We start from the raw sequence: 55,043 nt of genomic DNA, 5'->3' as shown, positions 1-55,043 counted from the left end.
GCCGCGCCGGCAGGATGGATCCTGCCTTCGCGCCCTCCAATAGCGTCGGGAAACGTACCGCCGCCGACATCGAAGCGCATTGCTGCAGAGAGTTCTCCATTGGCAACCGGAAGCCCGCTCAGGGAGTCACTGTTGTAATGAGGGTGGTGCCGGTGCCCGTGCCCGAGCTGCTGACCGACGAGGTGAAGCTGAAGATGCCGGTGTTCACGCTGTTGCCGTTGATGGCCTCGAGCGCGCCGCCATTGGCGCCATTGGCGCCGATCGCGCTGGTCTGGCCGCCGGATGCGCCGGCGCTGCCCGCGCCGCCGGCACCGGTCGCGGCGGTGCCGGTATCACCCGACGCTGCGGCAAACGCCATCACAGTGTCGAGGTCCTTGGTGTCGGCGATCGCCTGCTGGATGCGCGTCGCGTAGGATTGGTTGCTGCGCACCACGATGCGCGCGGCCTGGGCGAGACCAGCGGCGATCGCCGTCTTCTGGTCCTTGCTTGCCTTGGCAAGCAGCGCGATCAGCGGATCGAGCGCAGTCGGATCGTTGAGGGCGAAGTCGCGCGCCCGCGAGGTCAATTCCACGCCCGCATTCGGAAACTGGCTCAGCAACTGCTCCGGATTGGCCTTGAAGTTCGTGACCGCCTGGGAGAGCTGGACCAGCCCGCCTGAGGTTTGCGCCATCGCAGCGCCGCCGGGCGCAGCGAACGCCAACATCACAAAAACCCCAAGGCGCGAGGCGGAAAAGCCGCCGGATCGCTCAAATGTGAACACAGCTATCTCCCTAACGAATACTAACAGTTCGTTAGCATAGCCAGAGTTATCGCGCCAATTAAAACCCCGGCCCGGCAGCGCGCCCGGCGCGCCCGGCGCGCCGCGCGGAAATCAACGTTAACTGGCCGCCCCGGCCGTAACATTGCCGTCACGGTCGCCGCGGGCACTGCTGGAGCGGAAGGATTGTGACAGGCCCGCCCCAAGCAAGGCGGCGATAACAACGACATAGCCGGTGATCTGGAGCGAGAAATCGATCATCGAATGCAGCGCGCCGGCAGCCGATGCGCACAGCGCCGCAAGCGGTACGATGACGTCGCGGCGGCGGGTCCGCACGCCATGCGCGAGCACGCCGAACGCTGCGAGCAGCGCGATCATGACAGCGCCGGCCATTAACATTCCGCCGTCGGACACGAGCTCGAGCCAACTGTTGTGCGCCCGGTTCCAGGTCCCGCGCAGCGAGATGTCGTCGGTGCGATAGGCCGGATAAACCCATTCGAAGGATCCGAACCCGTCGCCGAGCCAGGGATGGTCCCAGATCATCCGTAACGTCGCACGATACGTGGAGAACCGTCCCTCGTCCGACAGGCCCATCGTGCTGAAGCGCGCGCCGACGCCACCGCCGAGCAATTGCAGCAAAGCGAGTGCGACCAGGCTGCCGATGCCGAGCGCCACGATCAGACCGTAGCGGCGCGGCATCCGCTTGCGAAACAGGAGCGCGGCCGCGACGACGGCAGCCAGCAGCGAGATCGCGACCCCGCCGCGTGATCCGGTCAGAAACATTGCAATCAGGCAAATGAGCCAGCCGAACGCATGGCCGGCGAGCCGGCGCCGCGCCGGCCTGTCGAAGCGCGCCAATAGGCGCGGCAGGCTCGCCCGCCGCGACGGCCAATGCCGCTCGATCAGCTCGCAGCAGAACAGCAGCCAGATCAGGGCACAACAACCATAATAGATGGCAGCGGTGTTGCGGTTGACGAACGGCGAGGTCAGCCACTCCAGCTGCGCCTGCTTCTCGTGCAGCAGATAGATCCGGGTCGGATCGATCGCGAACGTGACGATGCCGCAGATCGCATAGGCAAGGCCCGCGAGCGCCACCGCCCGCAATAGCCCGCGCGCAAGGATGCGATTGGCTCCGAGCACGACGCCGATGGCAAAGGCAAGCAGGCAGACGATCCCGAGGCCAGCGGAATAAAACGGCAGATTGGTTGCGATCGTCACGACCGGCGGTAGCTCGGCGGGCAGCAATTTGCCGGCCTCCGCCCACAGCTCGTTCGGCGCTGCGCCGAGCCAGGGCCGGAGCGCCGATTGCTCGTGCAGCACCAGCACGGCGAGCGCCGTCAACAGCGCCGTCACCGCGAGGATCGCGAGCTGGCTGCCGCGCAGGCGCATCGGCAGCACCCCGAGCAGTGCGATCCCGAGCAGGATCGACCAGATCGCGGGTGCGACGGCCCCGACCGAGCCGAGCGGCAACGGCGCCAGCGCAACGACGGCGCAGAACAGCCACGACGACCAGCGCACCGGCCGCGGCAACGCCGTCATCTCGCCCGCGGCGGAAGGTAATCGTAGACGTGTCATGAAGCCGGCCGGGCCGGCTCACGCCCCAATATCAGGGCGCAAGCTTGATCGAATTACGAAGTAAGGTTGCGTTGTAGGCGGCCACGATCGGATCGTTCACCGTTGCGGTGACGAGGCGGATCTGCTGCATCAGCTTGGCGTCCTCGACCGAGGTCGCGTTCGACGCATAGAGCACGTCCTTGTTGCGCAACTGGAAACGCGTGGCCAGGAAATAGCCGGCCGGATCGCGGAAATTGATGTTGTAGACGACCGGGATGATCGGCCCTGAATATTTGCTGACGTCGATGCCGAGCTTGGCGGCGACTTCCGGCAGCTCGCCGCGATAGACGAACACCGAGGCCGGATCGGCCGAGGAATCGTTCAGGCCGCCCGCCTTGGCGACCGCTTCGGCGAGCGAGATGCGCCAGGCTTCGAAATTGAATTGACCCTGCGCGCCCGAGGCGCCGAAGGCGACGAAGGTCTGCGGCTCGCGGTAGACATAGATGGTGTCGCCGGGATGCGCGTAGATGTTGCTCTTGGGCTCGTAGACCAACTGGCCGAACGGCACGGTGGTGCGCTTGCCGTCACGCTCCAGCATCACCCAGGTGTCGAAACCCTGCCCTTTCGGGCCGCCGGCGCGCGTGATCGAATCGAGCACACGCTCGCCTGCGGCGTTGGCGGGGAAGCGGTTCGGCGTATTGACCTCGCCGAGCACGGAGATCAGCGAGGTGCGCTGCTCGATCAGGGCGACCACGGCCTGCGGCTCGATCGCGCGATTCTTCAGAGCATCGACGATCGAGCGCTGCACTTCGGCCGGGGTGCGGTTCTTGGCGCGGATCGCGCCGGCATAAGGCACCGAGATGTTGCCGTCGGTATCGACGTTCTGGTTCGGCAGTGTGATGTAGTTGCCGGGACGCACGCCGGCCTCGACCGGAATGAACAGACCGCCGGCGGCGGCTTCGAAGATCGTGACGCTGACGACGTCGCCGATACCGAAATGGATGTCCTTGGGTGGCGGGCCCTGAATGCCGCCGGCGAGTTGCGGCGCGAACGACGCCAGCACGTTCTCGACCTGCGGCGTGATCTTCACCATCGCATAGGGCAGGCTTTCCGCGTCCTTCTGGCCGGCAAGGACATCAGAGCTGGTCGGACCGTTGGTCGGCATGTAATGGCAACCGCCGACCCAGCAGGCGGCCGCAAGCAATAACATCACCCGAATGAAATTCGCACGCGACATTCAAATACTCCGGCCGTGCCGTAACACGCCGATTATCACAATCACAAGGTTCCGTGATATATTGCAGTGCAATTGATAAATAATGTTAGCAAGGTGCGGCAATTCGGCGACACCGGCGCACCGCCGTACAACAAAGACCCGGCGCGACATCACTCCGGCTTTGATTTCGTGTGACGTTCCAGTTATCTGTGAATGAGATAGTTTGTGTTAACCGATTGAGGGTTCGATGGCCCGCATGAAGTCCCTAATGATTGCCTTGGGAGCGGCCGCCTTCCTGCTTGGCGGCTCAGGCGTTTTTGCCGCCGAACTAGGCGTCTATAAAGCCCCGCGCGCCGTCGAGCGGGTCAGCGGCAATTGCCAGCGGCTGCAATATTGTCACGGCGATGTTTGCCAGTGGAAGCGGGTGTGCTGGCATGGCTGTCCGGACCGGTATTCGTGCGCCCCGCTCTATGGCGCCTACGGACCGTATGGCGGCCGCGACTATTGGGCGGCCTATAGCTATGGCGACTTGCGTCCGTTCTGAATGTTAATCGAATAACATAACTGCCGGCATGCGACGCCTGCCGGCGCCGCATTCGGCGGATTTCCGAGCACCGGATTAACCCCGGCTTAGCACCCGGCTCGCTAGGATGCGGGCGCAGGGTTTGGTTATGTTATTTGTTTTCCTCGGCAATTTGATCGGCGGCGCCGTGCTCGGGCTACGCCAGCACTGTCTGGTGCTGGCGCCGGTGGCGCTTGCGGAGCTCGCGCTGCTCGTCGTGATCGGCGGCGCGTGGTCGCAACCCCTGTTGTGCATGGTCATCGCGATGGTGGCGCTGCAAGGCGGCTATCTCGCAAGCAGCTTCGCGCCGCTGGTCTGGTCGCGCTGGTTCCGCAGCCCGACGCCGCTGCTCGCCCTGCGCCGCCCGCAATAGCGCCGCATAACACTGCCTGATTTGGCGCGCCCGATTCCCATTGACCTCGCGGCGAGCCCGGGGCATCCCGCTGCCTCGCGTTCTCATCCTCCGCAGGATCCTCCTCCTCAGGACTCGCCCCTCTCGTGTGGAACGTCACGACTTTCATCTGCATCCTGATCGGCGCGTCGATTCCGTTTGGCTTGATCGACGGATCGCTTGCCACCGGTCTGGTCGGTGCCACAACGTCGCTCGGACTGCTGGCAAGCCTGACGGCGATCCGTCCCGGTGAATTGTCGTTCCTGAAATCGGTCGCCGGCCCCGCAATTGCTGCAGCGCTGGTACCGATGCTCTGGATCGTCCTCCAGATGCTGCCGCTGCCGGCGCTGGCAAATCCGGTGTGGAAGTTCGCCGGCGAAACGCTCGGCGTATCGCAGACCGGCAGCATCACGATCGATACCGGCGCAAGCCTTGGCGCGCTGCTGGTCTGGCTTTCATTTCTGTCAGTGATGATCACCGCCGTGGCGATCGCGATCGATGCCCGCCGCGCCGACAGGGTGGCCCGCAGCGTTGCCGCGACGGCGGCGGTTGCGGGGCTCATCCTGCTATCGAACAGCGATCCGCTCAAGACGTGGCTGGGCGCGGCCAGCGCTGCGCGCGATGAGACGGCGAACGGCTTCCTGCTGATCGTTCTCACAGGCGTCCCGTTCAGCCTGGCGCGCGCGCTCGATGGCGGCGGCGGGCACGGCGATAACCGCACGCAGGCGCGGTTGGCGCAGTTGCGCCGGCTCTTTGCCACGAGCGCGCTGTTGTGCGCCATCTGCGCCTGCTGGTATGGGCGTCGCGGCGCCGCGATCGCGCTCGCTGCGGGCATCGCGCTCGTGCTGATGACGTTCGCCGCGCGAAAACTTCATCTGCATCGCTGGAGCAGCGCTGCTGCGGCGGCGGCGATCGCGCTGATCGCGCTGGCGACGGCGGTCGCCAACCGTCATCCGGATGTCCCGCTTGCCATCGCCTTCGCCGATGCGCCGGCCGAGCTCGTGCAATCGACCCATAACCTGCTCGCCGACCTGCCCGCGCTCGGCAGCGGCGCCGGCACCACGGCAATGCTGGCCTCGACCTACATGGACTGGCAAGGCGCAACCACGCGGCCGGTGGTCGCGACCAGCGCGGCCGCCTTGATCGCGCAGTTCGGTTCCGCCATGTTCTGGACGTTACTCGCGGTTACGGTCGCAGGCATCGCGGCATTCACGGTCGGCGCACGCAATCGCGGCCGTGACTGGTCTTATTCCGCGGCGGCCGCGGCCGTGTTGCTGACACTGGCGCTTGCCGTCTTCACCTTGCCGGAATTGCCGGCGCTGCCCGGAGTGATCGTGTTGGGAGCCGTGATCGGAACAGGACTGGCCCAGCGCATCAGCCGTCCACGGCTGCAGGCGGGTTAGACGGCAGATGCGCAGCCTCCTCCGGCGTCTTGTCGGCCAGACCGGCGACCTCGACCATGACGAGGGCGATGAGAGCTGCATCTACGCCGTCGGCGATGTCCACGGCCATGCCGATCTGCTGCACGAGATCTGCGCACGCATCGATGCCGATATCCGCAAGTCGCGACCGGCGCGGCCGGTCCAGGTGTTTCTCGGCGACTACATCGATCGCGGACCGGATTCGCGCGATGTGATCGCCATGCTCGAGCAACGCCGCCGCACCCGCAGCATGATCTGCCTGCTCGGCAATCACGAAGCGTGCCTGCTGGAGTTTCTCGTCAATCCCGACGTGCTGGCGCAGTGGCGGCAGTTCGGCGGCCTGCAAACGCTGATGTCCTACGGGCTCTCCCCCTCGCCCAATCCCGACGCCGCGGAGCGGCGGGCGCTGGCCCAGCAATTGGTCCGCCAGATGCCGCCGGCCCATCTCGCCTTCCTGCGCTCGCTGCCGATCTGCTACGTGCACAGCCGTTACTTCTTCGTGCATGCCGGCGTCAGGCCCGGCGTCGCGCTCAACCAGCAGCGCAAGGAAGACCTGCTCTGGATCCGCGACGACTTCCTGGTGTCGGAAGAGGATTTCGGCAAGGTCGTGGTTCACGGCCACACGCCGGTGCATGAGGCCGAGCTGCTGCGCAACCGCATCAATGTCGACACCGGCGCCTATGCGACCGGCCGCCTGACCTGCGTCAAGCTGGAGGGACCGCGCCGAACCCTGCTGATGACCGGCAACCGCGCCGCGCGACAGGCCAGGCACGAAGGCTCACACAATGGCTGATACGATCGGCCGGTATGCGCGACTGCTGTCGCCGGCATTCAAGCCGGCGGCAATTGGGATTGGCGCGGTGACGCTGGCGTTGTCGGCGTGGTGGCTCGCCGCCGATGCATTGCGCGTCAAGCCGTCGCTTGCGGCCAATATCGGCGCGGTCAGGAGCGAGCTGTGGCTGCGTGACGGCTGGAGCGAATTACAGCCATCGCCCGAGGCGGCCGAAGCCGCCTTCACGCGCGCGCTGCGGCTCTCGCCGATGGATTCCGGGGCCTGGTTCGGCCTCGCTTCGGCAACCGGGCGGTTCGACTGGCTGAACCCGACCGCGTCGAAGGCGCTGAAGATGTCCTACTACACCGGCTTCAACCGCAGCGACCTGATCGCGCCGCGCCTGCTCCTGCTGGCGCAGGTCGACACCACGCGCGATGTTGAGCTGGTCGATCTGCTGCAGCGGCAGATCCGCCTGATCCTGACCCGCGCGCCGGAGCTGAAGGGCGCGATCGGCCAGGCCTATCGCGTGGCGTCCGACGCCAACCGGCGCATCATCGAGGCCGAGTTCAAGGACGCTAACCAGAGCATTCCGGAGTAACGCGCACCGCGGCGCGGACAGCCGTCAGATACCCTTGTGCCGCAGCACCGCGCCGACCGTGCGGAGCAGGATGCGCAGGTCGAGCATGAAGCTCCAGCTCTTGATGTAGATGAGGTCGTGCGCAACGCGCAGCTGCATGTCCTCGATCGCAGGCGTCGCCCCGCGCAGTCCCTGCACCTGGGCGAGACCGGTGATGCCGGGCTTGACGTGCTGGCGCTGCGCATAGCTTGCGATCAGCTTGGAATATTTGTCGTCATGCGCCAGCGCGTGCGGCCGCGGCCCGACCAGCGACATGTCGCCGCGCAGCACGTTCACCAACTGCGGCAGCTCGTCGATGCTGCGTCGGCGCAGCGTCGCGCCGATCCCGGTCAACCGCGGATCGTTCGGCCGCGCCTGGGTGATGACGTCGCCATCCTCGAGCACATGCATCGAGCGAAACTTGAGGATATAAAATTGCTTGCCGTCGAACCCGTTGCGGCGCTGCCGGAACAGGATCGGCCCCCGGGAGTCGAGCTTGATCGCAATCGCCGTTCCGATCAGAAGCGGCGCGAACAGCACCAATAGGCCGCTGGAAGCCACGATGTCGAACAGGCGCTTGCCGGCACGCTCGAGCGAGGTGAGCGGCGAGCGCTGCATTTCCAGCGTCGGGATCGGGCCGGTCGCCACCATCCGCAGCGCCAGGAACCGTTCCGCCGTCCGATCCGGCAGCAACCGCACCGGCAAGGGCGAGGCCCGCAGCTGATCGCACACGAACTGGATCCGCGGCTCCTGCTGCCACGGCATCGCCAGGATGATCTCGTCGGCGCCGCACTCCCGCGCCGCGTGGATGGCCGAGACGACGGCCGCGCGATCGGTCGCGTCGTCGGACTGGCCGGACAGCTGAACCCGTCGCACCTCGCTGAGGCCGAAGTCGCGCAGCAGGCTCGCTTGCCGCACGCGCGACAGTTCGTCCGCCATCCCGACCACGACCGCACGGCGCGTTGCCAGCATGCCGCGGTCGATCGCGCGTTGCAGCGGCGCCTGCAGCAGCATGCGTCCGCTCACCAGACCAAGGCCGCCGATCAGGCCGAATGACAGCACCGATCCGCGCGAGACGCCGGAGCCGACCTTTAACAGGAAGATGATCAGGGTCATCAGCAGCACGACCAGCAGCCAGCCGCCGAGCAAGCTGCTCCAGCGCCGGTCGAGGCCGGCCAGCACTTGCAGGTTATAGAGGCCCTGCGACTTCGCCACGAACATGTGAAGGATGGCGGCGAGGACGCCGATCCCTAGAAAACCCTCGAAGCTGTTGCTATAAACCGTGTGGTAGTAAAACAGATGATAGGCCGCGCCGCCAATGATGCTGGACAGCACGACGATAGTCATCTCGAAAGCGACGGCAAACGCTTCGAGCGAGGCAAAAGCGAACGAGAAGGCGCCGAAGTTGACCGGTGCCTTCGCTAATCGAGCGTCCGAAAGGTCGGTCATCGGGAATTAACATTCGTGTTAACAATTCATATGTTTAATATCAGGCAGGTCGTGAGCTCGCAAGACCTGCCGGCAATATCAGGCAGAGAGCATCGATGAGTTCAACGGCTGGCGAAACCGAGGCCGCGCTTGTGGCCCTCCTTCACTTGATCCGCCTGATGGGCGCCGAACTCGTCGCGGGTCAACATCGCGACGACGTCGAGCTGCTCGTCAAAGCAGTCGAAACAAAGCTGCGATCGGCGCGCTTTCCGGCCGAAATGCCGAATCAGGACATCGTCAATGGTCTGGACCTCGCACAGGCCAGACTGCGTCCAATCCTCGAAGAGCTGCGCGCACGCTCAGAAAAAGCGCATCTGAGCGACCAGCTGTTGCTGGCGCCCAGGCCCTCACGAATCCACTAACGGATCAGCCTATCGTCAGCTCTGCACCTCACCACGGCGGGGCAAACCGTTCCCGCCGCTGGATCTGAGCGCAAGCTTCTCCTCGATCTTCATTTTCTCGAGCAGCAGGTCGGTCACAATCCGGCGCAGCCGTTCATTTTCCAGCCGCAATTCGTCAATACGGTTGCGGGCGGGGGGGATCCCATCTCGATCTTCGGTGTGAGCAGCGAACTCGGTAACAGTACCATTCGCCGAGTGGCCGCGCGCGGCCTCCTGCTTACGCCAGCGGTGAAATGTCATCACGCTAACGCCCAGCACCTTGCACGCTTGGGCTTGTGACTGCCCCCGCGCCATGAGTTCCTCGGCCTGCTTGACCTTGGAACTGATCTCGTCAGTTGAATGACGCCTCATTGGTCATCTCATTGCCCCCTAGATTAGCAATAATCGCATGGCCTATAAGCTATGTAAATGCAACAGGAATTCAAATTGAGGATTTCCCCGGGGGTCTTTCGGGAGCCTCAAGCTTGCCGTCGGCAGCACCGCATTGTGCGAAGAAACGCCGAAGCTGCAAGGTATTTACTGAAATATCTGAGCAATATTCCTGCGCAGAAGGGGGACGATAAAAAAAGTTATACGACTTTTTGGGTATGAGATTTTGATCTGAATAACTGGCGCACCGTTTGCATTCTCCCATGAGAAGCAAATGAGAATGTCCAATCGGTCCCGCGACAGATTGTGAGGGCACCATGCTCCTCTGTGATATCACCGCCACCAGTCAAGCGAGAGTTTCACAAAATTATAACAAATTAATCGCGCGGCTTTCGCCCGCGACCGCTTGCGGGCCTGCACGCGCAGCAGTAGTTACGAAGTCGTTAGGTGTCATGAGAGTTTCAACATATTTGAGGACTATTTTCACGACATCTAACGCTCATAACGCGATCCACGAATTATCGATTAAGCACTTTCCCACCCAGGGCCATCAGGCGGACCCAAGACCGCCCGACGATCTGCGAACCATTCTGTGCTGACGCTTGTCAGAGCCAGCCTCTGACCAACAAATTTTACGGGGATCGACACTATGGCGCGTCTCAAGGTCTTCGAGGGGAACCAATCCGCATCCAATGAGGCAGCCGAGGCCCTGGAACGCCTGGTCGCAGAGAATTCCGAGCTCCGGCATACCGCCGTCGAGCTGGTCTTGCAGACCTGGATCCTGCGCGAGCGCCTCTCCGATGTGGTGACGCACAAGCCCGTGCGGCAGGAACACTGACTGTCCCTCCCCGCGCGACTGCAACCTTTCGTAGCAAATGCCCGTCAACTCGCCATCACGAGCGGCGGGCCGGAGCATACTTCAATCTGAAATTGATTGCCCGCAGCAGCAAGCGCGCCAGCATCCTCGCCGAATGGCTTGGATGTGGCCGCAAATTCTGCTCAGTGAGAAATGGGCTGACGGATTTTAGCTGTGGACCCGGCGCAGCGCGACACGCGGGGTGTTCTGCTCACGGGACATGCCGAACGAACGCGACGAGCTCGGGCGCTCGTGGATTTCACGCAGTTCGGCGATATCAAGCATCAGCGCAACGACTTCGTTGCGCAGCGATTGATTGGTCGCGAGCAACGCCTCTTCGATCGGCTGATGCAAATGTTGAATCTTGTGCTGCTTCATGGCGCGCCCTCGCTCTGCGGTTAAGGGTATGAGCGATGTGATTGAAGTTTCGATGACAGAGTTATTCCGCGCACATGGAATGCGGCTAATGGGGCAGGTTTGCGACAAACATGGCTCCGCGTTAATTTTTCTCAATCAGGTTCCACAACCTGATCGCGAAGCGTTCGATCGATGGCCTGAATGTGTCGCGGAGATGCGACAGCCGCGGCAGCGATAAGGCGCGCAACCAGACAACGCAAATCAGCGAAGATCGGAAATTCGACCAAGCGCATGAAATCGCTAGGCGAACATCGATAAGCGCCGTGGCTTGAGCTGCTGGACGCGCGTTGGCCTGGGATCACAATATCGCCGCGTTACGGCGACGACGCGATGAGGACACGCTCCGCTGCGCACAAGATATTCCACCAAGCCTGCTCCATCGACGCAAAATCTGCTATCCCCACTCATCAAGGATCGCAGAGTGTTGCGACCGGTTGCGAATGTTGAAGCGGCGTCTGGCGGCCCGATCCCGTTCCGAGCGATGCGACGAAATGTTTCCGCGCGCGACAGCCGAGCAGGCGCGATATTCGTCTCCAGCGAATTCAAACACGATAGCTCTATTCTAATTCAAATGAGCGGACTGATGCGTCCGGTTTGCATGGAGAGCGGGCGCGCATTGATGCGTTTGCCGCTTGATTCCACATGTTTTGCACGATCACCAGGCAAACAGCTGAGCGTCACGAATCGTCATAAGCATCGCTAATTCGGAATGCGCATCGCGATGCCTGCTATTTCGAATTAGCAGACGCGTCGTCGTCCATCTTGCCGCCATTGGCGACGCACTTGTTGAAATAGTCCCGCTGGGCCTTGGCGCCGCCCTTGGCACTGCCGGAGGCCGGATTGCCGGGCTGCAGCGGTGGAAATGCCTTCGCCACCAAAGCATCGCAGGCGCGTGCCACTTTGACGTCGATCGCGTGCGCCGGAACGATGATGCCCGAGATGATAATCACGGCAGGAGCGATCGCAAAACCAGAGATAACTCTCATGACAAGACTCCGTTCCATGCCGAACCGGCTTTTATCGCGCCCGGATTCGGAAGGAGCACTACGTCCGATCGACGTCGTGATAGTCCCGGTACCAAGCGACAAACCTGGCAATGCCGTCCTCGATCCGTGTCTGCGGCCGGAAGCCGATTTCGCGCTCGAGGTCGGAGACGTCGGCTGACGTCTCCAGGACATCCCCAGGTTGCATCGGCTGCAACTGCTTTTCGGCCTGCCGGCCAAAGCCCTGCTCGAGCAGCGCCACCACATGCATCAGGTCTTCCGGCCGCGAGTTGCCGATATTGTACACCCGCCAAGGTGCCGTGCTCGACCCCGGATCGGGATGCGCTCCGGACCAGCCGGTGTCGCCCTCGGGCGGGCGGCCGATCAGCCGCACCATCGCCTCGACCACGTCATCCACATAGGTGAAGTCGCGCCGCATATTGCCGTTGTTGAACAGCTGGATCGGCTTGCCCTGCGTGATCGCGTCCGCGAACGCATAGAGCGCCATGTCCGGCCGATACCACGTACCGTACACGGTGAAGAAACGCAGCCCGGTCGTCGGAATGCGATAGAGGTGGCTGTAGGAATGGGCGATCAGCTCATTGGCCTTCTTGGTCGCGGCGTACAGGCTGACCGGATGATCGACATTGTCGTGGATCGAGAACGGCAGCTTGGTGTTGGCGCCGTAGACCGACGATGAGGACGCAAACAGCAGGTGCTTGCAGGCGGTATGCCGGCAGCCCTCGAGGATGTTGAGGAAGCCCTCGAGATTGGAATCCACATAGGCGTGCGGGTTCTGCAGCGAATAGCGCACGCCGGCCTGTGCGGCGAGATGCACCACCACCTCGAAGCGATAACGCTCGAACAGTGCCTTCATCCCGGCCCGATCGGCGAGGTCGAGCTCGAGGAAGGTGAAGCCGGGGTGCTGCTTGAGCAGATCGAGCCGCGCGCGCTTCAGCGCCGGATCATAATACTGGTTCAGATTGTCGATGCCGATGACCGGCTGCCCTGCCCGCAGCAGATGCTCCGCCAGATGGAAGCCGATAAAGCCGGCGCAGCCCGTGACGAGTAGATTGCCTGCGATCACCACGTCCTGCCTGTGTCTTTCGCCTTGCGCCGAAGCTGCCGAAAGCGCCATCACACGCGGCGGCCTCTTCCGCCTTCGCGTCGACCGCAAGGCACCTCAGTTGCCGGCGGCCGCAGCCTTGTAGTCCGGAAAGCGGCTCAGTACCGCGGCCTTCAGGAACTTGAAGTGCGCAATCTCGGTCGCCAATTCCTTCAGCCGACGCTGGCCGTTGAGGATCTCGGCGTCAAACAGGTCCTGATGATGATTGTCAAGCGCCTCGCGCTCCAGATACTCATCGGTGCCGTTGCCGAGCGTCACCGCGGCGCGGGCCAGAACGTCGTCGACGCGACGGCCAAGGCCGGATTGCTCGCTTTCGGCTGCCTGTAGCGCGCCATCGATCGCGGCCATGATCGATCCGATCCGGGCACGATCGGTCTCGGCGTCGCGCTCGGCCGAGCGAGCCTTGAAACCTTCCTCGCCGCGGCGCGACCCAATCAGGTCATTCGCGCGAGCCCGCAAAAACAGCTGAAACATCTGTCAGTATCCGGTTCGGGCCCATTCAGGCAGGATAGGTCAAAAATCGCCCGGTCTTAGTTAAAAAAGGGTGAATTGCGCTCGTGCCCGGCACTCAGATCGGCCTTCCATTTGATCCAGGCCTTATCATGCTTGACGTAGAGTTCCAGCCACCGGCCCTCGCCGGCGGACGGCACGAGCCCTTGCCGCTCCTCTTCCCCGTCCGGCAACGCTGAGTCCAGACCCTCGAACTCCGACGTCTCTTCAAGCGTGAGACCGACCAGCACGCGCCGGCCACTGACATCGACGACATACCGCCTCGGCGAATGCCCCCTGAGATCACTCATGCTGTGCAAGTTCCCTCACGCTGCGGAGAGCCGACGGCAAGACCAAGCCGACACCCAGCCCGGCTGCCGTAACGCAGACAAGATGACCGATTGCGCATCGCACGCCAACCCCAACTCACCCCACTGTTGCGCTACCTCGATCGAACTAGCCCGCTAGAACGCCCGGCGCATATGGCCGAATGCGCTGACCGGCTGTTCCCGTCTCGACGATCTGGCGGCCGACGGCGCCACATAAGGCGCATAGATCCGGTATTGCGCGCGGCGCCGATGCGATCGCCACGAGCGCGCGGCGAAGCCGGAGAAGAAACCTGCGACGAATGCCGCCGCGAGAATGAGAACAGGAGAAAGCATCACAGTCATCCACATTCGCCCCTATGTTATTAACATTCGGACTTGTGACGACATCATGATTGGGCGCGCCGAAAGATTGTTCAGCCGCTGGAATTTTTATGCAATCGAACGGCGCAACAATGATCGGGCGCCAATTGGAGTTGTTCTCGCGAACGATCTCAGGAGAACCACCAGAGCATGAATTTCAGAAACATCGAGCTGAGAAGATAAATCCACCCCGCCATCGCCAGCACAGTCAGTCCGACGAAGACACCCGATGCGCTTTTCTCCTTGAGGCGCACCAACAGCGAGTTTTTTTCTTCTTGCCGATACAACATCTCAAGCTCAAGACGCATCTGATTCAAATCAGCTAGCAGTCAATTTCGATGATCTCGTGACGCGCCGCGTGAGCAATTCGCGCGCTGCATCACAGATCATCATTGCAAAATCTCGTGAAGCCGCGGGGCATCGTTGAACCGAAATTCTTGGTTCGAGAGCATTCCACTCGGGCAGATTTGCATCACGCATCACACAAGGTTCGCCGTGCCTGGACGGCTGGCGCGAGAGGCAGGCGGAATCGACCCGCACGCATTGTCGCGGGCGCATGGCGCCACGCTCCGCCCGCATCGCTATTTAACATTGAAGACCTCGCATGCGAGAGCAAGGATACAGCGCTACACGCGGAAGACGACGAACCGGACAATGCCGAGGATCAGGACGGCAAGCCCGGTCGAGGCCGCGAGCAGCACGAGAACCGACGGTCCGGGCTCGGCCTGGCGCGCCGCGGTCGAGGTTTCAATGATCGGACCGTGCCGTTCCGCTGCCACGGGACCTGCCTGCTCTGTAATTCCGGCGATTGCCGCTCCCCTGCGCAAGGCCGACGCGCGATCCGGCGTGACGTTCCGAACCGTTGGCGGCGATCCCGCCCACCGCGTCAAACGGGCGCAGGCTAGAGGCCACGGTTAACGCCGTTACGAGATTCACCGGGCCGTGTTGTTTCAAACTGGGGTTCCCGGTGTTATCCTCGACCGTTCCGTCGGTTGCGTAATCGGAGTTTCCGCCCATGGCCCCTCGCGCCAACTGGAAGGGCTTTTTGCGCCTTTCGCTCGTGACTTGCCCGGTTGCCCTGTACCCGGCGACGTCGGATACCGAGAAGGTCTCCTTCAACCAGATCAATCGCAAGACCGGCCACCGCATCAAATACGCCAAGGTCGATGCGGAGACCGGCGAGGAAGTCGCAACCGACGACATCATGAAGGGCTACAAGGTCGACACCGACACCTATATCGAGGTCACCAAGGAAGAGCTCGACGACATCGCGCTGGATTCGACCCGCACCATCGAGATCGACGAATTCGTGCCGCGCAGCGAGATCGACAGCCGCTATCTGATCCGCCCCTATTACCTCGTGCCCGACGGCAAGGTCGGCCACGACGCCTTCGCGGTAATCCGCGAAACCATCCGCAGCATGGACAAGGTCGCGATCGGCCGCGTGGTGCTGACCAATCGCGAGCACATCATCGCGCTCGAGCCGCTCGACAACGGGCTGATGGGCACGCTGCTGCGCTACCCCTATGAGGTACGCAGCGAGAAGGAATATTTCGACGACATCCAGGATGTGAAGATCACCAAGGACATGCTCGATCTCGCCAAGCACATCGTCGAGCAGAAGTCTGCCGAGTTCGATCCGGAGGAGTTCGAGGACCGTTACGAGCAGGCGCTGATCGACCTGATCAACCAGAAGCGCAACGGCATCAAGATCGCCAAGCCCGCGGCCAAGGCCAGCGGCAACGTCATCAACCTGATGGACGCGCTGAAGAAGAGCCTCGCCAACGAGAAGCAGGCCGCGCCGGCCAAGAATGAAGCAAAGGCGGCGAAGGGCAAGAAGCCGAAGAAGCGCATCGAGGGCCAGCGCGAGATGCTGCTGCCGATCTCGGGCAGCGGCAAGCGCGAGCCCAAGGAGATCGCCAAGCCCGAGCCGAAGAAGGCCGAGAAGACGACGCGTGCGCAGGGCACCGCGGCGCGGAAGAAGGCTGGCTGACCTTCGCGCGCATGCCGATGCTGCGCGCGTTGAATGAAGACGGCCGAGACGGCTAAATCGGGAACGCGATGAAGCGGCGCCTCCCGGCGCTTACTTGCAGCGATTTACTTGCAGCGGCTTACTTGAATGCCGAACTGACGGCCGTGAACTGGCCCGCCACCTGGGTGCCGATACCCCTGACGCCGGCGACGATCACGATGCTGATGCCGCCAGCAATGATGGCGTATTCGATCGCGGTCGCCCCGACCTCATCTCGCAGAAACCTTGCCAGCAACGCGTACATGAAAAGCTCCTGTCCGACGCTCGCGGCTTTGTCTCCCGCGCCGTAGTAATATGCCAGCAAAACTAGGCCACATTGGTTGACGGCCCATTGAGGGAAAGGATGAACGATCGCTTAAGGGCTGCGCAGAAATTCGCTGCCAGTTTTGCCTGCATCATGGTGCCGCCGCGCGCGGAATCCGCCCGCGATTGGGCGTAAACGCATATCAGGACTACCCGATCCGGCCCGCCGCTCGGCTTTACCCGTCGGCGGAATCCTGTTCCTTTATCGGACAGGACGACAACGAGGCCGGAACGAACCGGCCGCATCCAAAGGGAGTGACCGTCATGAAGCTCGGCACCGCGATCGCGGAAATCATGAAGCGCGAGGGGATCGAGATCCTCACGGGCTATCCGGTCAACCATCTGATCGAATACGCGGCCGCCGCCGACATCCGCCCCGTGATGGTGCGTCAGGAGCGCATCGGCGTGCACATGGCGGACGCGATCTCCCGCGTCACCTCGGGCGAGAAGATCGGCGCGTTCTGCATGCAGCACGGCCCGGGCGCCGAAAATGCGATGGGCGGCGTCGCGCAATGCTACGGCGAATCCGTCCCCGTCTTGGTGCTGCCGATGGGCTATGCGCGCCGTCTTGCCAACATCGATCCGAATTTCAACTCCAGCCAGGCGATGAAGGCGTTCTCGAAATCCTCGGAGCCGATCAACATCGCAGCTGAAGTCGGCAACATCTTCCGCCGCGCCTTCACCAAATTGAAGAACGGCCGCGGCGGGCCCGTGATCGTCGAGATCCCCGCCGACATGTGGAACGAGGAGGTGCCGGAGCCGCTCAACTACACGCCGGTGCTGCGCACCCGCTACGGCGCCGATCCCGTCCATGTGAAAGAGGCCGCTGCGCTGCTTATCAACGCCAAGCGCCCAGTGATCTATGCCGGCCAGGGCGTGCACTATGCGAAGGCCTGGCCGCAGCTGAAGCGGCTCGCCGAACGGCTCGCAATCCCCGTCACCACGAGCCTCGGCGGCAAATCGTCATTCCCGGAGACACATCCGCTGTCGCTCGGTTCCGGCGGCCTTGCGGTGCCGCGCGCGGTGCCGAAGTTTTTGGCTGAGGCCGACGTGATCTTCGGCATCGGCTGCTCCTTCACCGAGACTTCGTTCGGCATCGCGATGCCGAAAGGCAAGACCATCATCCATTCGACGCTCGATCCGAACCACATCAACAAGGATGTCGAGGCCAAAATCGGCCTGGTCGGCGACGCCGGCCTCGTGCTCGACGCACTGCTGGAGGAGATCGGCAAGTCCGTGACCGCGGACCGCAACGCCGGCGCGGTTGCCGAGGAGATCGCCGCCTCCCACAAGGAATGGCTCGCCAAATGGATGCCGAAGCTGACGCACAACGATGCGCCGCTCAATCCCTACCGCGTGCTGTGGGACCTGCAGCACACCGTCGACATCCATAACACGATCATCACGCACGACGCCGGCAGCCCGCGCGACCAGCTGTCGCCGTTCTGGAAATCGGTCGAGCCGCTGTCCTATATCGGCTGGGGCAAGACCACGCAGCTCGGCTACGGTCTCGGCCTCGCGATGGGCGCCAAGCTGGCAAAACCGGACAAGCTCTGCATCAACGTCTGGGGTGACGCCGCGATCGGCTTCACGGGTATGGACTTCGAGACCGCGGTGCGCGAGCGGATTCCGATCATGTCGATCCTCCTGAACAATTTCTCGATGGCGATCGAGCTGAAGGTGATGCCGATCTCGACCGAGAAATATCGTTCGACCGACATCTCCGGCGATTACGCCGCGATGGCCCGCGCCTTCGGCGGTTATGGCGAGCGGGTGACCAAGCCCGAAGACATCATCCCCGCGATCAAGCGCGGCATCCAGAAGACCAAGGAAGGCATCCCCGTGCTGCTGGAATTCATCACCAGCAAGGAGACCGAGGTGTCGCGGCCGGGAACGTAAGGCGACCTCACGCGCCCTCTCCCACTTGATTTGACCTCGCGAGCGCAGGCAAGCTCCCTCCGACGCAAGATCGGAGGGAGCAATGGAACGCATCCTGGTGCTGGGGGCCGGCTTTGCCGGGCTGTGGGCCGCGCTCGGTGCGGCCCGCATGCGTGATGAGATCGGCGCGCGGGCAACGGACACCGAGATCCTCGTCGTCGATCGCAACGCCTATCACAACATCCGGGTGCGCAATTACGAGGTCGATCTCGGCGACGTCGCGCTGCCGCTCAAGGAGCTACTCGATCCCGTGGACGTCAGGCACATCGTAGCCGAGGTCACGGCAATCGATCCGGCGAAGCGCGAGGTCGCGGTCAAAACTGGCTCCGGCGCTGACACGCTGACTTACGACCGGCTGGTGCTGACGACCGGCAGCGAGCTGGTCCGCCCGGCCATATCAGGCCTTGCCGCGCATGGCTTCGACGTCGACACCTATGAAGCAGCCATGCGGCTCGACGCGCATCTGGCTGCGCTCGGCAAGCAAGCGCCATCGCCGGAGCGTTCAACGGTCGCGGTCGTCGGCGCGGGGTTCACCGGGATCGAGGTCGCGGCCGAGATGCCGGCCAAACTCGCGCACGCCGGCATCACGGGCGATCATCGCGTTATCCTGATCGATCCCAATCCTGTGGTCGGTGCGACCTTCGGTGCGCATGGCCGTCCGGTGATCAACGAGGCGCTCGCCGCGCTCGACGTCGAGACGCGGCTGAATGTCAGGGTCAATGCCGTCGGCGCCGACAGCATCACGCTTGATAGCGGCGAGATCATTGCGACGAAGACCGTAGTGTGGTGCGCCGGCATGCGCGCGAGCCCCCTCGCCGCGATGCTGCCGGGCAAGCGCGACGCGCTCGGCCGGCTGGCGGTCGATCACACCATGCGGGTCGAGGGCCTCGAGGGCGTGTTCGCCGCCGGCGACGTCGCCGCCTGCCTGATCGACGGCGCGCATCCGACCGTGATGTCCTGCCAGTTCGCGCGACCGATGGGCCGCTTTGCTGGGCACAACGTCGTGGCCGACCTGTTCGGGGAGCCACTGCTGCCGCTCAATATCGACTGGTATGTGACGGTGCTCGACCTTGGCGCCTGGGGCGCGCTCTACACCACCGGCTGGGACCGCGAGGTGCACACGACAGGCGCCGCCGCCAAGCTTACCAAGCAGACCATCAACCAGCAGCGCATCTATCCGCCGCGCAACGGCGATCGCGCCGCGCTGCTCGCGGCTGCCGCGCCGACGATCCAGGCGGCACCGCCGACCCGCAAATAGCAGAAGGGGCGGCCACCGCGTGACCGCCCCTCGCTTCTCGTGATGACTCGCGCTGGGCTTACTGCGACAGCTTCACAAAGTCCGGAAACTTCAGCTTGCCTTCCGCAATCGCCTTCGGCCAGACCGTGATCTGCTTGCCGTTCTGCCACTGGAAGACGAGGCCGGTGACCGCGCCGGGGCCAGACTTGATGCCGTGGGTGAACTCGTCGTTCTTGCCGTAGAACTGGATCTTGCCGATCGTACCCTCGAAGTCGGTCTTCTCGAGCTCGGCGACCATCTTGTCCGGATCGGTCGAGCCGGCGCGCTGGATCGCTTCCGCGATGATGTAGACCTCGTCATAGGCGGTGTAGCCGGTATAGGCCGGCGGCGTGCCGAACTTGGCCTTGAAGGCGGCCGCGAACGGCTTTGTCTTCGGCGTCACCGCAACGTCGGGCGTTGCGACCGCGAGCGACGGCACGCCTTCGGCCGCGCCGTTGGTGTCGCCCCAGAATGTCGGGCTCAGCGCTTGCGCGCTGATGCCGAACATCGGGATCGGCACCTGCTGGTTCTTCCACTGCACCGTCGGCTGCACGCCGACATGGGAGATGCCGGTGACGATCACGTCAGGCTTGGCGGCTTCCATCTTGTTGAAGATCGGCGTGAAGTCGGTGGTGTCGGGCGAGAAGCGGATGTGCTCGACCACTTTCAGGCCGGCCTTCGGCAGGCAGGCCTCGTAGCCGATGTCGAGCGGCTTGGTCCACGCCGCGTCCTCGCTCATGATCGCCGCCGACTTGAACTTGAGCTGGTCGACCAGGAGCTCCTTGGCGGCGTCGCAGACGATCTGGGCCTGCGCGGCCGAGGTCAGATAGCCATGGAAGGTGTACTTGTTCTTTTCATAGTCGTTGTGAATGGCCTTGGTGATCTCGTTCGAGGCGGCGCCGGGCGTGATCAGCGGCATCTTCAGCCGCGAAGCCCACGGCTCCAGCGCCAGCACGACCTCGCTGATGTAGCTCGCGATCACGGCGGAGACCTTGTCCTCGCTGACCGCGCGCTGGAACGCGCGTACCGAATCAGCCGACGAGCTCTTGTTGTCGTAGGTGACGATCTCGATCTTGCGGCCCATCACGCCGCCCTTGGCGTTGATCTCGTCCGCCGCGATCTGCGCTCCGCCAGGGGTTGCCGCACCCGCGATCGACTGCACCTCGGCGATGACACCGATCTTGATCGGATCGCTGGACTGCGCATAGGCCGGCGCCGCGAGGCACAGCGCGAGCGCAGTCGCCAACAGGCTCGCACGGGTGGCGGTTGAATAGCGTGACATGATGATCTCCCTTGCTTTGCTTTCTTGTTTTTAAATCGTCGAACGTCAGAGAAAATCCTTGCCGGCCTCCGCGGCGAACCGGCCCGGATCGCCCTCCCAGACGATCCGCGCGTGCTCCAGCACATAGACGCGGTCGGCATGTGGAAGCGCAAATGTCACGTTCTGCTCGCCGAGCAGCACCGTGATCTTGGTGGTCTGGCGCAGTTTCTCCAGCGCCTTCGACAGCAGTTCGAGGATGACGGGCGCCAGGCCCAGCGTCGGCTCGTCGAGGATCAGGATCTGCGGCTGCATCATCAGCGCACGACCGATCGCCAGCATCTGCTGCTCGCCGCCGGACAGCGTCTGCGCCATCTGGCCTTGCCGTTCCTTCAGGATCGGGAACAGCTCGAACAGCCAGGCGAGCTGTTTCGCCCGCGCCGCATCGTCGAGATGCTGGCCGCCGAGATCGAGGTTTTCCCGCACCGTCATCTCGCCGAACAGCTCGCGCGATTCCGGACACTGCACGAGGCCCGAGCGGGCGATCTTGGCAGGTCCCGTGCCGCGCAACTTCTCGCCGCCGCGCAGGATCTCGCCGGTGTAAGGCAGGAAGCCCGAGATGGTGTTGAACAGCGTGGTCTTGCCGGCGCCGTTGAGGCCGACGACGGAGACGAACTCGCCTTCATGGACGTGGATCGAGACGTTCTCCAGTGCCTGCGCCTTGCCGTAATGCACGCTGACATTCTCGACCTGCAACAAGGGCACCTTGTCCTTGAACGAGGTCTCGGGCCGCGCATGGGTTTCGATCGCGCCGCCGAGATAGACCCGCCGCACGGTCTCGTTCTTCATCACGTCCTCGGCACGGCCGGTCGTGATCTCCTCGCCGAGATACATCGCGAGCACGCGGTCGACCATCGCCGCGACGCTCTTGACGTTGTGGTCGACCAGCATCACCGCGCGCCCTTCGTCGCGGAAGCTGCGGATCAGGGCAGAGAACATGCCGACCTCGGCGCTGGTGAGACCCGCGAACGGTTCGTCGACCAGCACCACTTTCGGGTCACGTGCGATCGCTTTCGCGAGCTCGAGCCGGCGCAGATCGGCAAACGGCAGCGTCGGCGGACGGCGATCCATCACCGCGCCCAAGCCGACGCGCTCAGCGATCCACTTGGCGCGCTCGGTCAGCGCCTTGTCGGGAAACAGCATGAACAGGCTGTCGGGCAGCAGCGCGACCATGATGTTCTCCAGCACGGTCTGCCGATTCAGCGGCCGCGAGTGCTGAAACACCATGCCGAAGCCCTTGCGCGCGATCTTGTGCGCGGGGAGACCAGCGACGTTCTCGCCCTCGAAGATCACCTCGCCCGCGGTCGGGCGCTCGATGCCCATCACGCTCTTCATCGCGGTTGATTTCCCGGAGCCGTTCGGCCCGATCAGGCCGAGGATCTCGCCGGGATGCAGGTCGAACGAGAGGTTCTTCACCGCGGTCAGGCCGCCGAATCTCTTGGTCAGTCCACGAACGGTGAGCGTTGCTGTGGTCACAGTCTGATCCATTTAGGAGCGCGCCTCGCGTGACAGGGCCGCTCCGAGGAAACCGCCGGGGAAGAACAGGACGACGAGCAGCGCCACCGCCGAGACGATGAAGGTCGCAAGCTCGCCGGTCGGGCGCAGGAACTCGCCGGCCACGATCAGGAAGATCGCGCCCAGCGCGGCCCCTAGCACGGTGCGCCGGCCGCCGAGCACGGCGGAGACGATCACGTTCACGCCGACCGCGACGTCGACCACGGTACCGACCGAGGCGGTGCCGAAGTAGAACACCAAAAGCGCCCCGGACAGCCCTGAGAAGAACGCACTGACGATGAACGCCGCGAGCTTGTGCTTGACGATGTTGAAGCCGAGCGCGCCGGCCTGCACCGGATCCTGCCCGCTCGCCTGCAGCACGAGTCCGACCGGCGATTGCGACAAGCCGTAAAGAATAGCTGCGCTGACGGTCATGAAGCCGAGCGCGATCCAGTAATTGACGCCAGCATTGATGGTGATGACGTCAGGGATCGTCAGCCCGATCTCGCCGCCGGTCAGATCGGCGAACACCACGACGAAGTTCTGCAGCATCAAGACCGCGACCAGCGTGGTGAGGCCGAAATACGGCCCCCTCACCCGCAGCGCCGGCAGCGCCAGCACGAAGCCCGCAACGACGGAGGCCAGCGCGCCGAGCAGGATGCAGACATAGACCGACCAGCCATACTGGTTGTTGAGGATGCCTGCGGTGTAGGCGCCGGTGCCGATCAGGAAGGTCGGCCCGAAATTGACCTCGCCGGCGAAGCCGAACAAGAGGTCCCAGGCCATCGCGAACACGCCGAAATAGAACGCGACGGTGAGCAGGCCGAGGATGTAGCCGGAGACGTAGAGCGGCAGCGTCGCGGCGACCACCACGCAGACCAGCGAAATGAAGAACAGGCGCGAGGAGAAGAAATTGGCCATCTCAGCGCCTCCCCAACAGGCCCTGGGGCCGGATATACATCACGAACACCAAGAGCAGCAGCGCCGGGATGGTGCGGTAGGCCGGTGAGATCATGTAGGCGGTGATAGTCTCGAGATAGCCGACCACGAAGGCCGCGATCAGCGAGCCCGAGACGCTGCCGAGGCCGCCGAGCACCACGATCGAGAACGCGCTCGCGGTCAGCGGCCCGACGCTGTAGGAGCTGACGCCGAGGAACATGCCGAGCAGGACGCCGGCGATGCCGGCGAGGATGCCGTAGATGCCCCACACCACGATGTAGATCTGGGTAAGCTCGAGCCCGAGCAACGTGACGCCACGCGGGTTCATCGAGGCCGCCAGCACCGCCTTGCCGGTCCGTGTCCGGTTCACCAGCAGCCACAGCAGGCCGATCACGAGGCAGCACACCAGCGCGGTGAAGATGTTGTTGCGCGGGGTGCGGTTGCCGAAGATATCGACGACGCCCTCGACGATCGGCAGCACCGTCTTGGCGTTGTTGGTGAAGAAATAGGCGATCAGCTCCTGGATCATGATGCCCCAGAGCAACGTGCCGGTGAGGACGAAGATTTCCTTTTCCTCGTTGGGGATCCGTGTGGAGTTCTGGATCGGCTTGACGACCACAAAATAGGTCGCGAACGACACGATCAGCGCCACGCCGACACCGAACAGCGCACCGGTGTAGATGTCGAGGTGCAGCACGCTGGCCGCGGCCCAGGCCGCGACTGCTGCGGCCACCATGATGGCGCCGTGGGAGAGGTTGAGAACGCCGGAGACACCGAAGATCAGGGTGAAGCCGGTGGCGCCGAGCGCATAGAGCGCACTGATGGCAAAGCCATCGATCAGGATTTGTAAGGCAAGCATCTCATATCGGCCGCGGCAGCAGAGCTGCCTGTTGTGGAGGACGCGGAACTGAATGCGGATGCTCCCGGGACCGGCCCGGGAGCATTGTCATCAGTCAGTTGGTGGTGAGCTTGATGAAGCTCGGGAACTTGAGCTCGCTCTTGGCGACCTCCTTGGGCCAGACCGCGACCTGCTTGCCGCCCTGCCACTGCAGCATCAGTCCGGTGATCAGGCCCTTGCCGTACTTGATCGAATGGGTGAACGGATCATCCTTGCCGTAGAACTGGACGCGTCCGATGGTGCCTTCCCAATCGGTCTTCTCCAGCGCATCGACCATCTTGTCGGCCTCGACCGAGCCGGCGCGCTTCACCGCATCCGCGATGTAGTAGACTTCGTCATAGGCGGTGTAGCCGGCATAGGACGGATAGTTGCCGTAGCGCTTCTTGAAGTCTTCCGCGAACGGCACCGACTTCGGCGTCACCGCGACGTTCGGTCCCGACACGCCCTGATACAGCACGCCTTCGGCCGCGTCGTTGGTATCCTTGCCGAAGGTCTCGTTGGTGGCCTGCGAGGAAATGCCGAACATCGGGATCGGCACCTGCTGGTTCTTCCACTGCACCGTCGGCTGCACGCCGACATGCGAGATGCCGGTGATGATCACGTCGGGTTTGGCGGCTTCGACCTTGTTGAAGATCGGCGTGAAGTCGGTGGTGTCGGGCGAGAAGCGGATATGGTCGACGACCTTGAGCCCGATCTTGGGCAGGCACTCCTCGTAGCCGACGTCGAGCGGCTTGGTCCAGGCTGCGTCCTCGCTCATGATGACCGCGGTCTTCATGTGCTTCTGATCGACCAGGAGTTCCTTGGCGGCGTCGCAGACCGACAGCGCCAGCGCCGCCGAGGTCAGATAGCCGTGGAAGGTGTACTTGTTCTTCTCGTAATCGGCGTGGACGCTCTTGCTGATCTCGTTGGAAGCCGCACCCGGCGTCACGAACGGCGTCTTCAGGCGCGAGGCCCAGGGCTCGAGCGCCAGCACCACTTCGCTGATGTAGCTCGATATGACGACGTTGACCTTGTCCTCGTTGACCGCGCGCTGGAATGCGCGCACCGAATCCGCCGAGGATGAGTGATTGTCGTAGGAGACGATCTCGATCTTGCGGCCGTCGATGCCGCCCTTGGCGTTGATCTCGTCGGCGGCTAGCTGCGCGGCCTGCGGGATCGACGCACCGGCGATCGCCTGTGCCTCGGCGATCACGCCGATCTTGAGGGTGTCAGCGGCCTGCGCGCCACCGGGCGCGAGCGCCACAAGGCCCAAAGCGGCTGCTCCGGCGAATTGCTGCATCGCATGAAATGGCAGTCGCGAAGTCTTTTTCACCCTGTTTCTCTCCTCGTTGTGTTTTTGTTCGGCTGCTTCGAGCTCTTGGGGCCGGACTATAGCCGCGACAAAATGCGCAGCAAGTGAAACTGCGCGCAGATCGCCATGCTTGGACGGCAACTAAAGTAGTGGGTCGGTCGCTTGCGGCTGAACAAAGATCAGGCAGTGCGGGAATAAAAGTGGTGGGGTGCCGCGGGCCGCGCAACAAACTCGGTGTCGTCCCTGCCTAGTGCGCAATTGCGCACGGGAGCAGGGACCCATAACCACGGTGCTGATTGTTGCGCGATGTTGGAACGACGAGTCCCATTCACAACATCCGCCGCGGGGTATGGGTCCCGGCCTTCGCCGGGACGACAGCGGTGTATGGGGCGACTGCCCTACTCCGCCATCTCGGCCGGCGGCCGCGTGGCGGGGCCAGCGAGCGGGCGCTCTTCCATCGTGATCATGCAGATCGACGCGGTGGTCAGCAGCACGGCGGCGGCGCCGAACACATAGCGGAATGCGGTGATCATGTCGGCCATCGGGATCGCGCTGACGGTGCCGGCGGAGGCGGCGTGATGCTCGCCGGCGAGCGAGATGTCGGTCCCGAGCGTCATCAGCAGGATCGTGGTGAAGGCGGCGACCGTGAACGAGGCCATCATGGCGCGGAAGAAGTTCATCGCGCCGGTCACGGTGCCGACCTGCGGCCGCGCCACCGAATTCTGCAATGACACCACGCTGATCGGGAACGTAGTGCCGAGCCCGAGCGCGAACACGCTCATCAGAAGCAACAATCCCCACAGCGGCAGCGTCGTCACCGCCATGCCGACGGCACAGATCGCGGCCACCGAGGTGCCGACGATGGCGACGCGCTTGTAGTGCTTGGCCTTCGCCATGGTCCGGCCGGCGATCGCCGCACCAAAGGTCGAGATCGCCGCGAGCGGGATCAGCGCAAGGCCGGCCTCGCTGGCGGTGAGGTGATAGACCACCTCGTAATACAGCGGCAGGTGCACCGTGAGCCCGACCATGGCGCCGAGCGCACAGCCGCCCGCGCCCATCGCGAACGGCACCACGGAGCCGCCGAGCAGCGACAACGGCAGGAACGGCTCATCGGCCCGGCGCGCATGCCAGACGAAGGCGCCGGCGAGCGCGATCGAGGTGCCGATCATCGCGGTGATGGTCGGCGACAGCCAGGACAGCCGCGTGCCGCCCCAGGTCAGCACCAGCATCAGCACCACGGCCGAGGCCATCAGCAGCACGCCGCCGAGCCAGTCGACCTTGCGCTTGCGGTGGAACACCGGGATCTTGCTCATCTTCGGCAGCAGCAGGGCCAGCGCGGCGGCTGCGAGCGGCAGGTTGATCCAGAAAATCATCGACCAGTGCAGGTGCTCGGCGAACACGCCGCCGACCACCGGGCCGAGGATGCCACCGGCCATCCAGACGCTGGAGAAATAGGCCTGGTAGCGGCCGCGCTCGCGCGGGGTCACCACGTCGGAGATCACGGTCTGGACCACGGGCATGATGCCGCCGCCGCCGAGCCCTTGCAGGCCGCGGGCAATGATCAGCATGGTCATGCTGGGCGCGATCGCGCACAGCACCGAGCCGACGACGAACAGGCTCAGCGAAGTGATGATCATGACGCGGCGGCCATAGATGTCGCTCAGCGTGCCGAACACCGGTGCCACCGCGGTGGACGCGAGCAGATAGGCCGTGATCACCCAGGAGAGATTGGTGACGTCGTGAAACTGGCGCCCGATCGTCGGCAGCGCGGTCGCGACAATGGTCTGGTCGAGCGCGGCCAGGAACATCGTCAGCATCAGGCTGATGACGATGGTGCGGACTTCATCCGGATTGAGCGCTGCCGGCGGCGCCAGCGGCGGCGCGTCGCTGAGTTCGATCACCTCGCTTGGAAGGTGAGACAGCTCTTCGGCAATGTCGTCAGGCAACGTCGATTGGTCGGCAGGAAAACGGCTCTGCCGTTCATACTTGTTCATTTGGGGCGTAATGCTGCTGCGCGGGCGCGTCCCGCGATGGAATCATTCTCTGCTTTGCACTCTATGCAGCAATGGCCTGCTGAGGCAGGCACCCCAGCGCATGGGTGCATCCCGCGGCAGCGTTCTCGCGATGACGTGATCGCGAACGCGGCGGCGACGTCACGCTTTGGTCGGCTTGCCGAGCACCTTCGGCCGCTTCTTCAATTGTGCCCGCTTCGGCAGCAGACCCGGCCAGCGCACAATATGATCCTCGAGATCGGCGTCGTTGACGTCGATCTCGGTGCCCTCGACCCGACCACGTACCGAGACCCCGGCTTCATGGACGGTGTTGGGATCGCCCGAGATCAGCGGATGCCACCAATAGAGGTCCCGCCCCTCGGCCACGAGCCGGTAGCCGCAGCTCGGCGGCAGCCAGTTCAGGGTCCGGACATTCTCCGGCGTCAGACGGACGCAATCCGGCACCTGGTCGGAGCGGTTCACATAGTCCTTGCAGGTGCACAGGCCCGAATCGAGCAGCTTGCAGGAGATGTGGGTGAAGTAGATCTTCCCGGTGTCCTCGTCCTCGAGCTTCTCGAGGCAACAGCGGGCGCAGCCGTCACACAGGCTCTCCCATTCGGCGTTGGACATCTCTTCCAACGTCTTGGTTTTCCAGAAGAATCCCTCCTGGTCCGACGGGCGCTTGGGCGGTGCGGTCATGCTATCCCTGATTGGCGGTGCCGCTCTTTCTTGGGACGCCGGCGCCGCCTCCGCAAGGGGGTGCTCCTACGGGGTCGCAAAAGCCGGTGGGCAGCGTTAGGCCTTTCATTAAATTCATCAGCCGCGCCATTGGTTTATGGCAGCCGCTCGGATAGAACGTGGAACGAGTCCCCAACGACGCAAAAGCGCCTTGGGATTGCCGCAACATCGAAGCAAGACGCTGGCCTGTGCCCGTTTGGGCGCCCGCAGTGCTGTCAAACTGATCAAGGGTCGGTCCTTTCAGATCATGCCGTCGCATTGGAAACAGAAGGTCCGGAATTTCTTCCTGGATCTCGATGCGCGTATCGACTCGACGCTGTTCTCGTCGGGCAAGGGCCTGCGCGAGCTCTACGAGCGCTATTCCACCTTCATGGACCGCTTCTATGTCGGCCGCTGGAAGCGCTGGGTGTTCATCGAGCCGCTGTCGGAAGCCGCAACCCTTGGGCTCGGCGGCATGATCCTGCTGCTGACGCTCGCGATCCCCGCTTTCCGCGAAACCGCCGACGAGGACTGGCTGAAGAAGTCCGACCTCGCGGTGACGTTCCTCGACCGTTATGGCAACCCGATCGGCAGCCGCGGCATCAAGCACAATGACTCGATCCCGCTGGAAGACTTTCCGGACAATCTGATCAAGGCGACGCTCGCCACCGAAGACCGCCGCTTCTACGACCATTTCGGCATCGACGTGCCGGGCCTCGCCCGCGCGCTCGTTACCAACGCGCAGGCCGGCGGCGTCCGCCAGGGCGGTTCGTCGATCACCCAGCAGCTCGCCAAGAACCTGTTCCTGAACAATGAGCGCACCATCGAGCGCAAGGTGAAGGAAGCCTTCCTTGCGATTTGGCTCGAGACGCGGCTGACCAAGAACGAGATCCTGAAGCTCTATCTCGATCGCGCCTATATGGGCGGCGGCACCTTCGGCGTCGACGGCGCCGCGCACTTCTACTTCAACAAGTCGGTGCGCGACGTGAACCTCGCGGAAGCCGCGATGCTCGCCGGCCTGTTCAAGGCGCCGACCAAATACGCCCCGCACATCAACCTGCCCGCGGCGCGCGCCCGCGCCAACGTCGTGCTCGACAACCTCGTCGACGCCGGTTTCATGACCGAGGGCCAGGTGTTCGGCGCCCGCCGCAATCCCGCGGTCGCGGTCGACCGGCGCGACGAGAATTCGCCGAACTACTATCTCGACTACGCCTTCGACGAGATGCGCAAGCTGGTCGACACCTTCCCGAAATCCTACACCGAGCGCGTCTTCGTGGTCCGCACCGCGATCGATATGAACGTGCAGCACGCGGCCGAGGAAGCGATCGAGAACCAGCTCCGCCAGTTCGGTCGCGACTATCACGCGACCCAGGCCGCGACCGTGGTATCCGATCTCGACGGCGGCGTTCGCGCCATGGTCGGCGGACGCGACTACGGATCGAGCCAGTTCAACCGCGCCACTGACGCCTACCGCCAGCCCGGTTCGTCGTTCAAGCCGTACGTCTACACCACGGCGCTGCTGAACGGCTTCACGCCCAATTCGAAGATCGTCGATGGTCCGGTCTGCATCGGCAATTGGTGCCCGCAGAACTATGGCCACTCCTATTCCGGCCTGATCACGCTGACGCAGGCGATCACGAATTCGATCAACGTCATCCCGGTGAAGCTGTCGATTGCGATCGGCCAGAAGCTGCAGCCGAAGGCGCCCAATCCGGCCAAGTTCGGCCGCGCCGCGATCGTCGAGGTCGCACGGCGCTTTGGCCTGACGGCGCCGTTGCCCGATACGCCGTCGATGCCGATCGGCTCCGACGAAGTCACCGTGCTGGAGCACGCGGTCGCCTATGCGACCTTCCCGAACCGCGGCAAGGCGGTGACGCCGCATGCGGTGCTCGAGGTGCGCACCGGCGCCGGCGATCTGGTCTGGCGTTGGGACCGCGACGGTCCGAAGCCGCGGCAGGCGATCCCGCCGAACATTGCCGCCGACATGGCCGGCATGATGAGCCACGTGGTCAGCGAAGGCACCGCGCGCCGCGCCGCGCTCGACGGCATTCCGACCGCGGGCAAGACCGGCACCACGAACGCCTATCGCGACGCCTGGTTCGTCGGCTACACCGGCAACTTCACCTGTGCGGTGTGGTACGGCAATGACGACTATTCGCCGACCAACCGCATGACCGGCGGTTCGCTGCCGGCGCAGACCTGGCACGACATCATGATTGCTGCGCATCAGGGCGTGGAAGTCCGCGAGCTCACCGGCGTCGGCATGGGCCAGAAGCTGCCGCAGGCGCAGGCCAATGCCCAGGCCAACGCGGCGCCGCGCGTGCTGGAGACCAAACCCGGCCCGCCGCCGGTGCTGACCAAACGCGGCGCGGATGTCCTGGTGCGGGTCGAGAAGCTGCTCGACGATGCCGCCAGGACCGCCGGCAAGACCACGCTGAACGAGCCCTCGAAGACCGGCAAGGCGGAGTCCTCGAGCGCGCTGGCGTTCCCCGAAAATTACGTTGCCGCGGCCGGGGCGGACGGCGCGACACCTGCAGTGCCACGCAAGAACTGACGTGCGGCTCCTCCTCACCACTTTGCTGGCTCTCGTGATCGCCACCGCTGTCGGCCTCGGTCTGACCTATGCGACTGCGACGCGCGGCACCGATCTCGGCACGCTGAAGATCGGCGCCTGGACCGCGCGGCCGAAGAACGGCACCTCCGACGTCGATCCCTATTCGCGTGCCACCATCGCACGCAGCGGCGAGCTGCCGATCGGCACCGGCGACGGCATCGCGTTCTCGGCAACCACCGACGACAAGAACAAGCCGCTCGACGGCCGCTGCGACATCGTGGTCAGCGGCGTCACCCCGGCGGCGCGGTTCTGGACGCTGACCCTGTTCGACCGCAAGGGCCACCTCGTCGCCAATTCGCTGCAACGCTACGGCTTCACCAGCCAGGAGATCATGCGCGCCTCCGACGGCACGTTCGAGATCCACATCGCCTCACGCTCTCGCGCCGGCAACTGGCTGCCGACCGGCGGCATCGAGCGCTACGCGCTGATGCTGCGGCTGTACGACACGCCGGTTGGGGTTGCGACCCGCACCCAGCGCGACGCACCGATGCCCTCGATCGCAACGACGGGCTGCCCATGATCCGCGTGCTGCTCACCATCCTTGCAGGCGTGCTGCTCGGCGGCGTGGTGCATCTCGTCAGCGTGCTGGCGCTGCCGCGGATCGCCTCGCAGGACGCCTATTCGCGGCTGACACCGATGACCAAGCTCAACGAGGTGACGCAGCTGCCGCTCGCCGACCCGAGCCACGCGCCGATGCCGCTGATGGATCCGGCCTTCGCGGTGGCGATCTGCCGCTACGATCTCTCCACCGGGCCGCTCAAGCTGACCGTGCCGGTCAGCCAAGCCTACACCTCGGTGTCGTTCTACACCCGCAACGAGGTCGCCTATTACGCGATCAACGACCGCTCCGCCGGCAAGAAGGTGATCGAGCTCGACCTGATGACCGAGGCGCAGCACAACGATCTGCCCGAGGACGAGGAAGTCACCGCGGCCGACCGGCTGATCATCGACTCGCCGACCTCGACCGGGCTGATCCTGTTGAAGGCGCTGGCGCCGGAGCCCGGCCTGATGCCGCAGGCGCAAGCCTCGCTCGCCGCCTCCTCGTGCAAGGTGCAGGCCGAGCCGGTCGCAGCGAAGCAGGAAGCCCCGCCGCCACCCCCGCCCACTCCGACACCACCACCTGCAGCACGCAAGCGCTAGCTTGCTAATGCCAGGTGCCTTCCGCAGCGGCAGGTCTCGTAGTCGACGGGATCGTGGCTGTTGACGATCGTGACGTCAGCGCCATGTGCGGCCTTCAATTGCCGCAGCCGTTCCTGGTTCTGGATCCGCGTCGCGCGATCCATGTCCGCCTTGCGCTGGAACATGCCGAGCACCAGCGGGATCCGCGGCCTTGCATCGAGCTGCGCGTGATGGAAATAGGCATCGCCGGCGTGCAGCAGCCACTTGCCCTTGTCGCACACCGCGATGCCGCAATGGCCGAGCGTGTGGCCGTGCAGCGGGACCATCAGAATGTCCGGCTCGCGATCACCGAGCGCGCGCACGCCCTTGAAGCCGAACCAGTCCTCGCCATCAGCGCCGTAGAACGCCCAGTCCGGGCCGTGCTGCCACTGCGCCGTGATGTAGCGTCCCACCGGCGGTGCGACCTGATGCATCACAGCCATATCGTATTCCTTGCGATGGACATGCACCTTGGCCTTCGGAAAGTCCGGCACGCCGCCGGCATGGTCGCGATCGAGATGCGTCAACAGCACGTGCCGCACATCACCAGGCGAGAAACCCAGCGCCTTCACCTGCTGGACAGCGGTCTCGGCCGGATCGAGCCGCGGCGTGGTCTGCCGCACCCATTTGCGCCCGAGCCGCGGCGGGTTGCCGATGTCGTCGAGCCCGATGCCGGTGTCGACCAGCACGAGGCCCTGATTGCTCTCGACCAACAGGCAGTGACAGACCATTCGCGCCCGCTGGAAGATGCTGCCGCTGCCGTTCACGAGCCGCTTGCCGATCGGGCACATCGTGCCGGTGTTGAGATGATGGATGCGCATGACCGTCCTCCGCTGGAGCCGAGGCAGACTTGCCATTCGTTATTCCATAGGTAAAATATTGTCTTTCTATCTATATGATAGGATACACCTATGGATATCCGCGAGCTCCGCTACTTCGCCGCGGTCTACCGCGAGCGCAACCTGACCGCTGCGGCAAAGCGCTGCTTCATCTCGCAGCCGTCGATCTCGGCGGCGATCACCAATCTCGAGGCCGAGCTCGGCACCACGCTGTTCATCCGGCACAAGAAGGGCATGGCGCCGACGGAGTCGGCCGCACAGTTTCACGGCATCGCCCGCAGGATCATCGACGAGGCGGATGCGGCGCGAAACCTGTTTCGCAAACCTGCAACAAAGCAGGCGCTGACGCTCGGCCTGTTGCGAACGCTCGATCAGGCGCGGACGGTCGCGTTGCTGAAGCCGCTGACCGGCAATGCCGACCTCGCGCTCCGGCTGGTCGGCGCCAACGACAAGGCGGACGCGCGAATCGTCGCCAAGACCGTGGTCGGCGCCGGCGAACACTTCATCCCGCTCTGGAGCGAGCGCTATGTTGCGGCACTGCCGCCGTCGCATCCTTTGACGCTGAAGGAGATGCTGCGAACCACCGACTTCGCCGGCGTTCCGATGATCGACCGCTGCCATTGCGAGCAGCAGGAGTTCTTCAAGCGCACCTCGCCGCCGCGCGAGCCGGTGGCAATCGCGGAATCCGAGGAATGGGCGATGGCACTGGTTGCGGCCGGGGTCGGCGTCGCGATCGTCCCCGAAGGTGTGGCGCGCGGCAATCCCGATGTCGCGATGCGCGCGATCGATGTCGAGGTGACACGCCAGGTCGGGCTCGCCTATCCCTCGGCGCAGCCGCCATCCGATGCGCTGAAGGCGTTCATTGCCAGCCTGCCGCGGCAACCAAGCAGCCGCCGTGCCAAGTCGACAGCGAGGAAGATGAAGCGGGCCTAGCCCTTGGTCACCACGGCATGGCCCGCGACCGGCGCGGAGATCAGCGGCGAATTGGCGGTGAGCCGGGCGAGCTCGTTGATCTGGCGTTCGGCATCGGCGGCCATGCCGTCAGGCGCCTGAATCACCAACCGCTCCAGCGCCCAGCGATAGGACGCAATCCGCCGCTCCAGGCTCTGCTGGACCCACTGCACGATCAGCGTGTTCTCTTCCATCCGCGCGATCGCATCAGCCCGCTCCTTCGGCGACACGTCGGCAATCATCTTGAGGCTGGCACTGCGCTTGCGGTCGAGTTCGATCACCTGGGCCGCGGTGGCGAAGAACGGCTCGAAGCGGGTGATGTCGTCGCGCACCTCGTCGATCAGCAGTGAATAGCGCGAGGCGAACGAGCGATGCGGCTCGTCGATCAGATTGCGCCCATACATCGTGCGATCGAACACCACGTTCTGCCGCCATGGTGCGGGCAGCGGCTGGTAGTCGCCGAACACGCTCTTCCACGCCGGACGCGACAGCGGCGGCTCGATGAACTGATAAGCGAGATCGCGCAGCTGGCGTTCGTGCTCGGTGAGCTGGAATTGCGAGGCGTTCTTGCCGACGCTTCCGGTCGCCTCGGCGCCGATCCAGCGATGCATGTCGTCGTTGCGGAAATCGGCCCGGGTGCGGCCGAAATCGCCACCGCTGCAGCCCGCGAGCGCCGAGCCCCCCAATAGCAGGATCAGCGCCGGAAGTGACCGCCAGGCGGCGGTCCGCTGCACGAGCTGCGGCATTGCACGATGTCCGCGATCAGGAGCGACGTCGGCGACGGCGGCCCTGCGCAGTGCCCTGCTCCGGCCCGCGACCACCGCCGGTCTCCTCCGTCGTTCGCTCGATCCGGACGACGGGAAGGATCAGCACGGTCCCCATGCCTTCGCCGGCAGCACCGACAACACTCGGCCGCCGTGCAGCCGCATCCGCCGGAAACTCAACGATGGTGCCCATGTTCCGTTCTCTCTGGCCCCGCACGGACATGATTTGCCCCGCGCACGCCGAGTTAAGAACGGGCATGGTTAATGACATCTTAAGCTGCCGATACGGACGGTTACGGATATGGCGCTGTGCCTTAATAGACACGGGCAAACTCGAGCGTTTGGCTTCACGGCTTGTTTTCCTTAACTGCGTCTTAAAACAGCCTGCGTAGGCTCGCCGTTACAGGGTTTTCAAACCGAATCTTACTGGCAAGTCGCGTACGCCCGAGATGAGCGCAGCTCCGTTATTTCCTGGTTTCGATGGGCTGATGACGCTCTCCCGCCGCGAGGGCGTCGATATCCGCCCGACCCTGCTGCGCGTCCTGACTGACCTCTATGTGCAGGCGAGCGCGCATTCCGCCGATGAGGAGCGCCAGTTCGTCGAACTGACGTCGCGCCTGATCGACGAGGTCGACGACGCCACCCGCGCCGCGGTCCGCGCGCGGCTTGCGATCTATCCGGCCACGCCCGCCAGGATCATGGACAAGCTCGGCCTGCGCCGCGCCGAACCTGGCCAGCCGGTACCGGCAGCCGCGCCGATTGCCACACCTGCACCATCCGCACTGCCGGCCAGGATCCCGACCGAGGCCGAACTGCGGATGGCCGCGAGCCTTGCGATGCGGCCGAACGATGCCGCCGAAATCTCCGACATGTTCTTTGCCGCCAACGCCAAGGAGCGCGCGCAGATCCTGCACAATCTGCAGGAGACGCCGCTGAAGGCCGCGGCGCGGATTCCGGCCGCCCGCGCCGCGCGCGCGATCCATATCCTCGAGATGGCGGCGTTTGCCGAGGACGTCGACAACTTCACGCGCGAGCTCGGCGAGGCATTGATCCTGCCGTCGCGGATCGCCGCAGAGGTCGTCAACGATCCCGGCGGCGAGCCGCTTGCCTGCGCGATGCGGGCGCTTGAGGTGTCGAGCGCCGCGTTCCAGCGGATCCTGATGTTCCTCAATCCGCAAGCCGGCTCGTCGGTCAACTATGTCTACCGGCTGTCGCGGCTCTACGATCGCCTCAGCGAGCGCTCGGCGCTGGTCATGCTGGCGGCGTGGCGCGGCTCGACCATGGCGGTGGCGCGCAACAAGTATCGCTCGTCGCTCTATGACGACGAACGCCATCGCGTGCGTGCGACGCCATCGCAGACGCGCCCCGCGGTGCAGCCCGGCAGCGCGCCCGCCATCCGCAACCAGAAATCCGGCAGCTAAGGCGCGACCATCGCGTTTAGCTTTGTTCGGGGCATGCGCGGACTTGTCGGCGCGGCAAGCTTGTCGCGGCGCCCCGCCCCCGCTGGTTAACTCAGGGTGGCGAACGCAGCCGGCGTGAACTCGGCGGTCTCGCGACCTTGCCGCACTTTCTCAAGCCAGGCGGCATCCTGCAGCAACGCGCGTCCGACCGCGACCAGATCGAACTCGCCGCGTTCCAGCCGCGTGAGCAGCCCATCGAGCGACGTGGATTGGGCGCTCTCGCCCGCAAGAGATGCGTAGACGTCACCAGACAGACCGACGGCGCCAACGGTTATCGCGGTGACTCCCGTGAGCTTCTTCGCCCAGCCGGCAAGGTTCAGCTCCCGATCGATCTCAGGGAAAGCGGGCTGCCAGAACTTGGGTTGCGAGAGGTGGAGGGCATCCGCACCAGCGTCGACAAGGACGGAAAGCCACTGTTCCAGCGCCTTCGGCGTCGCGGCCAGCCGTGCACTGAAGTCTTTCGGCTTCCATTGTGAGAGGCGGAGAATCACCGGGAAGCCCGAGCTCACCACCGACCGGATTGCGTTCAGAATCTCGACCACGAAGCGAGAACGCTCGACGAGCGTCGAGCCGCCGTATTCGTCGTCGCGCAAGTTGAGATGGTCGTAGAAGAACTGATTGATGAGATAGCCGTGCGCCGCCATCAGCTCTATCCCGTCGAAGCCAAGTCGCTCGGCATCCATCGCTGCCTTCGCGAAGGCATCGATGATGTCGGCCACGTCGGCCTCGCTCATCGGTTGATTGACGCGCTCACCTGTCACTGAAAGCCCCGAGGGACTTTCATAAGGCGCCGTGGGTGTCCAGTCCGGCGCTGCGTTCGACAGCTTATGCCCGACATGGACCAGCTGCGGCGCGATGCGCCCACCTGCCGCGTGAACCTCGTCCACCACTTTCTTCCATCCAGCGAGCGCCGTCTCACCGTGGAAGCGGGGCATATCGGGCTCGTTGAGTGCGGCCGGACGACCGACCCCTGTTCCCTCCGTGATGATGAGACCGACGCCGTTCTCTGCGCGGCGGCGATAATAGCTGGCGACCTCGGCGGTGGGTACGCCGCCCGGAGACATGGACCGCGTCATCGGAGCCATCACGACGCGGTTCGGCAGGTTGAGGGCGTTCAGGCGGTAGGATCTGAACAGGACGTCTAGACTGGACATGGGATGTTTCCGGGGCGCGAGAGACAGGCGACCAGAGTGCGCGGATGCGCTCAACGGCTCGACCCTTGGCCAGGTACCTAGGGTCGCGGACTGTCGAACGGGACTACGCTTTGCTCGACAACGGCTGTGCATAGGCGCACCACTCCGATCGACCGCAGCTTCGTTTGGCCACGTCGCGCGATGTCGGCAGTTGCGCCGCCGTTGCGGGGCAAGCGGAGATCAAATGCGGCTGCTTCCCAAGCAGCCGAGATTGAGCCTAGCCCTTCGCCAGATCCAGGAAGTGCCGCCCGGCGCGGTCTTCGGTCTCGACGATCCAGGCATCGGGATCGAAGCGGAGCTCCTTGGTCAACCGCTCTTCGATTGACGGCTCGGACACCGGCTGCTGTGCGGTCGGCACGAACAGCCGCTCCGCGGGACGACTGTCGTCATAGACCGTCTGCGGCGCCGGCGCATACAGCATCGCATTGCCGTCCATCAGCGCCACCTTGACGAACACGGCGCCGGCCTCTTCGGCGCCCTTCTTGCGGACTGCGCCGAACACGCCCTCGGTCTGGCAGCGGCGCAGATACGCCGCGACCCAAATGCTGGTTTTCAATCGCATGCGCCGACCTATAGGCCAGCAGCGCGGCCACGTCCAATTGTCACAGATGTCGTCACGCAGCGGCGGGTTGACCGACAGCAGTGCCACCCATATCCTTGCCGCTGCGGTGCAAGCCGCGCCCGGGTCCACGGGAAGGGTTGAACCCACTTGCACCGAATACGCGGCCAACCAAGCCTTTGTGCAGCCGGTTTTGTGGACCATCGGCGATTGATGCACGGAGGTTGCCATGAACCGATCGCCCGCGCGATTGAATCTCGAACATCTGAAGAAGCAGGCCAAGGAGCTCATCCGCCTTTACCGGCGGCAGGCGCCGGAGGCTTACGCGCGTTTCCGGGAGGCGCTTCCGGCCGCGGCCGGGCTCAGCGACGCGCAAATTGCAGCACTCGATCTGCGGCTGCACGACGCGCAGTCCTGCGTGGCGCGCGATCTCGGCTTCGTGTCATGGCCGGACCTGCGCCGTTATGTCGAGGCCCAATTGCCGCACGGCAGAAGCCGGGACGATCGCGTGCGGCGATGGCTGCAACTGGTCTATGCCGCTGATGTCAGCGGCACCAGTGATCGCGCGCATCCGCGCGTTGCGGTGCGGATGCTCACCGAGGATCCCGGCCTCGTAGCCGATGATCCCTATCACGCCTGCGCCGTTGGCGACGAGGAGGCGATACGGCGTACCGCTGCCAACGATCCGGCATGGGTCAACCGTCCCGGCGGTCTCCTCAAGCTGCCGCCGCTGGTCGCGGTCACGCATTCCAGCCTGTTGCAGATTCCGGAGTATCAACCGCAGCTGCATCGCTGCGCGCGCCTGCTGCTGCAGTCCGGCGCCGATCCCGACCAGCGTATCGGCAGCCGCTGGCCGCCTGGAACGCTCGACGCGCCCGACGACAGCAATCCGCTGTCGGCGCTGTATGGCGCAGCCGGGCGCAACCACGATCTCACACTGACAAAACTGTTGCTCGAAGCGGGCGCCAATCCGAACGACAATGAATCGCTGTACCATTCACTCGAAGGCTCGGTGACGACAGGCCTGCTGCTCGAGCATGGCGCGCGGATCGCCGGCACCAATGCGATGTACAAGGTGCTCGATGACGAGAACGTGGCCGCACTCGAATTGCTGCTGCGGCACGGCGGCAATCCAAACGAGCCCGCCGGCAATGCGCCGCTGACGGATTGCGGATCGCCGCTGATGTGGGCGATCCGGCGACGGCGGTCGCGGACGTGCATCGCGACCTTGCTCGACGCCGGCGCAGATCCGAACATCACGACATCAGGCGGTCTCAGCGCCTACCGCTACGCTTTGCAGTTCGGACTGACCGAGGTTGCCGAACTGCTGCGAGAGCGGAACGGCGCCGAGGCACTTGGCGATGACGAGCGGTTCGTCGCGGCATGCAGCAGCGGCAACGAGCGCGAGGCACGTCGGATCCAGGCCTTGCGGCCCGATCTTCCGGGCTCGCTCTCAGCGCAACAGTTGCGGTTGCTTCCCGAGCTCGCCGCTTCAGGCGGCGACGATGCGGTGCGGCTGATGGTCAGGCTCGGCTGGCCCATCACCGTACGCGGTGGCGATTGGGACGCGTCGGCGCTCAATCATGCGGTGTTCCGCGGCAATGCCGGACTGACACGCTTCCTGCTCGCGCACGGCGCTGACTGGACCGAGCAGCACGGTTTTGGCGACAACGCCTCCGGAAGCCTGTCATGGGCCTCCTGCAACGAACCGGTCGAAGGCGGCGATTGGGTAGGCTGCGCGCAGGCGCTGCTCGATCACGGCATGCCACGCGCCACTCCGGATCGCGACGATCCGGAATGGGTGCTGCTGGCCGGCCGCAGGAAACTGTTCTCCGACGAGGTCAGGGAAGTATTGCTGGGCGAAGCTGTCTGAGGACGTCAACGCACCAACGAAGGTCGTGCTAGGCCGGGCAAAGCTCGGCCAGAGCAAGAAAGCCTACTCGATCGAGTGCCCGATCATCGTGCTGAGTTCGCGCACGAGGCGATCGGACATCTGCCCCGTCACCGGCAGTTTGCGCGCGCGCTCGAACTTTGCGATCGCGTGCTGGGTATCGGCGCCGATCGTGCCGGTCGGCTTGAGCTGACCGTAGCCATATTCCGTCAGCGTACGCTGGACCGCGGCGATGCGCTTGCCTGCCGGGCTCAGATGCGCGGTCGGGATCGGCGCCGGCGGACGAATGACACTGGAGGGCGCGGCGGCCGGGGCCGGAGCAGCGGCCGGCGGCGTTGCAGTCGACTTCGCCACCAGATTGGCTATCGGGTCGACCGGCTTGGCTTCAACCGGCTTGGGTTCCGGTTTGGCTTCGACGGACCTGGTCTCGGCGGGCCTGGTCTCCACCGGCTTCACGTCGACCGTCTTGGTCGTCTCCACCGCCGCTGGCTCGGCAGAGCGCGCGGCGGCCTCGGCCGGACGCGGGCGCGGGATCGGGCTGGCGGCCGCGACTGCCGGAGGTGGCGGTGGCAGCGTCACCACTGAGCCGCCGAACATCGGCGACGGATGCCGGCCGGCCTGCAGGAACAGCGCATTGATCAGGATTGCAACGATGGCAGACAGCGCCAGCACGCCGGCGATCAGGTCCTTCGGACTGTGCAGCAGCAAACGCAGCACGAGGCCACGTTCTTCCTCGGCCGTGATGGCCACTGCCTTGGCGCCACGGCGACGGCGCGGCGTTTCGTCGTCATCCAAAGTCTGTCTAGGCACTCTTCTTCACCTGATGGGTTTGCTCTTGGAGTCCGGATCGCAGCGCGGGCTTCAGGGTCGAGACATTGCTGGACGGCTCGACCGCGGCCGGCGGGGTGAACGATAGCGGCAGCGCGACCGACACGATGGTGCCCTCGCCCACCTTGCTCTCCACATTCATGTCGCCGTGGTGCAGGCCGACCAGTCCCTTCACGATCGAGAGGCCAAGGCCGGTGCCTTCGTGGCGGCGCTGATAGGTCTTGCCGGCCTGGAAGAACGGATCGCCGATCCGCTTGAGGTCGTCGGCGGCAATGCCGACGCCGGTGTCCGAGACCCGCAGCAGCAGCCGTGACCCCTCGACGGCGGCCGAGACCGTCACCTTGCCGCCGCGCTCGGTGAACTTGATGGCGTTGGAGACGAGATTGAGGACGATCTGCTTGAACGCGCGCGGATCGCCGTTCACGATCGGCAGATCGTCGGGCACGCGGGTGACGAGGTCGACGCCGCTCTCGCGCGCCTTCAGCGCCACCAGATTGCAACAATTGAGCAGCGCCGGCCGCGGCGCAAACGGCTCCGGCGAAATCTCGAAATTGCCCGACTCCATCTTCGACATGTCGAGAATGCCGTTGACGACGGACAACAGATGCTGGCCGGAATCGTTGATGAGCTGGGCGTATTCCTTGCGACGGGCCGCATCGAGCCCGAGCACGTCTTCCTGCGCGATCATCTCGGAGAAGCCGATGATGGCGTTGAGCGGGGTGCGCAGCTCATGGCTCATGGTAGCGAGGAAGCGCGTCTTCGATGCATCGGCCTGCTCGGCCGCGTTGCGCGCCTGTTCGAGCGCCTGCTCCTGCAGCTTGCGATCGGTCACGTCGCGCATCACCGCGACGACCTCGGCATCGGCGGCGGTCTGGTCGAGCGCACGGCAGCGCATCTCGACCCAGATGAATTCGGCCGCGGCCTCGCCGCGGGCGCCGTCGCGGCGCACGCGGAACTCGACGCTGCGGGACTCGCCGCGCGCCGCATCCGACAGCGCCGTGAGATAGGCCGGGCGATCGGCGACATGGACGCGATCGAACAGACCATGGCCGGAAAGTCGCGAGGCCGGCACGCCGAGCATGATCTCGGCCGCGGGCGAAATGAAGCGCACCGCGCCGTTGCGGCGGTGCCGCGACAACACGTCGCTCATGTTGTGGGCGAGCAGCCGGTAGCGCTCTTCCTCGACGTAGAGCAGCGCCACGCTGGTGCGCGCCAGCGATTCCGCGCCGAAGGCCAGCCCGGCCGCATAGAAGATCGCCGACACGACGCCGAAGCCGGCCAGCATGCTGTTCGACACGACCGCGGGATCGACCGGCGGCAGCACGTGGTAATGACCAAGCACGCTGAGCAATGCGGCGCAGATCATCGCCAGCGCAAAGGCAAGGGCGACCACGCGCCGCGACGCCGACAGCGCCGCCTCGATCGGAATCACGACGAGCCACACCGCGGCAAACGACGCGATGCCGCCGGTGGAGGCAGCGATCATCATGACGAGGCCGGCGAGCGCCAGCGACGACAGCACATGCGCGCCCTCATAGCGGCCGGTGCGCGACAGGAACCAGGACAGCAGGATCGGCGCGATCAGCCAGGCGAACGCCGCGACCTCGATCGCCGTCGGCGCCCCGCGCATCGCCAGAAAGGCAGGGAACGAAGCCAGCGCCGCCAGGCTGCCGAGCAGCCTCGGCGCCATGAAGGCACGATGGCGCGCACGCGTCAGCGCATCATACTGCGCCGACGGATGCAGCAGCGCATCCAGGCAATCGCGGATCAGACTCAAACTACTCACAGCACTCGCGCTTCGGCTCAATCGTCAGTTAGACGCGCCGGAACGCCTCCTTCGTGATTGCAGGTCAACGTGTCAGAGCGAACTTAAGCGAACGCTAAGGCGGGGCCGCCTGCTGCCAAACACCGTGCATTGGGAGGCTTCGACGCTGCCATTCACCACTCATTTGTCGGGGATGGTGAACGGCTGGTTTCCGGATGCGACGATCTATGGTTTCGGAATGGTGGACGCGGCGGATTCCGCGCATCCGCCCCCGCAAAGCCGCCATCAATCGAAAATTTACGGCGAATCAATTCGGGCAAGTTTTCCGCGATTTTTGGGCGGATTTACTTCAATGCAGATACTTCCGGTTTATCGACCGATGCTAACCCTCAAGGCCAATCGCGGCCTCCACCGCGCAAGAAGCAAAAGACAAGACAGACGACCGGGATCGCGCCATGTTCTTCCTGTTGCGTTTGGCATTCTGGCTCGGGCTCGTGCTCGTGCTGCTGCCGAGAGACAAAGCCCCTGAAGCGGACAAGACGCCGCAGATCAGCGCCTCGGACGCGGTGTCGGCCGCGACCGCGACGATCAACGACATGGGTCAGTTCTGCAAGCGTCAGCCGTCCGCCTGCGAAGTCGGCGGCCAGGCCGCGACCGCGATCGGCCAGCGCGCGACCGATGGCGCCCGCAAGCTCTACCAGATCATCACCGACAAGAAGCCGCCGGACCACACCGGCTCGATCGGTACGGACGATACCGATCTCGCCTTGGCTGCCCCCCGCGACACGCTGACCGCGGACGATCAGAGCATCGAATTCCGCCTGCCGCCGACACCGTGAGGGTAAGCCAGCACGTTTTCGAGCGACGCCTGTCCCGCACTTGACGCGGGAATGGGACCCGCTTCGCGTGAAGAAAAACCCGTCAAAACAACCGGGAACCGGTTCCATTTTCGTCGCTTTCGCAGGGCTCCTTCCTATATAAGCCTTGAGAATAGGACGCGGGCCACGAATGACGAAGATCGACGAAATCAGGGACAATTTTGCACTGCTGGACGAGTGGGACGACCGCTACCGCTATGTCATCGAGCTCGGCCGCACGCTGGAGCCGTTGTCGGAGGCGGAGCACTCGGCCGAGAACAAGGTGCAGGGCTGTGTCAGCCAGGTGTGGCTGTCGAAGCGCCTCGAGCGCGACGGCAATGGAGAACCGCGCCTGATCTATCTCGGCGACAGCGACGCGCACATCGTGCGCGGCCTGGTCGCGATCGTGCTGACGCTGTTTTCCGGGCACACGCCGAAGCAGATCCTCGATACCGATGCGCTCGCGCTGTTCGACGAATTCGGCTTCCGCGACCATCTGACGCCGCAGCGCTCCAACGGCCTGCGTTCGATGGTCGACCGCATCCGCAATGATGCGCGCGAGGCGCTGGCCTCCGCCGCGTAGAGCCCATTCCGATTTAATCGGAACGGGCTCGATATTTTAGTTTGAGGCATTTTCTTCACGCGAACCGGTATCCACGTCGCTCGAAAATGCTCTGTTACTTCCGCTTCCGCGCCTGCTGGCCGAGCCCCATCTTCTTGGCGAGCTGCGATCGCGCCACCGCGTAGTTCGGCGCCACCATCGGATAGTCGGCCGGCAGCCCCCATTTGTCGCGATACTGCTCCGGCGTCATGTTGTACTGCGTGCGCAGATGGCGTTTGAGCGATTTGAAGCGTTTGCCGTCCTCGAGGCACACCAGATATTCCGGCGTGATCGACTTCTTCATCGACACCGCGGGCTTGGCCGGCTCGCTCGGCGCGTCAGCGCGTCCGCTCGACACCCGCAGCAAGGCGGCGTGCACCTGGCTGATCAGGTTCGGGATATCCGAGGCCGGCGTCGGATTGTTGCTGAGATAGGCCGAAACGATGTTTGCGGTCAGCTCGACCGGCGTTTTGCCTGACGTATCGGACATGGCTCAACCTTCCCCGTGCTATCAACGCCCGGCGCCCACCGGACAGTATCCACGTTCAGCAATACATTATTGGAATCGCGTACTACTTCGCGAATATGAGCGGATTGCAGCAAACCTGACAAGAACGGCTATGTTTCCGGCTTCGAGCCGGCCACGCGCAAGTATTATTGCGCTCTCAAGCGAAATGGAAACCGTTGGCGGGCAGGAGGGAAGCGCGAGGCGCCGAGCTACGGCCTTTGCTCCAGATGCGATCTGAGCTCGTCGATCGAGGCAAACCGCATCATGCCTTCCGGCATCTGCGCCTCGATCGATCCGTCCGAATAAAGCGAATAGGCCATGCCGTCCACCACACCCGATTTGAGCACGGTCACCGGCGGCTGCTCCTGGGGCGGCGGCGGATGGCCCGATGAGGGCGAGGCCGCGGCCGGCTGGGTCTCGCCGAAGGTTGACGGCCGCGGCGTGCGCCGCGGCGCGACATCGACCGACCGCGGCCGGTCGGCCCTCGGCCAGGCATCGTCGAACGTCGCCGGTGCAGGCTCGGCCGCAGCGGCCGGATTCGGACGCAGCTCCGGTGACAGCAGGTCCGGCGTCAATGGCTCGGCGCCGCGCGTTTGCGTCCGCTCCTTCCGCGAGGATGAGAACATCAGATTGCGCCGCTTGGGGGGCGCTGCTTCGCTGTCCGTAGCCGTTGCGCCCGGCACGGGCGGCGGCACCTCGCCCGACGCGCCGCGCGGGGCGATTTCGTCGTGCCAGGGCGGCGGCGGCGCCGCCGACGCGGATGTCGGGGCCAGCGGCGGAGGCGCCGAGACCTTCGGCTCAGGCGGTGGCGGGAACACCGGATCGTCGGGAGCGCTGCGCGGGGAAGTTGCAGACGGCGACGGGCCGCGGAGACCCACGGCAACGACGGCGTCGAGCCGTCCGCCCATGGCCTGGAGCTCGCCAAGGATGGCGGCAAGGCCCAGAACGATCGCGCCGGTGCAGACGCCGGTCACCCCCGTCGTGATCAACGTGCTGCCGACGCTGAATTCCTTGTAGGGGATTCCAAAGCCGACCGCCGCCAAGCCTGCCGCAACCAGGGCCGCGCCGACGACCAACAGACCAACCTTCATCGAACTAACCCCCGGAAGACCCAACCGAAAATCGGCGTGGGCCGCCTACGCCACGATACCGTCATATTGCCCACACCGCCAACCGCCAATTGTAGGTCAAGTTCCCTAAAATCCCGCTTAACCGATCGTGATGCGGCTCGCGCCGACGATCGCACCGACCGCTTTTGGAGCCGCTCCCGTAGATCTACTGGCTACGAATTGCTGCCAATTTATTGCAACGCATCTGGGAAATTACGCCACAATTACCAATTACTCGGAAACGGAACTGCGCTATGGATGCCGGGGAATGAGGCCCTAAAGCGCCAAATTTGGGCCACAGGCACGCCGGTACCACTAGCCATGTCATCGATTACGACGTCTGCCTTCGAGGCGCCTGCACGGCGTTCGGTGGAGAAGACCTGCGACGATCTCGCATTCCTCGTCCTCGGCGTGGTCGCCGTGGTCGCCGGCCTCACATTCCGTGATTACGGTCTGGGCTGGGACGACTACACCCACGCTGAATATGCCGACCTCTTGCTGCGCATGTACGGGTCCGGGTTCAAGGACACCGGCGCGCTATCGTTTGCCAACCTCTATATGTACGGCGGCGGCTTCGATATGGCCGCGGCCCTGCTGCACAAAGTCATTCCGCTCGAATTGTTCGAGACGCGCCGCCTGCTCGGCGCGGTCGTCGGCGTCATCGGCCTTGCTGTCACCTGGCGGCTGGCACGCCGCGTCGGCGGCCCGCTGGCGGGACTGGCGGCGCTGCTGCTGCTGGCGCTGTGCCCGACCTTCTACGGCCACATGTTCATGAACCCGAAGGATGCGCCGTTCGCCGTGGCGATGATCGTGCTGATCCTGGGTCTCGTCCGCCTGATCGAGGAATATCCGGCGCCCTCGCCGCGCACGATCCTGATCGTCGGCCTGGGGGCCGGCCTGTCGATCGGCTGCCGCGTGCTGGGCGGGCTCGCACTGATCTATGCCGTGTTCGGCTTCATCCCGCTGTTCATCGAGGAATTCCGCAAGCAAGGCACGCGCGAGGCGACCCACCGCTTTGCCCACGTCGTCTATGTGCTGCTGCCGGGGCTGCTGCTCGGCTATCTCGTGATGGGCCTGATCTGGCCGTGGTCGATCATGGAGCCGGGGCACCCGCTGGAAGCGGTGACCTACTTCTCGCACTTCTTCGAGAAGCCGTGGAAGGAGATGTTCGACGGCGCGCTGGTGTCGGTGCCGGACATGCCGTGGTCCTATCTGCCCACGCTGTTCGCACTGCAGCTTCCCGAAGTGCTGCTGGTGCTGCTGATTGCGGCGGTGATCGCGACGTTCATGTCGCTGTCGCGCAGTGACGTGACCGCGAAGCGCAAGTCGATCATGCTGATGCTGACGCTCGCTGCGACGCTCCCGCTGGTGATCGCCATGGTGAAGCGGCCGGCGCTCTATAACGGCATCCGCCATTTCATCTTCGTGATCCCGCCGATGGCGGTGCTCGCCGGCGTCGCCTTCGCCCGCGGCATGGACTGGCTCGGCGAGAACCGCCGCGCCTGGCAGCCTGCGGCGCTCGCGGTGTTCGCGTTCGGCCTGCTGCTGCCGCTCAGCGAGATGATCCGCCTGCATCCGTATCAATACACGCACTTCAACCACATCGCCGGCACGGTGCGGACCGCCGACAATTTCTTCATGCTGGACTATTGGGGCCTGGCGCTGAAGCAGGCTTCCGACGGGCTGCGCGAGCAGCTGGCGGAGCGGCAGGAAGTGCCGCCGCAGCACCGCAAATGGAAGGTCGCGGTGTGCGGACCGCAGCGCCCCGCGCAGGTGGCGCTCGGGCCCGATTTCACAATCGGCTGGGACAGCAATGCTGCCGATTTCGCGATGACGCTCGGCGAATTCTACTGCAAGGGCCTGGCCGCGCCCGTGATGGTCGAGATCAAGCGCGACGACGTGGTGTTCGCCCGCGTCTACGACATCCGCGGCCGCAGCATCTCGAGCCTGCTGGCGATCCCGGCGCCGTAGCGCAACACGGCCTCAGAAGATCCATCGCGCGGCTGCCCACTGACGATCGCGGTTCGGATCGTGGGCCGCATGCCGACATGACTGTCACGCCGTGACGCTGCCTTGCTGCGCTCGGGCGGCGGCGCTACGCTTGAACCAAGCAACAACGATCAATGGAGCAATCGCCATGTCGCCAGCGGAAGCGCGTCTCAAGGAAGTGCCGTCGAACATGAGTGCGGCGGAGTGGGAGCAGCGGATCAACCTTGCCGCCTGCTACCGGCTGGTCGCGCTCTATGGCTGGGACGATCTGGTCGACACCCACATCTCGGCCCGCGTGCCGGGGCCCGAGCATCACTTCCTGATCAACCCCTATGGGCTGATGTTCGACGAGATCACCGCATCGAGCCTGGTCAAGGTCGACCTCGACGGCAACCAGCTCTCGGAGAGCCAGTACAGCATCAACCCGGCCGGCTTCACCATCCATTCGGCGATCCACGAGGTGCGCGAGGATGCCGGCTGCGTGCTCCATCTGCACACGGTCGACGGCACCGCAGTGTCGAGCGGCCCCGACGGGTTGCTGCCGCTGAACCAGACCGCGCAGCTCGTCACCCACGACCTCGCCTATCACGACTATGAAGGCATCGCGCTCGATCACGACGAGCGCCCGCGCCTGCAGCGTGATCTCGGCACCAGGAACCACATGCTGCTGCGCAATCACGGCACGCTGACGGTCGGCCGCTCGGTCGCCTCCGCGTTCGAGCGGATGTATCATCTGGAACGCGCCTGTTCGATGCAGGTGGCGACCCGCGCGCTCGGCCCGATCGCCTATCCGGTCGAGCAGCAGGCCATCGACAAGAACACCGAGCTGCTGTCCAACCCGGACCGCGCCGAGCTGCGCTCGACCCAGCTGGTCTGGCCGCCGCTGCTGCGCAAGCTCGACCGGGTCAATCCCGGCTACCGTGATTGAAAATTTCACAATCTTCGGGTAGGCTGTTCGCCAACACCCTCTGCACGTTGAGAATCAAAACGCCGCCCAATTCCGGGCGGCGTTTTTATCTTCGGTGTGCCTCGCTTTATTTGGCCTCGGCGAACGCCGCGAGGATCCGCGCCCAGGAGCGGATACCCTTGTGGTAGCTCTTGAGGTCGTACTTCTCGTTCGGCGAATGGATGTTGTCGTCGTCGAGGCCGAAGCCGATCAGCACGCTGTCGAGGCCGAGCGTGCGCTTGAAGTCGGCGACGATCGGGATCGACGCGCCGGAGCCGATCAGCAGCGCCTCCTTGCCCCATTCATCGGTTAGCGCGCGACGGGCGGCCGCCAGCGGCTTCATGTTCCAGTCGAGCGCGATCGCCGGCGCGCCGGAATGATCAATGAACTCGGCCTTGCAGTCGGCCGGCAGGCGCGCTGTCACGTAGTCCCGGAACGCCTTTCGGATCTTCGCTGGATCCTGTCCCTCGACCAGGCGGAACGAGACCTTCGCCGAGGCCTCGGCCGCGATCACGGTCTTGGAGCCCTCGCCGGTGTACCCGCCGACGATGCCGTTGATGTCGCAGGTCGGGCGCGAGGAGACCTGTTCGATCAGGAGCCGATCCTTTTCGCCGGCCGGCACCGAAAGGCCGATCGGCTTGAGGAAGCTCTCCGGCGTCAGGTTGAGCTGCTTCCACTGCGCCAGGATGTCCGGCGGCAGATCCTTCACGCCGTCATAGAAACCGGGGATGGTGATGTGGCCGTTGTCGTCATGCAGGCCGCCGAGGATCCGCGTCAGCACGCGGATCGGGTTCTGCGCGCCGCCACCGAACACGCCGGAATGCAGGTCGCGGTTGGCGGCCTTGATCTTGACCTCGTCATAGACCAGGCCGCGCAGCGAGGTCGTGATCGCCGGCGTGTTGGGGTCCCACATGCCGGTGTCGCAGACGAGTGCGAAGTCGGCCTTGAGCTCGGCCTTGTTGGCCTCGAGGAACGGCACGAAATTCTTCGAGCCGATCTCCTCCTCGCCCTCGATCACGATGGTGATGTCGACCGGCAGCGATCCCGTCACATTCTTCCAGGCGCGGCACGCCTCGACGAAGGTCATCAACTGTCCCTTGTCGTCCTCGGCGCCGCGCGCGACGATGATCTTGCGTCCGTCGGCATGGTCGGTCACCGCAGGCTCGAACGGCGGCCGGTGCCAGAGATTCAGGGGATCGACCGGCTGCACGTCGTAGTGGCCATAGAACAGCACATGCGGGCGCCCGTCGGTCGCGCCGTTCAGCTTGCCGACCACGGCCGGATGGCCAGCGGTCGGGCGCACCTCGGTCTTGAAGCCGAGGGTTGCGATATCCTTGGCGAGGTGATCGGCGGCCGCCTTGCAGTCATTGGCAAAGGCCGGATCGGCCGAGATCGATTTGATCCGCAACAGCGTGAACAGCCGCTCGAGACTGTTGTCGAAATCGGCATCGATGCGGTCGAGGACCGGCTGCAGCTTGGCGTTGGACATCGCTTGTATCCTATTGCTTGGACGTTGCCGACGTTGTAGCGCGCCGGCTGCCCGAGGCAAAGCCGGTTACCCGTTCGGGTCGGACCGTCGCGATGCTACCTGCGCAGGATGCCGCCGAGCGCGCCGCGCACCAATGCGCGACCGATCGATCCACCCACCGATCCACCCACGGACTTGCCGAGATCGGCCACCACGCCGCCGACCACCTTGTCGGTCACCGAGCGTGTGACGTTGCGCGCGATCACCTGCCCGGTCGAGAGCCGGCCGCGCTTGACATTGGTGCCGAATATCTCGGCCGCGATCGCACCGATATGGCCGAGGATACCGCCGCCCTCGCTCCCCGAGCCATCCGTCGCCGCCGCGCCACCGGCGAGACGCTTCTGGATGATCTCGTAGGCGGATTCAGCATCGATCGCGGTGTCGTATTTGCCCTTGACCGGGCTCGCATCCATGATCGCCTTGCGCTCCTCCGGCGTGATCGGTCCGATCCGCGCCGACGGCGGCCGCACCATGATGCGCTCGACCATCGACGGCGTGCCGCCGCCTTCGAGGAACGACACCAGCGCCTCGCCCTTGCCGAGCTCCATGATCACCCGCGCGGTGTCGAGCTTCGGATTGGGTCGGAAGGTCTGCGCCGCCGCAGCAACCGCCTTCTGGTCGCGGGGCGTGAAGGCGCGCAGCGCGTGCTGCACGCGGTTGCCGAGTTGCGCCAGCACCTTGTCGGGCACGTCGATCGGATTCTGGGTGACGAAATAGACGCCGACGCCCTTGGAGCGGATCAGCCGCACCACCTGCTCGATCTTGTCCATCAGCGCCTTCGGCGCATCGGTGAACAACAGATGCGCCTCGTCGAAGAAGAACACCAGCTTGGGTTTCGGCAGGTCGCCGGCCTCCGGCAATTCCTCGAACAATTCCGACAGCATCCAGAGCAGGAACGTGGCGTAGAGCCGCGGGCTCTGCATCAGCTTGTCGGCGACCAGGATATTAACCATGCCGCGGCCGTCGCGGTCGGTGCGCATGAAATCCTTCAACGTCAGCGCCGGCTCGCCGAAGAACTTGGCGCCGCCCTGGTTCTCGAGCACCAGCAACTGGCGCTGGATCGTTCCGACCGTTGCCTTGGACACATTGCCGTAGCCCTGCGCGGCCTTGCGGATCGACGCCAGCGGGTCCTCGCCGTCGTCGGCGCCCTTCTTGCTGCCGTCGGGCGCGATCGCATCGAGCAGCGCGCGCAGATCCTTCATGTCGATCAGCGTGAGGCCATTCTCGTCGGCGACGCGGAAGGCGACATTGAGCACGCCTTCCTGCACGTCGTTCAGATCGAGCATTCGCGCGAGCAGCAACGGTCCCATCTCGGTGACGGTGGCACGCACCGGATGGCCCTGCTCGCCGAACACATCCCAGAATACGGTCGAGAATTGATCGGGCTCGAAGGTCAAGCCCATTTGCTGGGCCCGCTTCACAATAAAGTCCTTGGCCTCGCCGACTTCGGAGATGCCGGATAGATCGCCCTTGATGTCGGCCGCGAAAACCGGAACGCCGGCGCGCGCAAACCCTTCGGCCATCACTTGAAGCGAGACGGTCTTGCCGGTTCCGGTTGCGCCGGTGACGAGGCCGTGCCGATTGGCCAGCGCCAGCGTCAACCAGGCTGTCTCCTCGCCCTTGCCGATAAAAATCTTCTCGTCGGTATCGGCCAACTTGTTGTCGGAGGTCGCCATCGCTTCGCCTCTTCACGGAAATTTAGATCGTTTCGATCCATCACACCCGGTTCGAAACTCGAACCCGGTTTCGACACATCGAACCGGTTCGACATGCGAACCCATGCCATCATATTGCATGTTGCCGGTCGATTGAAACCGTCAGCGGATGCCGACGTATATTGTCGCGCCAGCAGTTCCTCATATTTTATTCCCGGCAAAGTGACGAAAGGCATTGCGCATTGCGACAAGATGGTGTGAATCCGCCGCTCACTCTTGCAGCGAGGCCACAGTCACGGCGCGATCGAAAAAGAATACGAACTGAAATGCGCGGATCGCTTGTATTTCGTGACACAGGCGCTCAAGATAAATCCTCAAGAATGATCCGGCAAAGTCCGGTTGAGGCGGGGCAAGATGGACGAATTGGTTGGACAGCTGGCCGCGAAGGCCGGCATCGACGGCGCTGTCGCTGAAAAAACCATCGGCATCGTTCTGGGTTTCCTCCGTAACGAGGGACCTTCCGACAAGGTCCAGGCTCTGATCGACCAAATCCCCGGCGCCGAAGCGGCGATCGCCGCCTCCAACAACAGCGGTGGACTGTCGCGGTTGATGGGCGGCGGCCTGATGGCTGTCGGCACCCGGCTAATGGCGCTTGGCCTGAGCATGAGTGAGATTCAGAACGTCGCGCGTGAACTTTTCAGGTTCGGTCGCGACAAAATCGGAGCGGATCAAATGGGCGAGATCATCTCGGGGACACCGGGCCTCAGCCAGTTCGCCTGAAGCCCCTCTCACGACGCCCTTGCACGTGCGCTCCCTACTACCTGCATACGAGTATCATGACATACCCCCTCTCCGAGATCGAAGGCCTGTCCGCCTATTGCGCCACCAAACTGAAATCGCAGGGTATCCGCACGACCGACGCGCTGCTTGAAGCCGCTCGCACCGTCAAGGGACGCAAGGCGCTCGCCGCCAAGACCGGGATCAGCGAACAGCAATTGCTCGAATGGGCCAACATCTCCGACTACATGCGGATTCCCGGCATGGGCAAGGCGAAGGTCGGGCTGGTCCGCGCCGCCGGCGTCACCACTGTGCGCGAGCTTGCCCACCGCAACCCGTCGCGGCTGGCGCAGAGCATGAAGGACGCCAACGTGCGGCGGAAGCTGGTCCGCGTGATGCCTTCAGAGAAGTCAGTCGAGCTGCTGATTGAAGAGGCACGCAAGCTGCCTCCAAAGATCACCTATTAGCTCACCCATTAGCCAGACTTAACCGCACAAGTGGCCGCCGGCGCCACGCATCGCTGCGACATCTTGACTTGCCGCGGCCGGCAGCGCAAAGCCACCGCATGATGGCGAGCAAGCCCATAGCATCGACCGTGGCCGGCCCGGCCGGACCTGCGGTGCTGCCGGTCTTGCTGTCGCGGCCCTATCCGGCGGTAATGGGCATCCTGAACGTCACGCCGGACTCGTTCTCCGACGGCGGCCAGTTCATCGCGCCCGAACAGGCGCTGGCGCAGGCCCGCAAGCTGGTGGCCGACGGCGCCGACATCATCGACATCGGCGCGGAATCGACCCGCCCCTATGGCTCGCAGCAGCCAGTCACGGCCGACGATGAACTGGCGCGGCTGAAGCCGGTGCTGGCCGAGGTGATCGCACTCGGTGTGCCAGTCTCGATCGACAGCATGAAATCCGAGGTCGTTGCATGGGCGCTCGACCAGGGCGCTATGATCGCCAACGACGTCTGGGGCTTGCAGCGCGATGCCGGCATGGCGGGCGTCGTCGCCGCACGCGGCGTGCCTGTGATCGTCATGCACAATCGCGAGAGTGTCGATCCCGCGATCGACATCATGCAGGACATCACGGCCTTCTTCGAACGCTCGCTTGAGATCGCCGCGCGCGCCGGCATTGCGCCCGACCGGATCGTGCTCGATCCCGGCATCGGCTTCGGCAAGACGGCGGAGCAGAGCATGGTCGCGCTGGCGCGGCTCTCCGAGCTCAATGCGTTCCGACTGCCGGTGCTGGTCGGCGCCTCGCGCAAGCGCTTCATCAGCACGATCGTGCCGTCGGAGCCGCAACAGCGGATCGGCGGCTCGCTCGCGGCGCATCTGATCGCCGCGCAGCACGGCGCCCGCATCATCCGCGCACATGACGTCGCCGAAACCGTTCAGGCGCTGCGGGTTGCCGCGGCAATCGAGGAACAGCAATGACCGATACGATCTTCATCACCGGGATCGTCATCCATGCCCGCCATGGCGTGATGGAACATGAGACCGAAGTTGGGCAGCGCTTCGTGATCGACCTCGAGCTCTATACCGACCTCTCGGAATCCTCGCGCACCGACCGCCTCTCCGACACCGTGTCCTATTCCAACGTGGTGGCGACCGCGACGTCGGCGTTCAAGAACACCAATTACAAGCTGCTGGAACGCGCCGCCGGCGCGGTGGCCGAGGACATCCTGGCGAGCTTCCCGCGCGTCAGGGCGGTCAAGGTCACCGTGCACAAGCCGCACGCGCCGATCGCCGCGATCTTCGACGATGTCGGCGTGGTGCTGACCCGCTCGCGCCATCCGCTGCCACATGGCTAGCGTCCTGATCGCACTCGGCGGCAATGTCGGCGACGTCCGCGCGACGTTTCGCAAGGCGATTTCAAATATCTGCGGCATGACGCAGGCAGCGCTCCTGGCGCGTTCGTCGGACTATTCGACGCCGCCCTGGGGCGAGCAACAACAAGACAGCTTCATCAATGCCTGCATCGAGATCGACACCAGCCTCGATCCGCACGCGCTGTTGTTCACGCTGCACAAGATCGAAGCCAGGTTCGGCCGCGACCGCAAGAACGAGCAGCGCTGGGGTCCGCGCACCCTGGACCTCGACTTGATCGCCTATGACGACATCACATTGAACAAGCCGGAACTGACGCTGCCGCACCCGCGTTTGTTCGAACGCGCCTTTGTGCTGGTGCCGCTGGCCGAGATCGTTCCCGACCGCGTCATCGCGGGGCGCCGCGTCGCCGATGCGCTCGCGGGGGTCTCGACGGACGGTATTTTCCGCCTTGCGGACCTCGATTAAAGCCGATCGACCGCAAACAAAAGTTTGGCTTGGCCGCCCGCCCGTGGCAATTTCCGGCCAAATCAAGGGCGCCCTTGCGGGGCCGATGAAGGACGATTTGGGCGGATGACGACCTCGACTGACGATTTGCCTCTGGCTTCGGATTTTGCAGCGGCGACCTATGACGACTGGCGCAAGCTGGTCGACGGCGTGCTGAAGGGCGCCCCGTTCGAGAAGCTGGTCGGCAAGACCTACGACGGCCTCAAGATCGATCCGATCTACCGTCGCGCCGCCAACGCAGGCCCGCTCGCCGGCCGCGCCGCCGCAACCCCCTGGCACATCCTGCAGCGGGTCGATCATCCCGACGCCGCGCAGGCCAACGCGCAGGCGTTGCAAGATCTTGAGAACGGCGCGACCGGCCTCGAATTCGAGTTCGCAGGTGGTCCCGGCACGCGCGGCTTCGGCCTCGCTGACGCCAGCA

Annotated in this window: 58 protein-coding genes (1 of these 58 cut by a window edge); 26 read left to right on the top strand and 32 right to left on the bottom strand. The window is 64.4% G+C overall.

The window, feature by feature from the left end:
- Positions 1-118 precede the first annotated feature (118 nt).
- The 3 genes from JQ616_RS24750 to JQ616_RS24740 form a co-directional block, all read right to left on the bottom strand.
- Positions 119-703, bottom strand: coding sequence for a hypothetical protein (locus JQ616_RS24750; protein WP_212018940.1), 585 nt, complete (start codon positions 701-703; stop codon positions 119-121).
- Between the two features lie 174 nt (positions 704-877).
- Positions 878-2,296 (bottom strand): O-antigen ligase family protein, encoded by a 1,419-nt coding sequence (locus JQ616_RS24745; protein WP_212018938.1) that lies wholly within the window; start codon positions 2,294-2,296, stop codon positions 878-880.
- A 67-nt stretch (positions 2,297-2,363) separates the two neighbouring features.
- The gene (locus JQ616_RS24740; RefSeq protein WP_212018936.1) at positions 2,364-3,548 is read right to left on the bottom strand and encodes a polysaccharide biosynthesis/export family protein; all 1,185 of its coding nucleotides are present in this window, start codon (positions 3,546-3,548) and stop codon (positions 2,364-2,366) included.
- A gap of 226 nt (positions 3,549-3,774) precedes the next feature.
- Here JQ616_RS24740 and JQ616_RS24735 point away from each other — a divergent pair, with 226 nt between their 5' ends.
- From JQ616_RS24735 to JQ616_RS24715, 5 genes are all read left to right on the top strand, one after another.
- Positions 3,775-4,071, top strand: coding sequence for a hypothetical protein (locus tag JQ616_RS24735; RefSeq protein ID WP_212018934.1), 297 nt, complete (start codon positions 3,775-3,777; stop codon positions 4,069-4,071).
- Between the two features lie 127 nt (positions 4,072-4,198).
- Complete coding sequence (locus tag JQ616_RS24730) at positions 4,199-4,462, top strand: hypothetical protein (RefSeq protein WP_212018932.1); 264 nt, start codon at positions 4,199-4,201, stop codon at positions 4,460-4,462.
- A 125-nt stretch (positions 4,463-4,587) separates the two neighbouring features.
- Positions 4,588-5,883 (top strand): hypothetical protein, encoded by a 1,296-nt coding sequence (locus JQ616_RS24725; protein WP_212018929.1) that lies wholly within the window; start codon positions 4,588-4,590, stop codon positions 5,881-5,883.
- 7 nt (positions 5,884-5,890) lie between these two features.
- Positions 5,891-6,694: a metallophosphoesterase family protein gene (locus tag JQ616_RS24720; RefSeq protein ID WP_212018927.1), complete on the top strand. Its 804-nt coding sequence runs from the start codon at positions 5,891-5,893 to the stop codon at positions 6,692-6,694.
- A complete protein-coding gene (locus tag JQ616_RS24715) occupies positions 6,687-7,271 on the top strand; it encodes a hypothetical protein (protein ID WP_212018925.1) in 585 nt (194 codons plus the stop codon). The genes JQ616_RS24720 and JQ616_RS24715 overlap by 8 nt, the downstream gene beginning before the upstream one ends.
- A gap of 24 nt (positions 7,272-7,295) precedes the next feature.
- On the opposite strand, the gene JQ616_RS24710 is transcribed toward JQ616_RS24715, so the two are convergent.
- A complete protein-coding gene (locus tag JQ616_RS24710; RefSeq protein ID WP_249137173.1) occupies positions 7,296-8,738 on the bottom strand; it encodes an undecaprenyl-phosphate glucose phosphotransferase in 1,443 nt (480 codons plus the stop codon).
- Positions 8,739-8,833: 95 nt separating this feature from the next.
- Here JQ616_RS24710 and JQ616_RS24705 point away from each other — a divergent pair, with 95 nt between their 5' ends.
- Positions 8,834-9,139: a hypothetical protein gene (locus JQ616_RS24705; RefSeq protein ID WP_212018923.1), complete on the top strand. Its 306-nt coding sequence runs from the start codon at positions 8,834-8,836 to the stop codon at positions 9,137-9,139.
- Between the two features lie 15 nt (positions 9,140-9,154).
- Here JQ616_RS24705 and JQ616_RS24700 read toward each other — a convergent pair whose 3' ends face one another.
- A complete protein-coding gene (locus tag JQ616_RS24700) occupies positions 9,155-9,529 on the bottom strand; it encodes a helix-turn-helix domain-containing protein (RefSeq protein ID WP_212018922.1) in 375 nt (124 codons plus the stop codon).
- Positions 9,530-10,196: 667 nt separating this feature from the next.
- Between JQ616_RS24700 and JQ616_RS24695 the strand changes: the two genes are divergently transcribed.
- Positions 10,197-10,385, top strand: a complete 189-nt coding sequence (locus JQ616_RS24695; protein ID WP_212018920.1) for a hypothetical protein — start codon at positions 10,197-10,199, stop codon at positions 10,383-10,385.
- Between the two features lie 186 nt (positions 10,386-10,571).
- Here the strand turns inward: JQ616_RS24695 and JQ616_RS24690 are convergent, their stop codons facing one another.
- The 8 genes from JQ616_RS24690 to JQ616_RS24655 form a co-directional block, all read right to left on the bottom strand.
- The gene (locus JQ616_RS24690; RefSeq protein ID WP_212018917.1) at positions 10,572-10,781 is read right to left on the bottom strand and encodes a hypothetical protein; all 210 of its coding nucleotides are present in this window, start codon (positions 10,779-10,781) and stop codon (positions 10,572-10,574) included.
- Between the two features lie 767 nt (positions 10,782-11,548).
- The gene (locus JQ616_RS24685; protein WP_249137171.1) at positions 11,549-11,806 is read right to left on the bottom strand and encodes a hypothetical protein; all 258 of its coding nucleotides are present in this window, start codon (positions 11,804-11,806) and stop codon (positions 11,549-11,551) included.
- Positions 11,807-11,864: 58 nt separating this feature from the next.
- The gene (locus JQ616_RS24680) at positions 11,865-12,893 is read right to left on the bottom strand and encodes an NAD-dependent epimerase (protein WP_433995999.1); all 1,029 of its coding nucleotides are present in this window, start codon (positions 12,891-12,893) and stop codon (positions 11,865-11,867) included.
- Positions 12,894-12,986: 93 nt separating this feature from the next.
- Positions 12,987-13,403 carry a hypothetical protein gene (locus JQ616_RS24675; RefSeq protein WP_212018915.1) on the bottom strand — a complete coding sequence of 139 codons (417 nt, stop codon included), beginning with the start codon at positions 13,401-13,403 and terminating at the stop codon, positions 12,987-12,989.
- A gap of 56 nt (positions 13,404-13,459) precedes the next feature.
- Complete coding sequence (locus JQ616_RS24670) at positions 13,460-13,729, bottom strand: hypothetical protein (RefSeq protein WP_212018913.1); 270 nt, start codon at positions 13,727-13,729, stop codon at positions 13,460-13,462.
- Positions 13,730-13,882: 153 nt separating this feature from the next.
- The gene (locus JQ616_RS24665; protein WP_212018911.1) at positions 13,883-14,080 is read right to left on the bottom strand and encodes a hypothetical protein; all 198 of its coding nucleotides are present in this window, start codon (positions 14,078-14,080) and stop codon (positions 13,883-13,885) included.
- 158 nt (positions 14,081-14,238) lie between these two features.
- Positions 14,239-14,415 carry a hypothetical protein gene (locus JQ616_RS24660; RefSeq protein ID WP_212019182.1) on the bottom strand — a complete coding sequence of 59 codons (177 nt, stop codon included), beginning with the start codon at positions 14,413-14,415 and terminating at the stop codon, positions 14,239-14,241.
- A gap of 318 nt (positions 14,416-14,733) precedes the next feature.
- Positions 14,734-14,886: a hypothetical protein gene (locus JQ616_RS24655; RefSeq protein ID WP_212018909.1), complete on the bottom strand. Its 153-nt coding sequence runs from the start codon at positions 14,884-14,886 to the stop codon at positions 14,734-14,736.
- Positions 14,887-15,122: 236 nt separating this feature from the next.
- Here JQ616_RS24655 and JQ616_RS24650 point away from each other — a divergent pair, with 236 nt between their 5' ends.
- A complete protein-coding gene (locus JQ616_RS24650) occupies positions 15,123-16,100 on the top strand; it encodes a Ku protein (protein WP_212018908.1) in 978 nt (325 codons plus the stop codon).
- Positions 16,101-16,218: 118 nt separating this feature from the next.
- On the opposite strand, the gene JQ616_RS24645 is transcribed toward JQ616_RS24650, so the two are convergent.
- Complete coding sequence (locus tag JQ616_RS24645; protein ID WP_212018906.1) at positions 16,219-16,383, bottom strand: Flp family type IVb pilin; 165 nt, start codon at positions 16,381-16,383, stop codon at positions 16,219-16,221.
- A 323-nt stretch (positions 16,384-16,706) separates the two neighbouring features.
- On the opposite strand from JQ616_RS24645, the gene JQ616_RS24640 reads away from it, so the two are divergent.
- Positions 16,707-18,341: a thiamine pyrophosphate-requiring protein gene (locus JQ616_RS24640; RefSeq protein WP_212018904.1), complete on the top strand. Its 1,635-nt coding sequence runs from the start codon at positions 16,707-16,709 to the stop codon at positions 18,339-18,341.
- A gap of 82 nt (positions 18,342-18,423) precedes the next feature.
- The gene (locus JQ616_RS24635) at positions 18,424-19,638 is read left to right on the top strand and encodes an NAD(P)/FAD-dependent oxidoreductase (RefSeq protein WP_212018902.1); all 1,215 of its coding nucleotides are present in this window, start codon (positions 18,424-18,426) and stop codon (positions 19,636-19,638) included.
- A gap of 58 nt (positions 19,639-19,696) precedes the next feature.
- Here JQ616_RS24635 and JQ616_RS24630 read toward each other — a convergent pair whose 3' ends face one another.
- The 7 genes from JQ616_RS24630 to JQ616_RS24600 form a co-directional block, all read right to left on the bottom strand.
- Positions 19,697-20,938 (bottom strand): ABC transporter substrate-binding protein, encoded by a 1,242-nt coding sequence (locus JQ616_RS24630; protein WP_212018900.1) that lies wholly within the window; start codon positions 20,936-20,938, stop codon positions 19,697-19,699.
- 45 nt (positions 20,939-20,983) lie between these two features.
- Positions 20,984-22,462, bottom strand: a complete 1,479-nt coding sequence (locus tag JQ616_RS24625; RefSeq protein WP_212018897.1) for an ATP-binding cassette domain-containing protein — start codon at positions 22,460-22,462, stop codon at positions 20,984-20,986.
- Positions 22,463-23,389 carry a branched-chain amino acid ABC transporter permease gene (locus tag JQ616_RS24620; protein ID WP_212018895.1) on the bottom strand — a complete coding sequence of 309 codons (927 nt, stop codon included), beginning with the start codon at positions 23,387-23,389 and terminating at the stop codon, positions 22,463-22,465. It abuts the gene before it with no gap.
- Between the two features lies 1 nt (position 23,390).
- Positions 23,391-24,266 (bottom strand): branched-chain amino acid ABC transporter permease, encoded by an 876-nt coding sequence (locus tag JQ616_RS24615; RefSeq protein WP_212018893.1) that lies wholly within the window; start codon positions 24,264-24,266, stop codon positions 23,391-23,393.
- Between the two features lie 94 nt (positions 24,267-24,360).
- Positions 24,361-25,584: an ABC transporter substrate-binding protein gene (locus JQ616_RS24610; RefSeq protein ID WP_212019160.1), complete on the bottom strand. Its 1,224-nt coding sequence runs from the start codon at positions 25,582-25,584 to the stop codon at positions 24,361-24,363.
- A gap of 410 nt (positions 25,585-25,994) precedes the next feature.
- On the bottom strand, positions 25,995-27,590 hold the full coding sequence (locus tag JQ616_RS24605) for an MDR family MFS transporter (RefSeq protein ID WP_212018891.1): 1,596 nt from the start codon (positions 27,588-27,590) through the stop codon (positions 25,995-25,997).
- Positions 27,591-27,749: 159 nt separating this feature from the next.
- Complete coding sequence (locus JQ616_RS24600; protein WP_212018890.1) at positions 27,750-28,286, bottom strand: YcgN family cysteine cluster protein; 537 nt, start codon at positions 28,284-28,286, stop codon at positions 27,750-27,752.
- 286 nt (positions 28,287-28,572) lie between these two features.
- On the opposite strand from JQ616_RS24600, the gene JQ616_RS24595 reads away from it, so the two are divergent.
- Genes JQ616_RS24595 through JQ616_RS24585 form a run of 3 tightly spaced genes read left to right on the top strand, consistent with a single transcriptional unit; the run spans position 28,573 to position 32,058 of the window.
- Positions 28,573-30,858 carry a transglycosylase domain-containing protein gene (locus tag JQ616_RS24595; protein ID WP_212018888.1) on the top strand — a complete coding sequence of 762 codons (2,286 nt, stop codon included), beginning with the start codon at positions 28,573-28,575 and terminating at the stop codon, positions 30,856-30,858.
- Position 30,859: 1 nt separating this feature from the next.
- A complete protein-coding gene (locus JQ616_RS24590; protein WP_050424324.1) occupies positions 30,860-31,438 on the top strand; it encodes a DUF1214 domain-containing protein in 579 nt (192 codons plus the stop codon).
- The gene (locus tag JQ616_RS24585) at positions 31,435-32,058 is read left to right on the top strand and encodes a DUF1254 domain-containing protein (protein WP_212018886.1); all 624 of its coding nucleotides are present in this window, start codon (positions 31,435-31,437) and stop codon (positions 32,056-32,058) included. Before JQ616_RS24590 ends, JQ616_RS24585 begins: the two co-directional genes overlap by 4 nt.
- Here the strand turns inward: JQ616_RS24585 and JQ616_RS24580 are convergent.
- Positions 32,055-32,897 (bottom strand): MBL fold metallo-hydrolase, encoded by an 843-nt coding sequence (locus tag JQ616_RS24580; protein WP_212018884.1) that lies wholly within the window; start codon positions 32,895-32,897, stop codon positions 32,055-32,057. The two genes, JQ616_RS24585 and JQ616_RS24580, sit on opposite strands and share 4 nt — an antisense overlap.
- Positions 32,898-32,987: 90 nt before the next feature.
- On the opposite strand from JQ616_RS24580, the gene JQ616_RS24575 reads away from it, so the two are divergent.
- Positions 32,988-33,848 carry a LysR family transcriptional regulator gene (locus tag JQ616_RS24575; RefSeq protein ID WP_212018882.1) on the top strand — a complete coding sequence of 287 codons (861 nt, stop codon included), beginning with the start codon at positions 32,988-32,990 and terminating at the stop codon, positions 33,846-33,848.
- Here JQ616_RS24575 and JQ616_RS24570 read toward each other — a convergent pair.
- Both JQ616_RS24570 and JQ616_RS24565 read right to left on the bottom strand, forming a co-directional pair.
- A complete protein-coding gene (locus JQ616_RS24570; protein WP_212018880.1) occupies positions 33,845-34,612 on the bottom strand; it encodes a hypothetical protein in 768 nt (255 codons plus the stop codon). The two genes, JQ616_RS24575 and JQ616_RS24570, sit on opposite strands and share 4 nt — an antisense overlap.
- Before the next feature lie 16 nt (positions 34,613-34,628).
- Positions 34,629-34,823: a hypothetical protein gene (locus tag JQ616_RS24565; RefSeq protein ID WP_212018878.1), complete on the bottom strand. Its 195-nt coding sequence runs from the start codon at positions 34,821-34,823 to the stop codon at positions 34,629-34,631.
- 295 nt (positions 34,824-35,118) lie between these two features.
- Here JQ616_RS24565 and JQ616_RS24560 point away from each other — a divergent pair, with 295 nt between their 5' ends.
- Positions 35,119-36,051, top strand: a complete 933-nt coding sequence (locus JQ616_RS24560) for a DUF2336 domain-containing protein (RefSeq protein WP_249137167.1) — start codon at positions 35,119-35,121, stop codon at positions 36,049-36,051.
- Between the two features lie 86 nt (positions 36,052-36,137).
- Here the strand turns inward: JQ616_RS24560 and JQ616_RS24555 are convergent, their stop codons facing one another.
- Together JQ616_RS24555 and JQ616_RS24550 are read right to left on the bottom strand one after the other, a co-directional pair.
- Positions 36,138-37,244 (bottom strand): NADH:flavin oxidoreductase, encoded by a 1,107-nt coding sequence (locus JQ616_RS24555; protein ID WP_212018874.1) that lies wholly within the window; start codon positions 37,242-37,244, stop codon positions 36,138-36,140.
- Between the two features lie 256 nt (positions 37,245-37,500).
- On the bottom strand, positions 37,501-37,845 hold the full coding sequence (locus JQ616_RS24550) for a DUF1491 family protein (RefSeq protein ID WP_212018872.1): 345 nt from the start codon (positions 37,843-37,845) through the stop codon (positions 37,501-37,503).
- A 226-nt stretch (positions 37,846-38,071) separates the two neighbouring features.
- On the opposite strand from JQ616_RS24550, the gene JQ616_RS24545 reads away from it, so the two are divergent.
- Positions 38,072-39,715 carry an ankyrin repeat domain-containing protein gene (locus JQ616_RS24545; RefSeq protein ID WP_212018870.1) on the top strand — a complete coding sequence of 548 codons (1,644 nt, stop codon included), beginning with the start codon at positions 38,072-38,074 and terminating at the stop codon, positions 39,713-39,715.
- Positions 39,716-39,778: 63 nt separating this feature from the next.
- Here the strand turns inward: JQ616_RS24545 and JQ616_RS24540 are convergent, their stop codons facing one another.
- Both JQ616_RS24540 and JQ616_RS24535 read right to left on the bottom strand, forming a co-directional pair.
- Positions 39,779-40,543 (bottom strand): peptidoglycan-binding domain-containing protein, encoded by a 765-nt coding sequence (locus JQ616_RS24540; protein WP_349630043.1) that lies wholly within the window; start codon positions 40,541-40,543, stop codon positions 39,779-39,781.
- Positions 40,536-42,338: a sensor histidine kinase gene (locus JQ616_RS24535; RefSeq protein ID WP_212019156.1), complete on the bottom strand. Its 1,803-nt coding sequence runs from the start codon at positions 42,336-42,338 to the stop codon at positions 40,536-40,538. The genes JQ616_RS24540 and JQ616_RS24535 overlap by 8 nt, the downstream gene beginning before the upstream one ends.
- A gap of 443 nt (positions 42,339-42,781) precedes the next feature.
- On the opposite strand from JQ616_RS24535, the gene JQ616_RS24530 reads away from it, so the two are divergent.
- Both JQ616_RS24530 and JQ616_RS24525 read left to right on the top strand, forming a co-directional pair.
- A complete protein-coding gene (locus tag JQ616_RS24530) occupies positions 42,782-43,165 on the top strand; it encodes a DUF5330 domain-containing protein (RefSeq protein WP_212018869.1) in 384 nt (127 codons plus the stop codon).
- Positions 43,166-43,334: 169 nt separating this feature from the next.
- A complete protein-coding gene (locus tag JQ616_RS24525; RefSeq protein WP_212018867.1) occupies positions 43,335-43,766 on the top strand; it encodes a SufE family protein in 432 nt (143 codons plus the stop codon).
- Between the two features lie 94 nt (positions 43,767-43,860).
- On the opposite strand, the gene JQ616_RS24520 is transcribed toward JQ616_RS24525, so the two are convergent.
- Both JQ616_RS24520 and JQ616_RS24515 read right to left on the bottom strand, forming a co-directional pair.
- Entirely contained in the window at positions 43,861-44,274 is a 414-nt protein-coding gene (locus JQ616_RS24520) for a MucR family transcriptional regulator (protein ID WP_212018865.1), read from the bottom strand.
- Positions 44,275-44,501: 227 nt separating this feature from the next.
- A complete protein-coding gene (locus JQ616_RS24515; protein WP_212018863.1) occupies positions 44,502-45,383 on the bottom strand; it encodes a DUF308 domain-containing protein in 882 nt (293 codons plus the stop codon).
- 339 nt (positions 45,384-45,722) lie between these two features.
- On the opposite strand from JQ616_RS24515, the gene JQ616_RS24510 reads away from it, so the two are divergent.
- Positions 45,723-47,372 (top strand): glycosyltransferase family 39 protein, encoded by a 1,650-nt coding sequence (locus JQ616_RS24510; RefSeq protein WP_212018861.1) that lies wholly within the window; start codon positions 45,723-45,725, stop codon positions 47,370-47,372.
- Between the two features lie 166 nt (positions 47,373-47,538).
- Positions 47,539-48,318: a class II aldolase/adducin family protein gene (locus tag JQ616_RS24505; RefSeq protein WP_212018859.1), complete on the top strand. Its 780-nt coding sequence runs from the start codon at positions 47,539-47,541 to the stop codon at positions 48,316-48,318.
- Between the two features lie 106 nt (positions 48,319-48,424).
- On the opposite strand, the gene JQ616_RS24500 is transcribed toward JQ616_RS24505, so the two are convergent.
- Together JQ616_RS24500 and JQ616_RS24495 are read right to left on the bottom strand one after the other, a co-directional pair.
- Positions 48,425-49,825 carry a M20/M25/M40 family metallo-hydrolase gene (locus JQ616_RS24500; RefSeq protein WP_212018857.1) on the bottom strand — a complete coding sequence of 467 codons (1,401 nt, stop codon included), beginning with the start codon at positions 49,823-49,825 and terminating at the stop codon, positions 48,425-48,427.
- A gap of 95 nt (positions 49,826-49,920) precedes the next feature.
- Positions 49,921-51,540 (bottom strand): helicase HerA-like domain-containing protein, encoded by a 1,620-nt coding sequence (locus JQ616_RS24495; RefSeq protein WP_212018855.1) that lies wholly within the window; start codon positions 51,538-51,540, stop codon positions 49,921-49,923.
- Positions 51,541-51,933: 393 nt separating this feature from the next.
- Between JQ616_RS24495 and JQ616_RS24490 the strand changes: the two genes are divergently transcribed.
- From JQ616_RS24490 to JQ616_RS24465, 6 genes are all read left to right on the top strand, one after another.
- The gene (locus JQ616_RS24490) at positions 51,934-52,299 is read left to right on the top strand and encodes a hypothetical protein (protein ID WP_016841849.1); all 366 of its coding nucleotides are present in this window, start codon (positions 51,934-51,936) and stop codon (positions 52,297-52,299) included.
- A gap of 56 nt (positions 52,300-52,355) precedes the next feature.
- Positions 52,356-52,763 (top strand): DUF4332 domain-containing protein, encoded by a 408-nt coding sequence (locus JQ616_RS24485; protein WP_018270650.1) that lies wholly within the window; start codon positions 52,356-52,358, stop codon positions 52,761-52,763.
- 98 nt (positions 52,764-52,861) lie between these two features.
- Entirely contained in the window at positions 52,862-53,722 is an 861-nt protein-coding gene (folP, locus tag JQ616_RS24480; RefSeq protein ID WP_212018853.1) for a dihydropteroate synthase, read from the top strand.
- A complete protein-coding gene (folB, locus tag JQ616_RS24475; protein ID WP_050403309.1) occupies positions 53,719-54,099 on the top strand; it encodes a dihydroneopterin aldolase in 381 nt (126 codons plus the stop codon). The genes folP and folB overlap by 4 nt, the downstream gene beginning before the upstream one ends.
- Entirely contained in the window at positions 54,092-54,583 is a 492-nt protein-coding gene (gene folK / locus JQ616_RS24470; protein WP_212018851.1) for a 2-amino-4-hydroxy-6-hydroxymethyldihydropteridine diphosphokinase, read from the top strand. Before folB ends, folK begins: the two co-directional genes overlap by 8 nt.
- Positions 54,584-54,688: 105 nt before the next feature.
- Positions 54,689-55,043: the start of a methylmalonyl-CoA mutase family protein gene (locus tag JQ616_RS24465; RefSeq protein ID WP_212018849.1), read on the top strand. Its footprint extends 1,520 nt past the window's final position; the window shows 355 of its 1,875 coding nt (coding positions 1-355); the start codon lies at positions 54,689-54,691; its stop codon lies beyond the right edge, outside the window.

Source organism: Bradyrhizobium tropiciagri, from assembly GCF_018130545.1.
Classification (GTDB): Bacteria; Pseudomonadota; Alphaproteobacteria; order Rhizobiales; family Xanthobacteraceae; genus Bradyrhizobium; species Bradyrhizobium tropiciagri_A.
Note: the sequence above shows the minus strand (reverse complement) of the source record. Positions and strands in the feature narration are given on the sequence as shown.

Excerpts from the sequence above, each read along its gene's own strand:
- JQ616_RS24750 (WP_212018940.1), bottom strand. The coding sequence starts at position 703 with ATGTTGGCGTTCGCTGCGCCCGGCGGCGCTGCGATGGCGCAAACCTCA.
- JQ616_RS24745 (WP_212018938.1), bottom strand. The coding sequence starts at position 2,296 with ATGACGGCGTTGCCGCGGCCGGTGCGCTGGTCGTCGTGGCTGTTCTGC.
- JQ616_RS24740 (WP_212018936.1), bottom strand. The coding sequence starts at position 3,548 with ATGTCGCGTGCGAATTTCATTCGGGTGATGTTATTGCTTGCGGCCGCC.
- JQ616_RS24735 (WP_212018934.1), top strand. The coding sequence starts at position 3,775 with ATGGCCCGCATGAAGTCCCTAATGATTGCCTTGGGAGCGGCCGCCTTC.
- JQ616_RS24730 (WP_212018932.1), top strand. The coding sequence starts at position 4,199 with ATGTTATTTGTTTTCCTCGGCAATTTGATCGGCGGCGCCGTGCTCGGG.
- JQ616_RS24720 (WP_212018927.1), top strand. The coding sequence starts at position 5,891 with ATGCGCAGCCTCCTCCGGCGTCTTGTCGGCCAGACCGGCGACCTCGAC.
- JQ616_RS24715 (WP_212018925.1), top strand. The coding sequence starts at position 6,687 with ATGGCTGATACGATCGGCCGGTATGCGCGACTGCTGTCGCCGGCATTC.
- JQ616_RS24710 (WP_249137173.1), bottom strand. The coding sequence starts at position 8,738 with ATGACCGACCTTTCGGACGCTCGATTAGCGAAGGCACCGGTCAACTTC.
- JQ616_RS24705 (WP_212018923.1), top strand. The coding sequence starts at position 8,834 with ATGAGTTCAACGGCTGGCGAAACCGAGGCCGCGCTTGTGGCCCTCCTT.
- JQ616_RS24700 (WP_212018922.1), bottom strand. The coding sequence starts at position 9,529 with ATGAGGCGTCATTCAACTGACGAGATCAGTTCCAAGGTCAAGCAGGCC.
- JQ616_RS24695 (WP_212018920.1), top strand. The coding sequence starts at position 10,197 with ATGGCGCGTCTCAAGGTCTTCGAGGGGAACCAATCCGCATCCAATGAG.
- JQ616_RS24690 (WP_212018917.1), bottom strand. The coding sequence starts at position 10,781 with ATGAAGCAGCACAAGATTCAACATTTGCATCAGCCGATCGAAGAGGCG.
- JQ616_RS24685 (WP_249137171.1), bottom strand. The coding sequence starts at position 11,806 with ATGAGAGTTATCTCTGGTTTTGCGATCGCTCCTGCCGTGATTATCATC.
- JQ616_RS24675 (WP_212018915.1), bottom strand. The coding sequence starts at position 13,403 with ATGTTTCAGCTGTTTTTGCGGGCTCGCGCGAATGACCTGATTGGGTCG.
- JQ616_RS24670 (WP_212018913.1), bottom strand. The coding sequence starts at position 13,729 with ATGAGTGATCTCAGGGGGCATTCGCCGAGGCGGTATGTCGTCGATGTC.
- JQ616_RS24665 (WP_212018911.1), bottom strand. The coding sequence starts at position 14,080 with ATGCTTTCTCCTGTTCTCATTCTCGCGGCGGCATTCGTCGCAGGTTTC.
- JQ616_RS24660 (WP_212019182.1), bottom strand. The coding sequence starts at position 14,415 with ATGCGTCTTGAGCTTGAGATGTTGTATCGGCAAGAAGAAAAAAACTCG.
- JQ616_RS24650 (WP_212018908.1), top strand. The coding sequence starts at position 15,123 with ATGGCCCCTCGCGCCAACTGGAAGGGCTTTTTGCGCCTTTCGCTCGTG.
- JQ616_RS24645 (WP_212018906.1), bottom strand. The coding sequence starts at position 16,383 with ATGTACGCGTTGCTGGCAAGGTTTCTGCGAGATGAGGTCGGGGCGACC.
- JQ616_RS24640 (WP_212018904.1), top strand. The coding sequence starts at position 16,707 with ATGAAGCTCGGCACCGCGATCGCGGAAATCATGAAGCGCGAGGGGATC.
- JQ616_RS24635 (WP_212018902.1), top strand. The coding sequence starts at position 18,424 with ATGGAACGCATCCTGGTGCTGGGGGCCGGCTTTGCCGGGCTGTGGGCC.
- JQ616_RS24630 (WP_212018900.1), bottom strand. The coding sequence starts at position 20,938 with ATGTCACGCTATTCAACCGCCACCCGTGCGAGCCTGTTGGCGACTGCG.
- JQ616_RS24625 (WP_212018897.1), bottom strand. The coding sequence starts at position 22,462 with ATGGATCAGACTGTGACCACAGCAACGCTCACCGTTCGTGGACTGACC.
- JQ616_RS24620 (WP_212018895.1), bottom strand. The coding sequence starts at position 23,389 with ATGGCCAATTTCTTCTCCTCGCGCCTGTTCTTCATTTCGCTGGTCTGC.
- JQ616_RS24615 (WP_212018893.1), bottom strand. The coding sequence starts at position 24,266 with ATGCTTGCCTTACAAATCCTGATCGATGGCTTTGCCATCAGTGCGCTC.
- JQ616_RS24610 (WP_212019160.1), bottom strand. The coding sequence starts at position 25,584 with ATGCAGCAATTCGCCGGAGCAGCCGCTTTGGGCCTTGTGGCGCTCGCG.
- JQ616_RS24605 (WP_212018891.1), bottom strand. The coding sequence starts at position 27,590 with ATGAACAAGTATGAACGGCAGAGCCGTTTTCCTGCCGACCAATCGACG.
- JQ616_RS24600 (WP_212018890.1), bottom strand. The coding sequence starts at position 28,286 with ATGACCGCACCGCCCAAGCGCCCGTCGGACCAGGAGGGATTCTTCTGG.
- JQ616_RS24595 (WP_212018888.1), top strand. The coding sequence starts at position 28,573 with ATGCCGTCGCATTGGAAACAGAAGGTCCGGAATTTCTTCCTGGATCTC.
- JQ616_RS24585 (WP_212018886.1), top strand. The coding sequence starts at position 31,435 with ATGATCCGCGTGCTGCTCACCATCCTTGCAGGCGTGCTGCTCGGCGGC.
- JQ616_RS24580 (WP_212018884.1), bottom strand. The coding sequence starts at position 32,897 with ATGCGCATCCATCATCTCAACACCGGCACGATGTGCCCGATCGGCAAG.
- JQ616_RS24575 (WP_212018882.1), top strand. The coding sequence starts at position 32,988 with ATGGATATCCGCGAGCTCCGCTACTTCGCCGCGGTCTACCGCGAGCGC.
- JQ616_RS24570 (WP_212018880.1), bottom strand. The coding sequence starts at position 34,612 with ATGCCGCAGCTCGTGCAGCGGACCGCCGCCTGGCGGTCACTTCCGGCG.
- JQ616_RS24565 (WP_212018878.1), bottom strand. The coding sequence starts at position 34,823 with ATGGGCACCATCGTTGAGTTTCCGGCGGATGCGGCTGCACGGCGGCCG.
- JQ616_RS24560 (WP_249137167.1), top strand. The coding sequence starts at position 35,119 with ATGACGCTCTCCCGCCGCGAGGGCGTCGATATCCGCCCGACCCTGCTG.
- JQ616_RS24555 (WP_212018874.1), bottom strand. The coding sequence starts at position 37,244 with ATGTCCAGTCTAGACGTCCTGTTCAGATCCTACCGCCTGAACGCCCTC.
- JQ616_RS24550 (WP_212018872.1), bottom strand. The coding sequence starts at position 37,845 with ATGCGATTGAAAACCAGCATTTGGGTCGCGGCGTATCTGCGCCGCTGC.
- JQ616_RS24545 (WP_212018870.1), top strand. The coding sequence starts at position 38,072 with ATGAACCGATCGCCCGCGCGATTGAATCTCGAACATCTGAAGAAGCAG.
- JQ616_RS24530 (WP_212018869.1), top strand. The coding sequence starts at position 42,782 with ATGTTCTTCCTGTTGCGTTTGGCATTCTGGCTCGGGCTCGTGCTCGTG.
- JQ616_RS24525 (WP_212018867.1), top strand. The coding sequence starts at position 43,335 with ATGACGAAGATCGACGAAATCAGGGACAATTTTGCACTGCTGGACGAG.
- JQ616_RS24520 (WP_212018865.1), bottom strand. The coding sequence starts at position 44,274 with ATGTCCGATACGTCAGGCAAAACGCCGGTCGAGCTGACCGCAAACATC.
- JQ616_RS24515 (WP_212018863.1), bottom strand. The coding sequence starts at position 45,383 with ATGAAGGTTGGTCTGTTGGTCGTCGGCGCGGCCCTGGTTGCGGCAGGC.
- JQ616_RS24510 (WP_212018861.1), top strand. The coding sequence starts at position 45,723 with ATGTCATCGATTACGACGTCTGCCTTCGAGGCGCCTGCACGGCGTTCG.
- JQ616_RS24505 (WP_212018859.1), top strand. The coding sequence starts at position 47,539 with ATGTCGCCAGCGGAAGCGCGTCTCAAGGAAGTGCCGTCGAACATGAGT.
- JQ616_RS24500 (WP_212018857.1), bottom strand. The coding sequence starts at position 49,825 with ATGTCCAACGCCAAGCTGCAGCCGGTCCTCGACCGCATCGATGCCGAT.
- JQ616_RS24495 (WP_212018855.1), bottom strand. The coding sequence starts at position 51,540 with ATGGCGACCTCCGACAACAAGTTGGCCGATACCGACGAGAAGATTTTT.
- JQ616_RS24490 (WP_016841849.1), top strand. The coding sequence starts at position 51,934 with ATGGACGAATTGGTTGGACAGCTGGCCGCGAAGGCCGGCATCGACGGC.
- JQ616_RS24485 (WP_018270650.1), top strand. The coding sequence starts at position 52,356 with ATGACATACCCCCTCTCCGAGATCGAAGGCCTGTCCGCCTATTGCGCC.
- folP (WP_212018853.1), top strand. The coding sequence starts at position 52,862 with ATGATGGCGAGCAAGCCCATAGCATCGACCGTGGCCGGCCCGGCCGGA.
- folB (WP_050403309.1), top strand. The coding sequence starts at position 53,719 with ATGACCGATACGATCTTCATCACCGGGATCGTCATCCATGCCCGCCAT.
- folK (WP_212018851.1), top strand. The coding sequence starts at position 54,092 with ATGGCTAGCGTCCTGATCGCACTCGGCGGCAATGTCGGCGACGTCCGC.